Origin of the sequence: Xanthomonas codiaei, from assembly GCF_002939785.1 — a bacterium.
Lineage (GTDB): Bacteria > Pseudomonadota > Gammaproteobacteria > Xanthomonadales > Xanthomonadaceae > Xanthomonas > Xanthomonas codiaei.
Window position 1 is genome coordinate 1 of the sequence record NZ_MDEC01000020.1, and the last position, 56,303, is coordinate 56,303.

Sequence of the window (56,303 nt, forward strand, 5' to 3'; positions counted from 1 at the left end):
CCGTGACCGCGCGCTCGGACGAAGCCGCCGAACCGGCCGCGCAGCAAGCCGGTTTCGACAGTTTCCTGCGCAAGCCGCTGACCGGGGACATGCTCGCCGACACCATTGCCGAAGCGCTGCGGCGCGCTCGGCTGCGCGAGGATGGGTAGACATTAGCGCTCGACGTGCGCGGTACAGCGTTGTAGCGGCAGCGCTGGCACGGCGAAGGAAAGAACTTCCATCCAGGATCGACAGCCATGCCGCGGAGACGCGCGTGTCACCGCGGCATGCACTTCACTACTCGGCAACCGCTTCGACCTCCTTCGGGTGCGGTCGTGTCTCGGCCAGCTGCCAGAAAATCAGCGTGGATGTCAGGGTGATGCCGCCCACGCACAGGAAGGTGGCATGCAATGCAGCGGTGGCGCCGTGCGTATCGCCCAGGTGCGTGTTGAACGCGGCCAGCAGGCTGCCGGCTGCCGCCGCGCCGAAGCCGGTTGCCAGCATCATCACCATCGACAACAGGCTGTTGCCGGGGCTGGCCTGCTCGCGGTCCAGGTCGCGCAGGGTGACGGTATTCATGACGGTAAACTGCAGCGAATTCACCCCGCCGAAGCAGGCCAGCTGCAGCAGCCGCACCCACAACGGTTGGCCGGCCTCGATCAGCGCGAAGCTGGCCATCGCCAGGCCCACCAGCACGGTGTTGACCATCAGCGTATTGCGGTAGCCGAAGCGCCCCACCAGTTTCACCGCCGCGCGCTTGGCGGCCATGCCGGCCAGCGCCACCGGCACCATCATCAGCCCGGCGTGCATGGGGCTCATCTCCAGGCCTACCTGCAGCAACAACGGGATCAGAAACGGCATCGAGCCGCTGCCCACCCGTGCGAACAGGTTGCCCAGGATGCCGATGCGATAGCTCGCCACCTTGAACAGCGCCAACGGAAACAAGGCATTGGCCGCGGTGCCGGCATGCAGCCAGTAACCGGCAAGCGCGGCCAGCCCACCGATCGCCAGCAACATCACGAAGGCATGGCGCATGCCAGGCTCGGCGATGCCGTCCAGCGCCAGCGACAAGGCCACCATGCCGAACGCCAGCATCAGATACCCCACCAGATCGAAGCGCTTGCGCGCGTCGCCGTAATGGTCCGGCATGATCTTCAAGGCAGCGATGAATCCGAGGATGCCGATCGGCAGGTTGATCAGGAACACCCAGTGCCACGACGCCACTTCCACCAGCCATCCGCCCAGCGTCGGGCCGATCAGCGGGCCGATCAAGGCGGGAATGGCGATGAAGCTCATTGCGCGCAGGAAGTCTTCGCGAACCACCGTCTTGAGCACCGCCAGCCGCCCGACCGGCAACAGCATCGCACCGCCGATGCCTTGCACCACGCGCGCGGCCACCAGCTGCGGCAGCTGATGCGCGACGGCGCATAGCAGCGAGCCCAGCGTGAACACGATGATGGCGGCCAGGAAAGTACGCCGGGTGCCGAAGCGGTCGGCGATCCAGCCCGAGGCCGGGATGAACATCGCCACCGCCAGTGCGTAGCTGAAGACCACCGACTGCATCTGCAGCGGGCTTTCGCGCAGGCTGCGCGCCATCGACGGCAACGCCGTGTTGACGATGGTCGCATCCAGCATCTGCATGAAAATCGCCAGCGACACCAGCCACAGCAACGGCTTGGCGTCGGCATAGGCACGCACGGCGGGAGCGGGGTGGGGCATGGGCATCGCCATCGGAAAGATTGCGCAGTATCTGCTGGGTACTGTGCAGGAAGTCGCAACGCCATGCATCACGCCGTTGCATGAGCCCGCCGCAGCGCTGCATGGCTGCAGCGGCGACGAGTGAGACGCGTCTCACCCAATCGAATCGTGGATGGACCGGGTGCCACGAATCGTCGGGACAGGGCAGTGGTGGCGTGTTAATGCCCGATCAGGCTTGCAACATGCGGTCGATTCGCAGGCGAATCCGTTGCCCCTCCACGGGGCCAGCCACCGCAAGCGAGGAGCGTCCCTGGTTGTGGCGGATCGATCGAAGGCAGGCGAGGCGCATTGGACCGCAACGCGGAATCGACCGGTGGAGCGTTGCCGACGGTCTGGTCAGGGATGGCGCGACTTGGGTATGGCCGCCTTCCGAGCGCGCCAGTATCAGGTCGAACACACCCATGGAAAAACAGGTCTTCGAGGTATTGCAGCGTGCCTATCTCCCGGGCGATCCCCTGGCAGAAATGCTGGGAAAGATCGCTGTCGAATTGTCGCGGAGCGGGAGTGCGAGTGGTGCGGCGTGCGGGTTTGTCGCAATCGAACATGGCGGTCTATCGGCTGTGGATCTGAAGCAGGCGCACACAACGATCACGCGGTGTTTTCCCGTCCGGCATGCCCGGCACGTGCTCGGCACCTTGAACGTGGTGCCCGCCGAGGGCGGGTTGACTCCGCAGGCGGAGAGGCTGTGCGAGCAGGTCGCCACGTATTGCGGGTATCTGATCAAGCGCGACGCCGCGCGCGCGTTGGCGCAGGAGCGGTTCGGTCGATCGACGTCGATCGTGGGCGTGAGCGAAGAGGTCTGGGCGATCGACACCTTCGTCGAGCACGCGGCGTACAGTGCCTTGCCGGCCATCGTGCGCGGCGAGTTCGGTACCGAAAAGGAACAGGTGGCGATCCTGCTGCATGCCGCTGCGCCCTGGCGCGATGGGCCGTTCGTGGCGATCGATTGCAGCGCTCCTGCCGACGCGCCGGCCGCATGGTTCGAGCGCGCAACCGGAGGAACATTGTTCCTGCAAGGTGTGGACGAGCTCGACGACGCCTTGCAGCGCCAGTTGGCCGGTCAGCTTCGGGGTCGCTGCAGTACCTGGTCTGCGTTAGGCAGCGAGGACTTGCCCCGAATAGTTGCCTCCACGACCGCCGATCCATCGCGCCGCGTGCGCGCCGGACGCTTTTCGCGGGCGCTGCTCTCGCAACTGGATGTCCTGTCGTTCGAGCTCGCGCCGTTGCGCAAGCGGCGGGCGGACATCGGCTTTCACGTCGAACGCGTGCTGGATCGGCAGGGATTGGATCACGGTCAGGTGGTCACTGAGGCGCTGATGGACGCCCTGATCCACTACCCATGGCCCGAAAACCTCCAGGAACTGGAGCGGGTGGTGCTGCGGCTGGCGGTCATGACCGCTGGCAGGCCGGTGGGGGTCGCCGACATTCAGCGCCACGCACCGCGTCTGTTGGAAGGCCGGGACTACGAATCGCAGCGCGATGTGCGCTCAGCGATGCCATCGCAGGCCGATGTTCCGGTCAAGCCAACGCCGCCGGAAACCCCGGTCGACTGGATCGCCGGCCTCCCGCACCGCCCCGGCCAACGTCTGGCCAGCCTGCACGACGCACTGCGGCGCGCCCTGGTGCATCTGGGCGAGCACTACGCCGATCCGCTGACCCTGGGCGATCTGGCCCGGCAGGCGCACGTCAGCCAGTCGCATCTGGGCTTTTTGTTCCGCGACGAACTCGGTACCCCGTTCAAACCGATGCTGCAGCAGCTCCGTATCGAAAAGGCCAAAGAGCTTTTGCATCGGCAACCGAAGCTGCGCATCACCGAAGTGGCGCTGAAGGTCGGCTTCGGCGACCTGAGTCATTTCGAGAAGAGCTTCCGGCGACTGGTAGGGGTAAGTCCGCGTGAGTTCCGTAACGTCGGTGCCCAGGTCGGTGCGTCACCGGTCTAGGCGTCGGGTAGCAGCGTCTTGATGGTTTCGTGCTGCTTGGACAGCAGATCACGCAGCACGAACTCTCCGATCAGCGCAGCGGCCGCCTTGCGCTGACCGTCGATGTCCAGCAGCGCTGCATATGCATTGGCTGGATCGGACGCGCTGGAATAAAACGGTGCCTGCGCGTCGGTGGCGGTGGTGAGAGTCAAAAAGGCGATGGCTGTTTTTGCGAACGGCGGTTTTTTGTGTTTGACGAACACCACCAGTGTGCACTCGTAGCTGAGCCCTCCTACCCGTGGCGTGTTGTGTGGTTGGGCCAGGACCTGGACGTCCTCGCCAAGCCAGCGTCCGACCGCTTGCTCGAATGCGGCAATGTCCAGCCCTCGTAGCTGTTTGTGGGTCACCCGTGCCACCGCCGCCATGTCGACGCCGGAAAAGCGCAGTTGGTCGATCGCCAGATAAGGGCTCTGGGCGAGGATGCTCATCAACCGTAGATCATCGCTGGAAGCGGCCGAAAGCACGACCGGCCCAGTGAAGGATGCCGACAGTAGCGTGAGCAGGGTGCCGGTGCCGTAGCGTGCGGCCTGGATGCGTGTGCGCGTGGCATCGGTGGGTTGCCCGTTGACGTAGTCCGGTGCGGCTCCCAACGTACGTGCACGCACCGATGCCATCAAAGCGTTCACCAGCGCGGTGGCGTCGTCGCCAACTTGCCCGACGTGTCTCCCCGCCATTTCATTGAGCACATCTTGAAAATGTGGTAGCTGCGCTTTGGAGGCGTACCAGGCGTGGATGGCGGCCACGCGCTCGCGTCGCTTGGCCTCCTTGTGTGCGCCCAGTGCGAGCGGGTCGCTGGCGATCTCGCACAACATCAGCAGATTTTCGCGCAGATGATAATCCAGGTCCGGTAACGGCAATTGCCAGCGCTCCTGCGCGCCGCCAGCAGTGGCGATGGTCAGGTGGCCGTTCTCCATCTCCGACCAGATCGCGATCGCTTCGATCGTGTCGCGGCGCGGCAGGCTAACGTCGATCAATTCCATCAGGATGCCGCGTGGACTGGCCGGTTGCGTAACAATCCGGTCGACATAGGTTTCCATGAGGTTGGCGTGCCAGGTGTAACCGAGGCGATAGAGCACGAACGGCTTGATTCCGTCATTCAGCACGATCCCTGGCGGGGATGGTTTATCGCGCTCGCCGATCGTGGCGATCTCCACGCCGGTATAGGCGGACAGGCCGGTACGGTCACGCTCGAAGACGCGGCGCAATGTCTGCGGCGCGTCACAGGTGACCAGACACCTCACGTCGACTGTGTTCGGACTCCATTGCGCGCGTGGAATGGGGTAAAGCTGTTCCGACAGCGGAGATTCGAGTGCCGTCAGCAGACCAAGCTCGAAGGCGATGAGGACGCCGGCCTTCTTCATCTCATCGACGACGATGTCTTCGACTTCCGCATGCAGCGCATCCTGCACGGACGTGGGAAGCCAGGGGTCAATCGCGACCTGCGTGTCCCAATCCGAGCTTCCCGAATCGAACAGGTGCTGGTCCTGCCCTTGCAACAGGTCCATGCATGCTGTGAATGCATTGCCGCCTTTGATGTAGAAACGTGCCAGCGGCTGGTCGCCGCGCAACATGAATCGCTCGCGCACCGCGATGCATAGACCCGCGATCCGATCCTGGATGGTGCCCAAGGCCTGGATCACTGCAGCGCGCACGTTGGGATAGCGCGCCGCGTCGTTGATCCGCTTGGTCAACTCGCCGCTGATCGCACGGCGCAGTTGTTCTTGTTCGGAAGATTCCTTCATGGCGTGGCCTCGGCTCGCAACGGGTGGAGGATGCGCTTGCTCAGGGAGCGCTTGGATCTGCGGCGTCGGAGTAAGTGAGGTCGATCTGCAGACCATCGCAGGGCGTCCCCGGCAGCGAAAGCACCGCGTTCTGTTCGCACTGCCAAAGCGCGGCATGCGCATAACCGCAGCCCGCTGGATCGCATGCGTTCAACGTCTGAATATCGCCGGCGTAGGTGTGGGTATTGGCATTGGCGACGCGCCAAGCCCAGATTTGCAGCGCCGGCCCCGGCGCGAGTGCGGCAACCAGGCTGGCGGCCAGCACGTGCGAGCAGTACAGGCCTGGCGCATAACCCGCAGCGACCAGTGCCGCGATCCAGGCGCGGATGTAGACGATTGCATCGGGACTGGGGGAGCTGCCGTCTTCCCAGTCCAGATAGACCGTCGCCCCAAAGGGAAAGCCCTCTTGATGGGCCAGGGCGGCCGCGTTTGCGCCGTCTAGGCTGCCCTGTGCTGCAGTCACGGTATGCGAGCCCGGCCCAGTGGTCTGCTGGCCCAGATAAACCGGCGCCAGCCCCCACCCATTGGCGACCAGTGTTGGCCGCCATCCCATCCAGCCAGTGTCGGCATGGCTAGGTGCCGGCGCCAGGTAATAGCCGCACCATGCCAGGGAGGTATTGGCCTTCAACCAAGCGAGCGCGGGCAGTCCAGGAAAGCGGTCGGTGTCAAAGCCGAGGTGGAACGTCATGGTGAAACTCCGCGTCTATAGAGTGGTGGTGGAGCAAGAAATCCAGTAGCGAGCAATCAACGAAGGGATTGCAGATGCAGTGCGATCAGCTCGTACCAATCGATGGCCTGGCGTCTGCCTCGCTGCCAGCCTCTGTCATGCCTGCTCGGAGAGGGCGCGTCGGGCAGTGGTGGATAGGCAATGCCGGCCTTGGCGTAGGCCGCTTCTTCGATAGCGGAGCGCGTCAAGAATTGATAGGCGCCTAGATGTTTGGCCAGTTGCGATTTATTGACGCGTTGCACACACGCAAGCTCCCAATCGCAGACTCCACTGCCGTTTGGTCGATTGACCCCGACGCGTGGAATAGTCGCCTGATTGATGGATGTCACGATGGCATCCAGATCAAGTTTGGTAAAGAAGCACGCCAGCCAGAACGACTGACCTTGTGTGTCGGTCAATTTGACGGGTGGATCGCCTGGGAAGTGACTCACATTGTCGAGCGAGAAACCGGTCTCCTCGGCAAATTCGCGCCGCGCCGCTGCCTCGACAGATTCGCCGCCGTGGATGCCGCCACCGGGCAACGCCCATTGACCCGCTTGGTTGACGATGCCTGGTGGCTGGGAGACTGCCCAGCTGCCGATGTCAGACGCGATCGAGTTGGCCTGCGCGCGCGGCGTATTCCATTGCAGGGGATTGTCGACGGCAGCGGCGATGCTGGATGCAAGCGCATCGGTATCGCATCTGATGCTCGGAGCGAGCGCAACGCCGTTGCCACGTGCAATCGTCACATCAATGAGGTTTCTGATGGCGAACAGCGTGTTGTCGGCGATCATTTTTCCGTCGGGACTGGTGATGCACGCGTCCCTTGCGATCTTGAGAGCACTTGCTGCATCGGGAAAGACAGCGATGCCGTCAGAAAAAACTCCATTTGCCGCTTGGTAGGCCGCACTTAGCCCGGCATGGGCGGTGTTCCAGTTCTGCACTGGATTTGCATTGATCTCGCAGACCACCGTCAATGCTTCCACTGCCAGCACCGGTGCCGCATATTCCGCCCACCACCGATTGAGTATGCGTTTGCGCGCGATCAGATAATGGCCGGCCCTGTCCGACACCGCCGCATAGACCTGTGGCATGCCATCAGCTCCGATCTGGCGTCGATTGGGGCGACCCATTGGGTGACAGCGAGTTGGGTATGCCGGCGCTCATCGCCTGCTCGGCCTGCTGCTGCGTGGCGGCAACCGCGGCGGCGGCAGCCTGGTCGGCCTGCTGCAGTGCCTGGTTTGCGCTGTCGACCGCCTGATTGTTGCCGGCTGCGGCGGTCGCCGCGGTCGCGGCCTGCATGGCCGCCCGCACCGCCATATCGCTGGCCGCCATCGCCTGGTCGATCTGGGCTTGCGCCGCCTTCAGCGCGGCTTCGATCTGCGACGATCCTGATGGTTGCACCGTGGTGGCTGGTGTCGGGTTCGGGGGCGTGGGCTGGGTATCGTCGGACATCTTGGTGTCTCCTGCAGTGGAAGCGGAATGGATCGGCGCGAGGTCATCGGTACGCGATGGCTGTATCGGCGCGGCGCGTGGTGCGGCTTGGGTTGGGTGCTGCGCTGCGAGCGCGCGCAGCATTTCGCCCAGCGCGTGTTCGGCTTGCGCCATGCCCTGGCGGGCGGCCGCCAAGGCAGCGGCGCGACCTGCATGCACCGCGTCGCGGGCCGCGTCGGCGGCGCTGACGACAGGCGGGGCCTGCTCGGTGGTCGCGGGGAGCGAACTTGATGCGTTCACTCCGAGTCCTCCGTTTCCGCAACCTGCGACGCACTACTGGATGCAGGTGTGGCACCGAAATCGCGCAGCGAGATGACGCCGCCGTTGACCTGCAGCACTGCGGCCAAGGCGTCGCTGTGCATCGCGAACGTGCAGCTGTTGCCATCCTGGCCCAGTACGCCGCGGCTGGGCCGGTTGGCGGCCAGGAATGCCGGCGCAGACTGCACGTAGAGGCCGATCGCGTCGCTCGCCGCCTGTTCGCCGCCCTCGCCGCGGTAGCGGGTGTGCTGGACGATCTGCTGGGCCGCCAGCGATAGCCGGGCGAAGCCGATCTGGCGGCCGCGCGCCAGCCACTCGGCAACGCTGCGTTCGACCTCGCTGGGCGAGGGCAGCCCCTGCAGCTGTGGACAATCCAGCGTGCCGAACAGCTGCGGCAGGAGGGTCTGCAGCGCCGAGGCCGCCGCATGCGCGCGTTCGTCCGCAGCGGCGATGTTGGCGGTGCAGGCCAGATAGAAGCGGTAGTAATCGCAGAATTCCAGCGGCGTGCGCGCCTGCTCGACGGCGAATGCCGCCGCTTCCTGCTGCAGTGCCGGCGTCACGTCGGCCGGCGGCGGGTCGGCGGCCAGCTGGCGCAGTGCCAGGCTTTCTTCCAGATCCAGCGACTGGAACACCGCAGCGCCATCGACCTTCAATTGCGCCAGCAGGCTGCGGCCTGCGGCCAGGTCGCTTGCGGTGTACAGGGCATTGTCGCGGAAGATCCGCTGCAACTGCGCCTTGACCACCGAGCCCGTATCGCCGGCTTCGGCCTGCGCCAGCGTGCCCAGGTCGGTCGGGCTCAAGCTCATCAGCTTGACCGGGCTGACCTTCAATTCCAGCTGCGGCAACAAGGCCAGGCGCGAGCCGTGCAGGCCTTGCTGCACTTCGTCGAGCAAGCTGCTCTCGTCGGGAAAATCGTAGCGCACGCCGGGCGACTGGATCGCCCAGGCCAGCCATTGCGTGCCGCCATCGATGAAGGCCAGGCACTGCCTGCCCAGCGTGGAGAGCATGGTCGGCATCGAGATCAGGCGGCCTGCGATTGAAACGGACATTGCATGACTCCTTGTGGATTCAACCGGCGGGGAAATTCTTCAGTACCAGGCCGGCCGCCGAACCGATCTTGGCGAAATCGTCGGTGGCGCTCTGCATCAGCGACTGCGCCTGGGTGAGCGCGGTGACGTACTTCGCGTCGCCGGTCGCCAGGTACTGCGCCATCGCCACGCCGACCGCGGTGGTTGCGATGGTCGAGACATTGCGCAGTGCGTCGGTGGCGTCCTGCACCGCGATGGCCGTCGATTGCGCCACGGATTGGTAGGCCTTTCCGGCCCCGCTGGTCAGCACGACCTGCGGGCTCATGGTGGCCATCTGGGTCTGGTTGATCACATCGATGACCTGGGCATTGACCTTGCTCGGTTCCATCTCGGCTCCCGTGGATTGATCGGCGGCCTGGCAATGAGGCCTGGTGGTGAAACGCGCCCCTACACAGACGGTTTATGGCGGAGGCGGCGTTGCAGGTGCAGATGCAGATGCAGGCACAGATGCAGATGCAGGTGCAGCAGGAGCAGCAGGTGCAGGTGCAGGAGTGGGTGCGCCAGCAGCTGCAGCTGCGGGTGGAGCTGGGGGTGGAGCAGCAGGAGCATCAGCAGTGGCAGCATCATTGGGGGCGGCGCCGGGGGCGGGGGGAGTGGCAGGCAGCGGCGGCGGTACGCTCAGCGCATGCACTTCCATGAGATCGGCGGTCGCGGTTGCGGCGTCGGCCGAGGCGCCTTGTGCCTGGGTCTTCAACACGTCGACGGCCATCTTCGCTTCCGCCGCTGCAGCAGCGATCAGCGCTGCCGGTGGGGGAGGTACAGGCGGTGGGCCAGGCAACGGCGCAACGGTCGGCGCTGGCCCGGGTGGTGCAGGCGGGGGCGGTGGCGCAACCGGAAACGGTGCCGAGATCATCTTGGCGCAGGCCGCGGTGATCGCGGCGGCATTGATCATGCCGGCGCCCTGCTGCCGATTGACGGCGTTGTGCATCGCCATGCCCAGCGTTTCCAGCATCACCGCATCGAGCATGGCCAATGCCTGCGCAGGGGCCTGACCGGTGGTCAGGGTCACGATGCTGCTGACCGAGTCGACGATCTGGCTGTTCACGGTACTGTCGTCGATCATGACGAAGTCGCTCCCTTCTGGATGATCAAGGCAAGGATCTGGGTGAGTGCGGCATCGGCGAGCACCTGTCCGCGTTGCTGGCTGGCGACGGCGTTTTCCATTGCCAGCGCGATGGAATCCGACAACGCCAGATACGTTGCCCCCATCGCGAAGGCCGGCGCTTGCCCAATGGCCAACGCTGCACCTGTTGCGGCAGTGCCGACCAGGCTGGCGACGCTTGCGGCACGCGCGCTTGGCTGCATGGAGGGGCACTAGCGTCGGCTTTCTAGGCCAACGATGGCCTGCGCTGTTCAACGCCGGCCGACGCAGAGAACAGAACGGTATTCTGAGGCTCGTGTCTGGCTGCGTATTGCAAGGCCACGCCATCGGGCACGCGTTCCACAAATGCAAAATTGCCGTGTGCCACGTCGATCACGCTGTCCAGCTTCTGGCGATACACCAAGGGCTGCACACCGGGAATCAATGGAAGAATTCCGTCGAACTCGACGTTCATCACCGCCTTCTGGTGTGGCGCAAACGTCGCCACGATGGTGCGGCCCCGAATCAGTCTCACGACGACGTCCAGGGTGTTGGATGTGGGGATATGACGTAGTTGCAGCATGAGGCGTCCTTTCTCGATTCGACCAGCCAGATGCGTGGAGGTGACGAGGGCATCGCGTATCGAACCAGGCGCCGCTCACACGCTGGCAGCGGCGCCTGGCCGTCGATCACCGAAGCCCGGCGCTGAGAATTTCCCGGGTGGCCACACCATCGGAGGCGGTGTCGATCGAGTACAGGGTGGACACGCCCTGGGTGGTCGATGCCTGCATCGTCACGTAGGACTGCTGCTGATTGTTGGTGGCGTTGTGCGCAGCGTTGGACAGCGCCTGGCTGGTGGCGACGAACAGGTTGCCCATTGCGATCGCCGGCGCATCGCCGAGGACTTTGGTGTTGACCTGCGAAACGGAATCGGTGATCTGGCTGTTGACGGCGGTCGGAAAGGCCATGGTGATAGCTCCTTACAGGGTGGTGGAAGAACGAAGACGCTGCGGCGTTAGCGGTTAGCCGAGAATCTTCTTGGTGGCGGCGCCAGTGGCGCCGGTATCGAGCGAATACAGCAGCGAAACGCCCATGGTGGTTGCTGCCTGTGCGGTCACATACATCTGTTGTTGCGCGAGTGTTGCGTTGTGGGCCGCGTTTGCCAGCGCCTGGGCGGTGGCCTGGTACAGATTGCCCATGGCTGCGGCGGGCGAGCTTCCCAGCACCTGCAGGTTGGCCTGGGTAACCGAGTCGGTGATCTGGTCGTTGACGGCGGTGGGAAATGCCATTGGTGGATGTCCTTGGCGTCAGCCTGGCCGTTAAACGCTCAGGATCTGCTTGGTAACGACGCCGGTGGTCGCGGTGTCGATGGAGTACAGGGTGGCCACGCCCATGGTGGTGGCCGACTGCGCGGTGACATAGCTCTGCTGCTGCGCGTTGGTCGCGTTGTGGGCGGCATTGGCCAAGGCCTGGGCGGTGGCCTGATAGAGGTTGCCCATGGCGATGGCCGGGGCGTCGCCAAGCACCTTTGTGTTGACCTGGGTGACGGAGTCGGTGATCTGGTTGTTGACTGCAGTGGGAAATGCCATTTGGTGCTCCTTGGTGGACGAAGGTCAGCGCATCACGTTCAACCCAGGCCTTTGACGCCTGTGCTCAGAATCTGCTTGGTCGCCACTCCGGTGGTGGCGGTATCGATGGAGTACAGCGTGGCCACGCCCATGGTGGTGGCCGATTGCGCAGTGACATAACTCTGCTGCTGCGCATTGGTCGCGTTATGTGCCGCATTGGCCAGCGCTTGTGCGGTCGCCTGGTAAAGATTGCCCATGGCGATGGCCGGGGCATCGCCCAGCACCTTGGTATTGGCTTGTGTGACGGAGTCGGTGATCTGGTCGTTGACGGCAGTTGGAAAGGCCATGCTTTTCTCCCTGATGGACGGATGATTGAAGCGCTGGAACAAACGTGACGGTGTCGAGGTTGTGCAGGCGGCTTTGCCTGCCTGGAGATGTATCGCAGTGGCACCGCATCACCGTGGAGACACAGTAAATCTCCTTGGTCCGGGAAAATTGGTTTAAACAACGGCAATGCCGGGCTTATCGACGTGAAGCCCGATCCGCTTTAGAGCGGTGTGCGATCCGATGACGCGTTTTGGAACGGCGTGCGGTGAATGTAGTGGGGAATCGCAAAGCGGATTACAGAACGGCCACGCAGAACGGACGAGTACAGGCTGCTCTTGACGCAAACCAGGAAGGCTTGCGTCCGCCTGGCGATTCTTTTGCAGCTGGCAATGGCCAGCCGCCACGCTATCGGTGCCCTACGAACTCCCAGTCCACGCGTTCCAATGAATGGCCGCGTTGCTGTTGGGCTCGGTGTGCATCAGGTCGGTGACGTCGGCAAGGCACACGCCCACTGCCACACATCCATTGGTGTGGCGAGATACATCCAAGGGAATCGGGCGGGAAGGCCGCATCTGGAGCGGATGCAGGCGCGATGCAGATGGAGGCATGCAGGCTGGGCCTGCTATCCCCGGAGAATGCTTTCGTCATTGCGCCGCATGCGTGGCAGCGCGGCGGCCTGGCAGCATCGGCTACGTACCGGCGGTGCTGCCCAGCCATTGTCGACGCAGCCACCCCGTCATCACGCTCGGCGTGGGCTACCCGGGTGCAAGCGCTGAGCGGCAGTCGACAGCACACCGGTGCGCTGTCGACCCGTGTGTTGCATTACCGCCTGCTCAAACTCTGCACCGCCTCGACCAGCACGCCCACGTGCTCCGGATTCATATCCGGCGACATGCCGTGGCCGAGGTTGAACACGTGGCCTTCGCGCGAGCCGCCGTTGCCTTCGGCATAACTGTCCAGGGTCTTGCCGACTTCGGCTCGGATCGCCTCGGGCGAGCCGTACAGGGTGGCCGGATCCAGATTGCCCTGCAGCGCGACGCGGCCGCCGGCGCGCTGGGCGGCGTCGGCCAGCGAGATGGTCCAGTCCACACCCACCGCTTCGGCGCCGCTGGCGGCCAGCTCGCTCACATAGGCGCCATTGCCCTTGCCGAACAACACCAGCGGGGTGCGCTCGGCCCCGTCGCCGCGCTCCAGCTCACGCGCGATGCGGGTCAGGTAGGGCAGCGAGAATTCGCGGTACATCGCCGGCGACAGCACGCCGCCCCAGGTGTCGAACACCTGCAATGCCTGCGCGCCGGCGGCGCGCTGCGCGGACAGGTAGGCGATGACGGCATCGGTGACGGTGCCGAGCAGCTGATGCAGCACATCCGGCGCGTTGAAGGCCATTGCCTTGATGCGTGCGTATTCCTTGCTGCCGCCGCCTTCGATCATGTAGCAGGCCAGCGTCCACGGGCTGCCGGAGAAGCCGATCAAGGGCACCGCGCCATCCAGTTCGCGGCGGATCAGGCGCACCGCGTCCATCACGTAGCGCAGCTCGGTTTCCATGTCCGGCACGCCCAGGCGGGCGATGGCGGCCGCATCGCGTACCGGGTGGCGGAACTTGGGGCCTTCGCCTTCGACGAAGTACAGCTCCAGGCCCATTGCATCGGGGATGGTCAGGATGTCGGAGAACAGGATCGCCGCATCCAGCGGAAAGCGCTGCAGCGGCTGCAGGGTCACCTCGCAGGCGATCTCCGGGTTCTTGGCCATGCCCAGGAAGCTGCCGGCGCGCGCGCGGGTGGCGCGGTACTCCGGCAGATAGCGGCCGGCCTGGCGCATCAGCCACACGGGGGTGCGGTCCACGGGCTGGCGGTTGAGGGCGCGCAGCAGGCGATCGTTCTTGAGCATGGGAAGAAGTGTCCTCAAAGCGGCGCGTCGGCGCCGCCGGTGATGAGTTGGAAGCCGCGTTTGAGCTGGGTGTCGCGGGCCTTTTCGAAGGCCCGGTCGGCCTCGTCCTGCAGCAGGTACTGGTCGCGTCGCAATTGCGTGCGCCCGCCGATCTGGCCGCTTTCGCGCAGCAGTTCCCAGCCACCGAACAGATCCGGTTGCAGGGTCAGCTGGACATAGCGGAGCGGCTCGTTACCGCCGGAATCGTGTTGCAGAAGGATACGCATGGCGCCGATTGTAGCCGGGCGCTGCTGAAGGCTGGGAGGCGGTGGGCGCGCCGGGTTACTCCGGTTGCGAAGCTCCAGCGGGCAGTGCTGGCGATTCGTGCGGTGGATGTCAGCAGGCCGGCGCGTTGAGCGGCGGCGATCCGCCGCGCTGGTGAAAGGCTGGCGCCGCGGTGGTGGATGGGCGCTCCGCTTCGTGCGCGCAGGCGATCGGCACGCAGGCACGGCGCAGGAGCGCATTCGGGCGCGGCAGAGCGTTACCGGTCATGCCCGATCGCGCCCTGGTGCGCTCCTGCAAAAGAGTGAGCGTCGGGGCGATCGACGGCAGTTGCGTGCGGCCATGCAGCGTGCCGTGCCTGTATTGGCAGGCGGGCCTCAGCCGGCCAGGATCTCCCGCACCGCGGCCTCGTCCACATCCGGCACCACTTCGGCCTTGCCGATGCCGCGCCACAGTACCAACCGCAGGCGTCCGGCCACGTTCTTCTTGTCCAGGCGCATGCGGCCGAGCAGCGCATCGGGCGACAGCCCGGGCGGGATCTCGGTGGGCAGGTCGAAGTCGCGCAGCAGGGCGCGCAGCGCCTCGGTATCTTGCGCGGTGCTCATGCCCAGCGCCGCCGACAGGCGCGCGGCCAGCACCATGCCCACCGCCACCGCTTCGCCATGGTTGAGGTTGTCGTTGCCGGGCGCGCCGTAGCCCTGTTCGGTCTCGATGGCGTGGCCGAAGGTGTGGCCCAGGTTGAGCAGGGCGCGCTCGCCTTTTTCCAGCGGGTCGCGCGCCACGATCTCGGCCTTGTGCTCGCAACTGCGGGCGATCGCCTGCGCCAGCGCGGCGGCATCGCCGTCGAGCAAGGCGTGGCGCTCGGCATGCAGCCACTGGAAGAACAGCGGGTCGCGGATGGCGCCGTACTTGATCACCTCGGCCAGGCCGGCGCGCAGCTCGCGCGCGGGCAGGGTGCGCAAGGTGTCGGTATCGGCGATCACCGCGCGTGGCGGATGGAACGCGCCGACCAGATTCTTGCCCTGCGGGATATCCACCGCGGTCTTGCCGCCCACCGACGAATCCACCATCGCCAGCAGGCTGGTGGGCAGCTGCACGCAGTCCACCCCGCGCATCCAGCAGGCGGCGGCGAAGCCGGCCAGGTCGCCGACCACCCCGCCGCCGAGCGCGAACACGCAGGCGTCGCGGGTGGCGCCCAGCTCGGCCAGCGCGGCGATGGCGGCGCCGAAGTTGTCCAGGGTCTTGGAGGCTTCGCCGGCGGCGATCACCAGCTCGCCCAGTAGCAACTCCGGGCGTGCCTGCAGCAGCGCGTTGCGCACGCCGGCTGCGTAGTGCGGAGCCACCTGCGAGTCGCTGAGCAGCAGCACGTGGCGGCCGCGCACGTGGCTGGCCAGGCGTGCGCCATCGGTCAGCAGTCCGGGGGCGATGGTGATGGTGTATGGCGTCGCGCCGTCGACATCGACGCTGCGCGAGGAACGGGGAAGTGTCATGCAGGGGTACTCGACATGCGCCATTGCGCGGCCAGCCGCAGCACCAGCTGCGCGGTGGCCTCGTTGGGGGAGAAATGATCGGTTTCCAGCGTGAGGTCGGCGACCTCCTGGTACAGCGGGGTGCGCTGTGCGGCCATGCTGTGCAGCACCTGCTCGCGGTCGGCGCGCTGCAGCAGCGGACGATTGCGGTCGCGCGCCAGCCGGGTGAGCTGCGCCGGCACGCTGACATGCAGGTAGACCACGAAGCCGCGCTCGCGGATGCGCTGCCGGTTGCGCGCATCCAGCACCGCGCCGCCACCGGTGGAAATCAGTTTGTTGTCCTGTTGCAGCAGCGCCTGCAGCGTCTCCGCTTCCAGCTGCCGGAAGCGGGCTTCGCCGTGCTGTTCGAAGATGGCCGGGATGCTGCTGCCGGCCTGCTCGACGATGGCCTGGTCCACATCCACGAAGTCCAGCCCGAAGCGCTCGGCCAGGCGGCGGCCGATGCAGCTTTTTCCGGCGCCCATCGGGCCGACCATCACGAGATTGGGAGCGGGGTTCATGCGCACCGATCCTAGCATTCACGCCCACGCACGGGGCCGGTTGCGGCGTGGTGAAACCATTTCTGCCTGCGCGCTGCCCGCGCTTGCCAGGATGCGCGTGGCAACGCAGCGGACGCCGCGGTCATCGCAGACCGCGGGTGTGGCAAGGGGACAAGCGCACGCGATGCGCCCACAATGGACGCCCATCCTGCTGCCACGCACCGACATGCCCGATCTGTACGCAGAAGCCCTTGCCACCTTCACCGCGCTGTATGCCGAGGCGCACGACAGCGCCGAGCTGGAAGCCAGCGCCATGACCGTGGCCACCGCCAATGTGGACGGGCGCCCGAGCGCGCGGACCGTGCTGCTCAAGGCCTTCGATACGCGCGGCTTCGTGTTCTACACGCATCTGGACAGCGCCAAGGGCCGCGACCTGCAGACCCATCCGCAGGCGGCGCTGCTGTTCCTGTGGCGCAGCCTGCGCGAAGCCGGCATCCAGGTGCGCATCGAAGGCGGCGTGCAGCTGGTGAGCGCGGACGAATCCGATGCCTATTTCGCCTCGCGCCCGCGCATGAGCCAGATCGGCGCCTGGGCCTCGTTGCAGTCGCAGACGCTGGGCTCGCGCGCTGAATTCGAGGCGGCGATCGCCAAGGTGGAAGCCACCTTCGAAGGCCGTGACGTACCGCGTCCGGATGGTTGGGGCGGCTTCCGGGTGGTGCCGCAGGCGTTCGAATTCTGGTACGGCGCCAAATTCCGCCTGCACGAGCGCTGGCGTTACGAAGCCGATGCGGCCAGCCACTGGACCAAGCGGATGCTGTATCCATGAGCGCGCAGGCCGGGTGGAGGGTGCGCGCGGCGGTCGCTGCCGATGCACAGGCCTTGCTGGCCTTGCGCCTGGCGTTGTGGCCGGATGCCGACGATGACCTTCACGACCTGCAGGCCGCACTGGCGCAACCAGGGTCCAGCCACCTGTTGGTGGTGGACGAGGCGGATGCGGAGCTGGGGTTTGCCGAGGTGTCGGTGCGCCACGACTACGTCAATGGCACCGACAGCGCGCCGGTGGGCTTTCTGGAAGGCTGGTATGTGATGCCGGCCTGGCGCGGCCGCGGGCTCGGTCGTGCGCTGGTGGCAGCGGCGGCCGAATGGACCCGGGATCGGGGCTGTGCAGAGCTGGCCTCCGATGCGCGGCTGGAAGACAGCGGCGCCCAGGCGGCGCATGCGGCGTGCGGTTTCGAGCCAACTGAACGGGTGGTCTACTTCCGCCTGCCGCTTGCCTGACCAGCGGACGTGCTGCCCTTTCTGCCGATCGCAGACAGTCTGTAGTATGTCCGCCCATCGCTTGACCACCGTTTCCAAAGGACAGGACTTCGTATGACGCAGTACACCACTGTCGAACTGCACGGCCTGCTGGCCGAGCGCTACCGCGGCCAGCCGATCGAGGTCGAACTGATCGACGGGCTGGAGCCGGCCATCAACCTCACCCTGGCCGACCACGGCGACATGCAGATCCAGGTGGCCGCATCCGGGTCGCAGATCTTCGTCTCCACGCTGCTGGCGCATGCCGACCAGGTCAACGACCGCGCCGCATTCAACGATGCCTGCCTGCGGCTCAATCCGCTCAATCCGCTCTCCAACCTGGGCCTGGTCCAGGTCGACGGCAAGGACAGCTACGTGGTGTTCGGCGAGCTGTCGGCCTCGTCCACGCTCGACCAGATCGACGAGGAAATCCAGACCCTGGCGGCCAACACGCTGGACGCCGCCGAATCTCTCAAGCCGTTCTTTTCATAAGGCGTTGTCATGAGTATTTTTTCCAAGCTGATCACGCTGCTGCGTGGGACTGCACATGAAACCGGCCAGAAGGCCGTCGATGCCAATGCATTGCGCATCCTCGACCAGGAAATGCGCGATGCCGGCGCCCAGCTCACCCGCTCGCGCGAAGAGCTGACCAAGCTGATGGCGCAGAGCAAGCTCGCCCAGCAGAAGATCGACGCGCGCGCCGGCAAGATGGCCGAGTACACGCGCTACATCGAAGGCGCCCTGGCCAAGAACGATGAGGCGCTGGCGCACGACGTGGCAGTGAAGCTGGCCGCGCTGGAAAGCGAGGACGCCGGCGACAAGGCGTCCAAGACCGCGCTGGACCAGTCGGTGGCCACGCTCAAGGCCACCATCCAGAAGACCGAAAACCAGCTGCGCGGCATGCGCCAGCAGATCGATACGGTCAAGGCCACCGATGCGGTGCAAAAGGCGCAGGCCGCCATCGCTGCGCGGCATTCCGGTGCCAGCAGCAAGATGGGCTCGGCGCTGGAATCGCTGGAACGCATCAAGGCGCGCCAGGCCGAAACCTCCGCACGCATCGAATCGGCCGAAGAGCTCGAGGCCGCCAGCGGCGACGGCGATCTCAACCGTCGTCTGGCTGCCGCCGGCCTGATGGAGGGCGAATCCAACGCCGCCGCGGTGCTGGCCCGCTTCAAGAAGCCGGCTGCGCAGCTGGGCCATGAGAGCGGCGGCAGCGCGCCGTTGATCGGCCAGGTGCGCGACGTGCAGCAGGTTCCGCGCAGCGACAGCTGACCCAGCGCCACGGCACGGGACGCGCCATGATCATCGTTGGAAAGCTTTTCCGGGTCTTGCGGCGCCACGTGCGCCGCGTCAGCTGGGGTGTGGTGGCGCTGGCGTTGCTGGCGCACATGGGCCTGAGCTGGGTGTTGCTGCTACTGGCTGGCGAGCACAAGCTCGTCGGCCTGGATGCGTTTCCGTATTACTACATGACCACCGCCACCACCATCGGCTACGGCGACCTGTCGCCAGGGTCGGTGGCCGGGCGCTATATCGCCGCATTCGTGCTGATGCCGGGCGCGGTGGCGCTGTTCGCCACGGTGCTGGCCAAGACCAGCGCGGTGCTCATCACTTTCTGGAGGCGCCACTACATGGGCAAGATGGCCTACGACGGGTTGCGCGGGCACACCATCCTGATCGGCTGGCAGGGCGCGGCCTCGGCCCGCCTGCTGGAGCTGTTGCTGTCCGATACCGCCACCGACGACGAGGGCGTGGTGCTGGTGGCCGAAGGTATCGCCGAAAATCCGATGCCCGACCATATGCGCTTCGTGGCAGCCGAGTCGTACACGCATACCGAGGTGTACCAGCGTGCCGGCATCGCCGGCGCGGCGCGGGTGATCGTCAATCCGCCATCGGACGACCAGACCCTGGCGGCGGTGTTTGCGTTGATGGCGCATGCGCCGGCTGCGCATGTGGTGGCGCATTTCGATTCGGCCAGTGCCGCGCGGCTGGTCAACCATCATTATCCGGCCATCGAATGCACGCGGCCGATGACTGCCGAAATCCTGGCCCGCGCGGCGCAGGACCCGGGCAGCGCGGCGATCACCGCCGAACTGCTGTCGGTGGACGATGGCCCTACCCAGTTCAGCCTGGCCGTGCCGGCCGGTCTCCAGCCCCTTGACTACAGCCAGGTCGCGGCGGATTTCAGCCGACGCGGCGCCTTGTTGCTGGGCCTGCGCGCGCCCGACGGCGCGCTGCGCCTGAATCCGCCAGCGGGCACCGCGGTGCCTGCCGGCGCCACGCTGTACTACCTGAGCGAGCAGCGTCTGCCTGCGCAGGCCATCGCATGGCCAACGCTGTGCGCTGCCACGGCTTCCGTTTCCGCATCGCCACGAGGTGTCTGACGATGAGTTTTTTCAGCAAGTTGTTCGGCCAGGCGCAGCCGCCGCCGTTGCCCAGCTCCGGTACCGGCGCGATCGGGCATGCGCTGCCGTTGGGGTTGCGCGTGGGTGGGCAGGTCGCCATCGATACCACGCTGTACCGCATGGCGCCGAACGCCATGACCGCCGAACTACCGGGCGGCAATCAGGGCATCCCCTGCTACGGCCACGTCGACCTGGGCGATGGCTACGCGCTGCACCGGTTCTACCTGGATGACGACGCGTTCCTGCAGGTCACCACCGTGGGCGGCGATCTGGAGGCGATGAAGGCGTTCGTGTATTGCGAGACGGTGAACCCGCCGAGCAAACAGGCCTTCCAGGACTTCGTGATGCAGCATCCGCACCTGGGTGCGGCGCAGATCGACTACGCCGGCAAGCGCTGGCAGCGTGCCACCCAGTCCACCGACGATACCGCCCGCATTCCGCCCATCGCCTACGACGAAGTGCTGTACCGCTACCAGCCGCCGCGCCGCGATGGCGATCTCACCCATTACGCCATGCTCTACAGCCGCGACGTGCCGGAACTGCAGCGCGAGGAATTCCTGCTGGTGACCGGCGAGGATTCGGGCCCCAACGAGTTCTGCGTTACCTACGCGGTCGGCATCGATGTCACCGTCGCCGATCTGGACATCACCTGAGCCTGTGCTCGCCCTTCTCTCAACCGGTGCTTTCATGAATCCGATCAACCTGCAGAGCTTTCTGGCGTTTCTTTCCTACTTCGGCACCGGCCTGGGCGTGCTGATCGTCTCGGTGGTGCTGGTGACCCTGATCACCCCGCACAAGGACTTCACCTTGTTGCGGCAGGGCAATGTGGCCGCCGCCACCGCGTTGGCCGGCAACCTGGTCGGCGTGGCGCTGCCGCTGCATTCGGCCATTTCCCATTCGGTGAGCCTGGTCGATGCGCTGATCTGGGGCGCAGTGGCGTGTGGCATCCAGGTGCTGGCGTATCTGCTGGCCAACCTGGTGGCCGGGCGCATCTCGCGCCAGATCACCGACAACGTCGCCGCCGCGGGCATCTTCTCTGCCGGCGTGTCGATCGCAGTTGGCCTGATCAACGCCGCGGCGATCACGCCGTAACGGAGCCTGCGCCATGAAGCGATCACGCAACCTCACGCTCACCCTGATGGCCGCCTTGCCGGCCGCGCTGACCACCGGCTGCGGCTCGGAGCCGGAAACCGGGGTGGTGCTGCAATCGGCATCGGACTGTTACCAGATCAAGCAGGAACAGGGCAGCATCGAGCAATGCCTGAAGGCCTACGACGAGGCCGCAGCCAAGCACCAGCAGACCGCGCCGCGTTTCAACACGCGTTACGAATGCGACGAGCAGTTCGGCAGTTGCACCGCGATACAGAACCAGGGCCAGCAAAGCTGGATCCCGCCGATGGGCGGGTTCCTGCTGGGCTATGCGCTGGGCAATATGAGCGGTGGCGGCGGCTATCGCTACGGCGGCGCGATCCCGTTGTATCGCGATTACCGCAGTGGCGGTTTCTACAAGCCCAATGGCGACCTGGCCAGCAATCGCACCGGCACCGTGCGCGGGCGCAGCGGTGCCATCGACATGCCGACGCGGGCGATCACCGTGTCGCGCTCGGGCTTCGGCTCCAGTGCGGCGGCACGCAGTTCGTTCGGCAGCGGCGGCCGCAGCTCCGGGTTCGGCGGCTGATGCAACGCATCGCCATCGCCGAGCGCCCGGATTGGCGTACCCAGGCCGAGTCGCTCGGCTTCCATTTCCATACCATCGACGGCGAGCCGTATTGGGACGAGCGCGCGTACTACGCGTTCTCGTTGCGGCAGATCGAAGACGATATCGAAGCGCCCACCCAGGACCTGCATGACATGGCGATGCAGCTGGTGGACGAGGTGGTCGGCTCGGAAGAATTGCTGACCAGGCTGGCCATTCCAGCGTTCTACTGGGACTGGATTGCCGGCTCCTGGAACAACCGCGACCCGCATCTGTACGGCCGCATGGACCTGGCCTATGCCGGCGACGGCCCGGCCAAGTTGTACGAGCTCAATTACGACACGCCGACCTCGTTGTACGAAGCGGCGTACTTCCAGTGGCTTTGGCTGGAGCAACAGATCGCCAGCGGTGCGCTGCCCAAGGGCACGGATCAGTACAACCTGATCCAGGACCTGCTGTGCGAAACGCTGGGTGCGCTGGCGATGGAGGGCGCGGTCGGCGCGCAGATGCATTTTTCCGCGGTGCGCGACTCGCTGGAAGACCGCGCCACGGTGCGTTACCTGCGCGACTGCGCGCATCAGGTGGGCATCGCCACCGAAGAAGTGGCCATCGAAGACATCGGCCTGAGCGCCGAGGGCTGGTTCACCGACGACCAGGACCGCGTGATCCACACGCTGTTCAAGCTCTACCCGCTGGAATTCATGATGGAAGAGCGCTTCGGGCCTGCGCTGATCGCCAACCGCGTGCGCCTGATCGAGCCGGCGTGGAAATCGGTGCTGAGCAACAAGGGCATCCTGCCGCTGCTGTGGGAACGGCACCAGGGCCATCCGAACCTGCTGCCCGCGCGTTTCGCGCAGGCAAACGAAATGGCAAGCGCCGGTTGGGTGCGCAAGCCGCTGCTGTCGCGCGAGGGTGCCAATATCTCCGTGGTGACCGCACAGGGCGAGACCGCGCAGACCGACGGGCCGTATTCGGACGGGCCAGCGATCCTGCAGGCGCACCATCCGCTGCCGGTCTTCGACGGCCGCCACGCGCTGGTGGGCAGCTGGGTGGTGGCCGATCGCCCGGCCGGGCTGGGCATGCGCGACGACGACGGCCCGATCACCCGCGACACCTCGCGCTTCGTGCCGCATGTGATCGTGGATTGAGGGCGTGCATTGCATACGCCGCAACCGCTGGCAAGTCCGTGCGGATGTGCGATGCAGTGCAGGTTTTCCACACCCCCTGTGGATGGAAGTTGCACAAGGCTGTGGACAAGTGCCGGCAGGCCCCGGCCTGCAAGGCTGTCAAGATGGGTGGCGAAAAAATGACCAATCGATCGTGGTGATCCATTCGCCGCGCCGATCGACGCGATGCCGGCAAGATCGGCAAAGTCGTCGCCGGTCTCATGCCCGTCGATGCGTCGCACGCGGGGCCGGCATGAGACAGCGCGTCGGGTCTTTCGTTGGGGCAACGATGCAGGCGATGCAAACGATGCCCATCGAACGGCGGCGACAGTGTGGCGGCGACAGCCGCACGCCACGATCAACAGGGCTTCAGTCTCCCGCCCCCTCCGTTGCGGACACGCGCGTCGCAGCGCATGCCGTACGCCTCAGACCCGCCGCGCGACCACAAAGCTCGCCACCGCCAGCAACCAGGCCAGCACGAATACGCTCAGATAGGCGGCCGCGGTGGCCGATGCCAGCAGCGCGGCGAACACCGCGCCGGCCAGCGCCAGCATGCCGGCCACCGCAATGGCTTCGCTCAACTGCATCGCCGAACTGTTCGCCCCTTGCCGATCGGGCGGCGACAGCGATAGGGTCAGCACCGACAGGCTGGGATACAGCAAGCCCATACCCAGCCCGGTCAACGCCCAGCCGGCAATCGCCACCGGCACCGGAAACGCCGGCCACACCGCACCGGCGCCGATCGCGATGCCCACCATCATCAGCACAGCCCCGGCCTGCAGCAGGCGCGGTCGCGACCAGCCGGCACGGCTGTGGCCCTGGTACCACGAGCCACTGAACCAGCCCAGCGCACCCACGCTCAGCGCGATCCCGGCCAGCAACGGCGACAGCCCGCGCTCGCGCGACAACAGCAGCGGCAAGAACGCCTCGAAGCCGAAGAACGCCGCGGCCGCGATGCCGCGCAGCGCGATCACGCTGGGCAGGCCGCGGGCCAGCCGCAAGCTGCCGGCCGGCAACAGATGCCAGGCGCAATACACTGTGAGCAGCAGCGCCGGCAGCATCGCCGCCGGCGCCTGCATGCCGTGCAGTTGCCCGCCCAGATACACGCCGAGCACGCCGGTCGCCGCCCCGATCGCCCAGCCCACGACCGCATTCGAGTCGGTGGCGGTCGGGTTGGACCAGCTGCGCCCGCGCAATGCCGGCCACAGCATCAGCCCCGCCGGAATCGCCAGCAGCGGGACCGACAAGAACACCCAGCGCCAGCCGGCGTGCTGCATGATCACGCCGCTGATGCTCGGCCCGATCAACGACGGCACCACCCAGCCTGCCGAAAATGCCGAGAACACCCGCGGTCGCAGGTGGTCCGGATACAGCCGTCCGACCAGGACATACAGCGCCACCGAATAGGCACCCGCGCCCAGCCCCTGCAGCAGGCGGCCGGCGATCAACAGCGGCATGCTCGGCGCCAGGCCGGCGATCAGCAGGCCGATCACGAAGCACAGCAGTCCGGCGCCCAACGCGCCGCCGGGGCCGTGGCGGTCGCTCCAGCGCCCGGCCGCGGTCATGCCCACCACGCTGGTGGCCAGCGTGCCGCCGAACGCCAGCGCGTACAGCGGCAGGCCGTTCAATTCGCGCGCCACCGTCGGCATGGCTGCGGCCACGGCAAGCGATTCGAAGGCATTGAGCGAGACCAGCGCCACCATGCCAAGGGTCGCCGCACGATACGGCGCGGACAGAATCGAGGCAGGCGACGAAGGGGGGCGGGCGGCGGCGGGCAGGGCGGTATCGGTGGGCATCGAACATCCAGGGCAGGTGGGCACAGCCAGGACCGTGCTGCTTGCATCGGTCATGGCCGCGCAGCATCCTGCCTCAACCAAGGTTGAGGTCAAGGCAATGCAGCGTGAGTTGTCGGTGGGCGAGGTGGCCAGGCGCAGCGGCGTGGCGGTATCGGCGTTGCATTTCTACGAGCGCAAGGGACTGATCCGCAGCCTGCGCACCGCCGGCAACCAGCGGCGCTACGCGCGCGATGTCCTGCGGCGGATCGCGGTGATCCGCGTCGCGCAGCGGCTGGGCATACCGTTGCAGCAGGTGCTGGAGGCATTTTCGGTGCTGCCGGAGCAACGTACGCCCACGCGTGCGGAGTGGGCGCGCATGTCTGCGCGCTGGCGCGGGCAACTGGATGCGCGCATCGGCGAGCTGCAGGCCCTGCGCGACCAGCTGACCGATTGCATCGGCTGCGGCTGTCTGTCGCTGCGGCGCTGCCGGTTGAGCAACCCGGACGATCGATTGGCCGACGACGGCGATGGCGCCCTGCGCCTGGGTGCTCTGGCCCCGGAGTGATGGCCGCAATGCGGTGGCGTGCGCTGGGTAGTGCGCGCGTTGGCAGCGACAAGCGGCGCCTTGCGGACGCGTCGATGGCGGCCCGTTTGACCGTGGGCGGCACGGACGCCGAGGCGATTGCCCGTAGCATGGACATTCCTCCGTTGCAGGACCCGCCATGTTCCCCACCATGCGCCAAGCACTCGCCGTTGCCGTGTCGCTGACCTGTACCTGTGCAGGGGCCGCGAACGCTGCTGCGCAGCCATCGGCCAGATTCGATCCACTGGTGTTGTTCGCGCCGCTGCAATTGCCCGACGCCCCCAATGCCTACCGGAGCGGCAGCGGTGTGCCCGGCCCGCTGTTCTGGCAGAACCGTGCCGATTACCAGTTGCAGGCCAGCATCGACCCGGCCAGCCACACGCTCAGCGGCGAGGCCGCGATCCGCTATACCAACCACAGCCCCGACACCTTGAGCGTGTTGTGGCTGCAGCTGGATCAGAACATCTACCGCGCCGACGCACGCGCCGCCGCCAGCCGCCCGTCTGGGCGCACCCAGTTCACCGACGGCATGCAGATCGCCAGCGTGGAGATCGACAGCGGCGGGAAGCGTCAGCCTGCGCACTTCCTCATCGACGACACCCGCATGCGGGTGGACCTGCCGCAGCCGCTGGCCGGGCAGGGCAAGGCGCTGACCTTGCACATCCGTTACCGCTACCGCATTCCCGGTACCTGGGGCGGGCGCACCGCCTACAGCGCCAGCAAGCAGGGCGAGATCTACGAAGTAGCGCAGTGGTATCCGCGCATGGCCGTCTACGACGATCTGCGCGGCTGGGACACGCAGCCATACCTGGGCTCGGAGTTCTACCTGGAATATGGCGATTTCGATTATGCGGTGACCGTGCCGGCAGGTTTCCTGGTGGTCGGCTCCGGTGCGCTGACCAATCCGTCCGAGGTACTCAGCCGCGCCGAGCAACAGCGGCTGCAGCAGGCGCGTGGCAGCGATCGCACGGTGCTGATCCGCACGCCGGCAGACGTCGCGGCAGCGGCAGCGGCGCCGGCAGGGCCGGGGACGCGTACCTGGCGCTTCCATATGGAGCACACCCGCGACGTGGCGTTTGCCGCATCGCCTGCGTTCGTGTGGGATGCCGCACGCATCGACCTGCCCGGCGGCAAGCAGTCGTTGGCGATGTCGGTGTATCCGGTGGAAGCGGTGGGTGCGGACAAGTGGAATCGCTCCACCGAATACGTCAAGGGCGCGATCGAACATTTCTCGCAGTGGTATGCGTACCCGTGGCCGGCGGCGATCAACCTGGGCGGCTACGGCGCCGGCATGGAATATCCGGGCATCGTGTTCGATGGTTTCGAGGACGGCGGCAAGGACCTGTTCTGGATCACTGCGCACGAGATCGGCCACACCTGGTTTCCGATGATCGTCGGCTCCAACGAACGCCGCCACGCGTTCATGGACGAGGGCTTCAACACCTTCATCGATGTCTATGCATCGGATGCCTTCAACAAGGGCGAGTACGCGCCCAAGCGCGATTCGGAATATGCGCCCAAGGGCGGAAATCCGGTCGATGAGATCCTGCCGTTGCTGGCCGACCGTAGCGCGCCGACGCTGATGGACATCGCCGATGCCACCAGCGAGACCTACCGTCATCGGCTGACCTATTTCAAGGGCGCGCTGGGCCTGGTGCTGCTGCGCGAACAGATTCTGGGGCCGGAACGCTTCGACCCGGCGTTTCGCAAGTACATCGCCAGCTGGGCCTACAAGCATCCCACCCCGTCGGATTTCTTCCGCCTGATGGAAAGCGAGAGCGGCGAAGACCTGGGCTGGTGGTGGCGCGGCTGGTACTTCAACAACTGGCAGCTGGACATGGGCATCACCCGGGCGCAGTACGTCGACCAGGATCCGGCCAAGGGGCTGCGGCTCACTCTGCGCAGCCGCCAGCCACTGGTGATGCCGGTCACCGTGCGCGTGGACCTGGCCGACGGCAGCCACCTGGACCGCCGCGTGCCGGTGGAAACCTGGCTGCAGAACGCCACGCCCACGCTGACCCTGCCGACCACCCAGAAAGTGCTGCACGTGACGCTGGACCCGGAGCATGCGCTGCCCGACGCGGATCGGAGCGACGACCGGCTGGATGCGATCGGCTGAGTGTCGCGTGCGCACGCGCTGCATCCTGTCGCAGGCGCGAGGAGCCGTCGCCACGTACTGCGTGGGTTGCCTGTGGTGTGCATCCAATCGATTGCGATGGTGGTGCTGGCGATGTCATGCCTCGGGCGCGGCGGCCGTGGCACAGATGTGTCTGCGGCGGTGGCGGTCCGATGGCGGCCCGTCGCCGGATTGCCACCGCCCTCGTCGCATCGCGTGCCGCCGTCGCGCTCGCGCTGCAGGGTTTGCGCAGTCGCCGTGGGTGGCTGCGGCGCGGTGGATGCATTGTGCAACTTTAACCGCATTGGTCGACGGTTTCGGCGCAATTGGATGATAACGCTTACAGCCGCGCCGCCATTACATGGCGTATACGGACTCAAGCGACTGCGGTATCGGCTGTAACAATGCCTGTCCATCACTATGCTGCAACGCACGGTGACAAGCCCTTCGACGCCTGACTAGTCTGCACAACGTGTTAGCGCTATCACTGGCCGACACGTCGTGCAGGAGATGCCGCGCAGGCGTTCGCGACACCAGGGTGTCGACGCTGTCTGCGCAAGGGATGCACCGCACAACGCAGGTTGGCGATCGAAGGGGCGATTGCCGGCGTGCGCGCTAGGGGACCTTATTGAAGAGCAGTACTGTTCGCCACCGCCATCGGGCGGTGGTCATGACTCTGCCGTGTCGCACACCGCGACAACGGCCGTAGGCGGTTGGACTCCACTCCCGAGGACACAGCGATGCGTCGTACGTTGAGCAGCTTCAAGTCGAAGGCCATGTTTACCTTCGTCGGTGGCCTGTTGGTCATCAATCCCGCATTTGCGCAAGACGTCGCTCCGCCGCCGCCCGCGCCGCAGTCCAGCAGCGATGCCGCCACCACGCTCGACACCGTCACCGTCACCGGTATCCGCAGCAGCCTCGACCAATCGATGGGCATCAAGCGCGATGCCGCCGGCGTGGTGGATGCGATCAGTGCCGAGGATATCGGCAAGTTCCCCGATACCAACCTGGCCGAATCGCTGCAGCGCATCACCGGCATCTCGATCGAGCGCCGCGACGGCGAAGGCGCGCAGGTCACCGCGCGCGGCTTCGGCCCGCAGTTCAATACCGTCACCCTCAACGGCCGGCTGATTCCCGGCGCCGATGCGTTCGGCGCGCCCGGCCAGACCCCGATCGGCGGCGTGGACGTGGGTACGCGCGCGTTCAACTTCGCCCAGCTCGCTTCCGAAGCCATCACCGGCATCGAGGTGTTCAAGACCAGCCGCGCCACCGCGCCCAGCGGCGGTATTGGCGCCACCATCAATATCCAGACCGACAAGCCGTTCAATCACGATGGCGTGGTGGCCAATGCCGGCGCCAAGATGGTGTCCGACCGCTCGCAGCCGTTCGGCGATTCGCTCACGCCGGAAGTGTCGGGCATCTTCAGCTATACCAACCCCGACAAGACCTTCGGCATCGGCCTGAGCGCCAGCTACCAGAAGCGCCACGGCGGTTCGGTGCAGGCCACCGAAAATCGCTGGAACATCCAGCGCTGGACCGGTACCGACCCGGCGTTGCGTCCGGACACGGTGGTCACCAATGCACCGGCGATCGGCCAGCTGTACGGCATGCCCAACGACATCCGCTATGCGTTCGCCGATTTCCAGCGCGAGCGCATGAACGGCCAGGCGGTGATGCAGTTCGCTCCCAGCGACAGCCTCACCCTGACCCTGGATTACACCTACTCGTCCAACGAAATCCGCGAAGAACGTGGCGAGCAGGGCATCTGGCTGCAACGCGCCAACAGCTTCACCGACCTGACCTTCGATACCGGCCAGACGGTCGCCACGCCGGTCTACCTGCGCGACGTGCCCAATGGCGCCAAGGACTTCGGCATGGAGCAGCAGCGCAACGAGCAGAAGTACACGCTCGGCTCGCTCGGCTTCAATGCGGATTGGCAGGTGAGCGAGCGCTTCCAGTTGACCTTCGATGCGCACAACTCCAAGACCCAGAGCCTGCCCAACGATCCGGTCACCGGCGGCAGCGCCACCTATTTCAGCTTCGCCGGCACCAACAATTGCACCAACGGTCCGTCCTGCGGCGGGCAGTGGGCGCAGGAGCTGTGGTTCAACAACTCGCTGCCGATCGGCGCACGTACCTGGTATCCCACCGTCGCCGATTCGCTGGCCGGCACCAATGGCGTGGTCAACCCGGACTTCACTACCAACAATCTCGGCTCGCAGGTGCAACGCATCTATTATCAAAAGCAGGTGACCGAAACCAAGGAAGGTCGCCTGGACGGCAAGTTCGATTTCGACGACGGGCGCTTCCAGTTCGGCGTCAGCTCGTCCAACACCACCATGCATCGCCTGACCAGCGACACCTATTCCGCGCTGGGCGATTGGGGCGTGGCCAATGCCGGCAGGGAGCCGGGCATGACGGCCTTGCTGCGGCCGGTGAGCATCGTCGGCATGTTCGACGACTTCAATCCCAACGGCGCTGCCCGCAACGCCTGGCGCGGCGACGCCAGCCAGCTGGCATTGTGGGGCGGCAGCCAATACGGCGCGGCCACGCGCTACAACCCGCTCTACAGCTCCGACAACCAGGTCGAAGAAAAGACCCGCGCCGCCTACGTGCAACTGGAACTGACCGGCGATATCTCCGGCATGACCACCAACACGCGGCTGGGCCTGCGCTATGAGCGTACCGACGTGGAATCCACCTCGCAGGTGGCGACGCCGGTCGCGCTGCAATGGCAGGCCAACAACGACTTCCAGTTGCTGCGCTCTACCGAGCAGCAGCCCTTCAGCGAGAAGACCAGCTACAACTACATCCTGCCGAACCTGGACTTCAGCATCGACATCACCGACCAGCTGAAGGGCCGTGCCTCGTTCGGCCAGACCATCGCACGCGCGCCATACAACAACCTGCTGGCCGGGCCCACGCCCAACACCCCGGCGGGCTCGATCCTGATCAATCCTTCCAACCGCGCCAGTGGCGATTCGCAGACACCGACCCTGGACCCGTTGGAATCGGACAACCTCGATCTGGCGCTGGAATGGTATTTCGCCGACGCCAGCTATGTGTCGGCCACGTTCTGGAACAAGCGCGTCAGCAACTTCCTCGGTACCACCGTATCGCGCGAAACCCTGTATGGGCTGACCGATCCCACCTCGGGTCCGGATGCGCAGGCGGCGCTGGCGTTCCTGCAAAGCGGCGCGTGTGCCGCCCAGGTCGGCGCCGCCGGCAACGACGTGGCCGCGGCCTGTTCGGCCAACGACACCTCGCTGTTCGCAGCCACTGCGCTGTTGCGCAACGCTGCCGCCACCGGTGGCCTGGCTGCCTACAACGGCAGCTCGGCGCAGAGCCTGGCGCTGGAAAACGCCTACGACCTGGTCGGTACGGCGGCCGACCCGCTCTACCAGTTCGATGTCTCGCGGCCGATCAACCAGAACAAGGCCAACATCCACGGCTGGGAACTGGGGGGACAGTACTTCTTCGGTAGCAGCGGCTTCGGCATCTACGCCAACTACACCATCGTCGAAGGCGATGTGGCGTTCGACAACAACGTCATCGACCGCGACCAGTTCGCGCTGCTCGGCCTGAGCGATACCGCCAACGTCATGCTGATGTTCGAAAAATACGGCTGGAGCGCACGCCTGGCCTGGAACTGGCGCGACGAATACCTGATCGCCGCCAACCAGGACGCCTCCAACCGCAACCCGTACTACGTGGAGGCTTACCAGCAGTTCGACCTGAGCGTCAGCTACGCGCTCAGCAAGCAGCTGTCGGTGGGCTTCGAAGCGATCAACCTCACCGGCGAAGACGTGCGCTGGCACGGGCGTTCGGAGAAGCAGATCATCCGCCTGATCGATCAGCAGCCGCGTTACACGCTGGGCGTGCGCTACGCCTTCTAGGCCGGCGGCACGGCGCTGGCGCGCACCGTCAGGTGGGTGCCGACGCGCCATGGAGTGGCATGTTCCCTGGACATGCTGCGCCCATGGCGCGGTCGTCGCTGGCTGACGGCCGTGCATCGCGCGCGCATCGCTCGCGCATCGTGCGTGCGGGGGCTCTTGTCCAGGCACCAGCCGAAGGTGGCGGGCGCAACCGCTGTGCCTGCCGTGCGGCGTCCACGCACGCGCGGTCTGCACGCATCGATGTGGTGAGTGTTCCCGACCGGGCGGCGCATGCAGGCACCGGGTGATTCGCGCTGCCGGTGCGGCGCGCATGCTGCCCTGCCGCTTGCCGGCCCGGGTTTTTTTGGCAATGCTCGGTGCCTGTCGCGTGCAGCGAGTGGGCGGCACGCCAATCGTTCAGTGCAGGCGTCCACCGCGGATGCCTGCGGGAGTCGTCGATGACGCGATATGCAGTGCTCAACAACGTGGCCCATCACGATGTGCGCGTGGTCCTGCGCTTCGGTGCCGAATTCGGGGATGCGGTCGGGCTGGTGCCGGCGTTCGTGACCGAGTACGCCGACCTGCAGCGCGAATACCCGCTGTTCTTCCGCAAGGACCCCGCCACCGGTGGCTACCAATCGGTGGCCTTGCTGGGCTTTGCCCAGGACGAGAACCTGTTCCTGCACGAGGGCCGCTGGAGCGCCAACTACCTGCCCGGCATCGTCGCCAAGGGACCATTCCTGATCGGCTTCCAGGAGCAGCGGATCGACGGTGCGCTGGTGCAGGAGCCGGTGATCCATATCGACCTGGAGCACCCACGCGTCAGCCGCAGCGAGGGCGAGGCCGTGTTCCTGCCGCAGGGCGGCCACAGCCCGTACCTGGAACACATCATCGGTGTGCTGCGCGGCATTCGCGAAGGCGTGGACGCCGGGCAGGCCATGGCGGCAGCCTTCAATGCCCTGGGCCTGATCCAGCCAGTGCGCCTGGATGTTGCGCTGGATGCCACCCATACCGCCCACCTGGATGGGCTGTTCGCCATCGATCGCGAGCGACTTGCCGCACTCGAGGCGCAGCCCCTGCAGCAACTGCACCACGCCGGATACCTGGAAGGCGCCTTCCTGATGCTGGCATCGCTGCATAACGTGCGCCGCCTGATGGCCGAAAAGCAGCGCCGCCTGCAACACGCGCGCAATGCGCCTGTCGCTGCCCATGCCTGATCGTATGGATGCACCCGCAAGCCCCGGCGCTGTTGCAGGCGCGATCGCCGAGCGCACCGATTGCACACCGGAATCGCTACCGCTTGCCGCACTGTGCGAGGCGGCCGAGCCGGTGGTGTTGCGTGGGGTCACACGCGATTGGTCGCTGGTACAGGCCGGCCTGCGCAGTCCGGACGAGGCGATGCACCAGCTGCGCGCCCACGACACCGGGCGCGCCTTGCAGTACTCCTATGGCGGGCCGGCAATCGCCGGCCGTCCGTTCTACACCGAGGACTGCAGCGCGCTGAATTTCGAGGTGCAGCGCGGCAGCCTGAGCAGCTTGCTGGATGCGATCGCCGCGCATCGCGATGACCTGCAACCGCCCACCTACTATCTGGCCTCGCTGCCTGTCGACGAGGGCTTGCCTGGCTTGCGCGCGCACAACGATCTGGATCTGGCGGCCAGCGGCATCGAGGTGCAGCCCAGCATCTGGATCGGCAATCGCGTCACCGCGTCCTGCCATTACGATGCACCGAACAACCTGGCGTGCTGCGTGGTAGGGCAGCGGCGCTTCACGCTGTTTCCCCCGGAGCAGGTGGCCAATCTCTACCCCGGGCCGCTCGATCCCACGCCGGGCGGGCAGGTGGTGAGCATGGTGGATATCGCTAATCCCGACCTGCAGCGCTACCCGCGATTTGCGCAGGCACAGCCGCATGCGCGTACCGCCGTGCTGGAGCCGGGCGATGCGCTGTTCATCCCGAGCATGTGGTGGCATCACGTGCAGTCGCTGCAGCCCTTCAACGTGCTGGTCAACTACTGGTGGAGCACCGCGCCCGCGCAGTTGCCGGCGGCGATGCCGGCGCTGTATCACGCGCTGTGGGCCATCCGCGACCGGCCCGTGGCAGAGAAGGAGGCATGGCGCGCCTTGTTCGATTACTACGTGTTCGGCCCGGCCGAGCGTGCCGGCGCGCATCTCCCCGAACCGGCGCGACAGGCGCTGGGGCCGATCGATCCCATCCTGGCGCGCCAGCTGCGCGCCATGCTGATCGGCAGGCTCAATCGTTGATGGACGGCACTGCGTTCAATGCCGATTGCCGGATGACTGCGCCGTCCATCGGCAGGGCGCGTGGCAGCGCATCCTCATGCCGTGTTGGTATCGATGTGCGTGCACGCCTTCTGCGGTGCCGAGCAGGATCGCTCCACATGGCAGCCGCCATTCCACAACCAGTTCACGGGAGTTCGCAGTGACTCAGGCTCAGATTCGCAAGGTGGTCATCGCCGGCGGTGGCACGGCCGGCTGGATCGCCGCCGCCGCGCTGTCGCATCAGTTCCGCGATCTGCTCGACATCACCCTGGTCGAGTCCGAGCAGATCGGCACGGTGGGTGTCGGCGAATCGACGGTGCCGCCGATCCGCACCTTTCACCGGTTCCTGCAGATCGACGAGCAGGAGTTCCTGCGCGAGGTGGCGGGCACCTTCAAGCTCTCGATCTCCTTCGAGCACTGGCTGCGCCAGGGCGATCGCTATATCCACCCGTTCGGTATCACCGGGCAGAGCACCCTGGTGTGCGCGTTCCATCATCTGTGGCTGGAAAGCCGGCGCCGCGGCATGGGCGGCAGCTTTGGCGATTACTGCCTGGAAACCGTGGCCTCGCGCGTGGACCGCTTCGCCTTGCCGCGCGAGCCCGCGGTCAACTACGCCTACCACCTCGATGCCGCGCTGTACGCGCGCTTCCTGCGTGCGCGCAGCGAGGCCTGTGGCGTCACCCGCATTGAGGGCCGGATCCAGCAGGTGACGGTGCACCCGGACAGCGGCGATGTCGCCAGCCTGGTGCTGGAAGACGGGCAGGTCATCGCCGGCGATCTGTTCATCGATTGCAGCGGTTTCCGCGGCCTGTTGATCGAGCAGACCCTGCACACCGGCTACGAAGACTGGAGCCACTGGTTGCCGTGCGACCGCGCGGTGGCGGTGCAGACCGAGGCGCTGGGCCCGCCGGTGCCGTACACGCGCGCCATCGCGCACGAAGCCGGCTGGCGCTGGCATATTCCGCTGCAGCACCGTGTGGGCAACGGCCTGGTGTTCTCCAGCCGGCACCTGTCCGACGACGAGGCGCATGCCAAGCTGCTGCGCGACGTGGCCGCCCCCGCGGTGAAGGATCCCTGGATGGTGCCCTTCCGCACCGGCCGCCGGCTCAAGGCCTGGAACAAGAACGTGGTGTCGCTGGGCCTGGCCAGTGGTTTCATCGAGCCGCTGGAATCCACCAGCATCCACCTCACCATCTCGGCGGTGGTGCGGCTGCTGACGCTGTTCCCGGCGCAGGGCATCGCGCCGTCGCAGGTGCAGCTGTTCAACGATGTCAGCCGCGCCGAGATGGAACACGTGCGCGATTTCGTCACCTTGCACTACCACGCCACCCAGCGCGAGGAACCGCTGTGGCGGCAATGCCGCGAGATGGAGCTGCCGGAGTCGCTGGCAGTGCGCCTGCGCGCCTGGCGCGAGCGTGCGCACGCCTGGCAGGCGGCGGACGAATTGTTCCGGGTCGATTCCTGGACGCATGTGCTGATGGGCCAGGGCCTGATGCCGGAGCAACATCACCCGCTGACACGCGCGTTCTCCGACCAGGATCTGCAACGCCTGCTGGACGGCATCGCCCAGCCGATCCAGCAGGCGGTGGAGCAGTTTCCCTCGCAGCAGGCCTTCATCGAACGCTATTGCAAGGCAAGGCCGGAAGTGTGGGGAGCGCGCACGCCGGTCATGGCCCGCTAGCCATCCCGCGTTGGATCAGCGCCATCTGCTGCGCTACAACCGCATCAGGTCGGCGCCGACCACGATCGGGCCGGCGTAGTGCTTGCGTGCACCCTCGCTCCACATCGCGTCGGTGATGGATGGGTCGCCACCAGGCACGAAGTGGCTCAGGACCAGCAGCTTCGCGCGGGCAGCGGCGGCGATCCTGCCGACCTCTTCGCTGGTGGAATGGCTCTTGAGCAGGTGGTCGAGCAAGGTGGGCGCGTTGTCGCTGGTCTTGAGCATCTTTTCCAACGCGGGCAGGTACATCACCTCATGCACCAGGACATCGGTGTCCCTGGCAAAGTCGGCCAGCGCCGGCAGATAGCGCGTGTCGCCGGAGAACACCACGCTGCGGTCGCGCGCCGCGAAGCGGTACGCAAAGGCCGGCTTGAGCGTGTAGTGGTCCACCAGGGCAGCGGTGACTTCCACCTGATCGTTCCGCAGCACCATGCCGGGCTGGTCGAACTCATGCACATGGATCAACGGCCGGAACGGCGGGCGGCCTTCCTCGCGCATGCGCGCCTCGATGTCGATGGCATTCATCGTCACGAACGCATCCACCATCGCGCCGATGCCTGGTGGCCCATACAGATGCACCGGCGTCTGCAGGCCGCTGGCCCAGGCCAGCCACACCACGTTGAGCAGGTCGGCGTTGTGGTCGGAGTGATGGTGGGTCAGGAAGATGTCGCGCAGTGCCGGCAGCGCGATGCCGGCCTTGGCCAGTTGCTGCGCGACACCGTTGCCGCAGTCGACCAGATAGGGCTGCCCGTCGATCACCAGCGCATTGGCGGCCGCTGCACGCAGGGGCGAGGGCGTCGGCCCGCCCTTGGTGCCCAGCAATACCAGCACGCTGCCCTTGGCCAGAAACGGTGCAGGCGCCGCCGCGTTGCCATTGGCATGCGCGAGGCTGGCGCCGGAGCTGGACGCCGCCACGAGTGGCCTGGCCGTGGACATTATCCCCGCGGACACTGTCAGCTGCAGCAGCGCCCGGCGGGAGTGCGACATGAGGGGGGCGGGCATGACGATTCCTTGGGCGCGCCGAAAGTGCAGAGTGTGCCGACAGCGACGCCGTGCCGCCATCGCTGCCTGCCGGGCCAGGCCCTGCAGCTTGGCGACGATGCACGATGTGCAGCACGCCCAACGCGCCGGCCGCCCGTACATAGCGATGTGGGGCAATGGGGCAGTCTGCATGCCGCAGCGCACCCAGCATCGCGCTGCGCACCACGTGAGCGTAGATCGGCAGGCGGGCGATGAATGCCGCCAGCGCCGGCGAGCGATCCTGCCGGGGGCGCAGCGCACCAGCGTTGCCGCTGCACGGCCTTGCCGCAGGCAATGGCCTTGCGCATAGTGCGGCACTACCGAGACCGTAGGCACCGCCATGGAATGCGCGCGATGACATCACCGGCAAGCTGCCGCATGGCGGCTATGCGCTACGTCTTGATCGCGCTGCTGGTGCTGTCCTCCGGCGCACATGCCTGGCACCCGCAGTATCCGCCGTGGTCGCGACCTCCGGCGGGCTCGCAATGCCCGGTAGCCGAACTGCCGGCGGAGGAGGGCCGTGCGCAATGGGAGGGCATCACCCATTTTCGCGACGCGGGGACCGTGCTCGCCATGGATAACCGTGGCGCGGCGCCGACGCTGCAGGTCCAGGATGCTGCCGGCCGCGTGCAGTTGGCAGCGGTCGAACTGGGCGGCGGCTTGCTCGGCTTTCATGGCGTGGAGCGCGCCGATCTCAATGGCGACGGCCGTGCGGATTACGTGGTGACCCTGGGCAGTGGCGGCGTTGGTCTGGCAGGCGGCAATGCGTGGCGCATCGTGGTGCTCTCGCAAGGCGATCGCTACCGTGCGCTTCGTGTACCCACGCACGAGCCCAGTGCCGACGATTACCGGCGTGTGCCGGGACGCCGCGGCTGTGCGCTGCTGCAGCTGTCGGTGATCACCGCCGACCCCGCTGCCACGCGCGACCGGCGCTGGCATACCTTCTGGGTGTATCGGTTGGTGCGCTTCCAGGGCACGCGGGCCGTGGAAGCGAACACCGCATTGCCCGGCTTGCCGAACTGGATCCTCTATACGCATCGTGCAGGCAATAGCGCCCCGACCACCTTGCTGGGCGAGGCCGCAAAAGCGCGGCTGTGGAATGACGCAGCACGCGAACGCGTCACTGTCTTGCCATAGTGGCTCAGCCCGGCGGTCGCCTGCAGCGATGGCGATGTGGAGCGCAGGCTGGCGATGCATCGGGCGCATGGGGCGAGACGCGCCGGTCACGCTGGCACGCTGGCACGCTGGCGACACGTGGCAGGCGACCAGGCGCCTGCCACCTGCCATCTCGCTTACTGCCCGAAGAACGTGGAGATCGACGAGTACACGTCGGAGAAGCGCGAGTAGTAGTCCGGGTCGGTCTGCGCGGTGCAGTACGAATACCCGCCGTACAGGCCGCCGCGCAGCTGGTACGCGCCACCGCTGGCGATGGTGAACAGGCCCGAGCCGGAGGAGCCGCCTTCGGTGACACCGTCGTTCCAGACCACGCGATAGAACGGGCTCTTGCCGTCGATGGACGTGTTCAACCCATTGACCGTGCCCAGCGAATACTTCTTGACGTCGCCGGAAGGATGGTGGATGCCCACGATCGAGGTGCCGGTCGAGCCGATCGCCGCGCTGTTCCAGGCCGCGTAGAAAGCGCCGCTTGGCGGTGCGGTCTTCAACTCCAGCAGCGCGGTGTCGCGTGCGGTGTTGGCATGGCGCAGGAACGCACCGCCGGTCAGCGTGGTCGCCTGCGCACTGGCGGTGTTGCCATTGCAGCTGGCCGCGTCGTAGAACCAGTAGGTCTGCAGCGTGTTGGCCACCGTCTGCGTGCTGATGCAGTGCGCCGCGGTCCAGAACAGGTTGCGCTTGGGCGTATTGGTATTGTTGAGCAGGGTGCCGGTGCACAGGAACGAGCCCTGGCTGGTGGTGAACACCATGCGTGCCACCGCCTTGGCGGCACTGGTGAAGCCGGCGGTGGGATTGGCGCGGCAGACGATATCGTTCTGGCACGAATCGCTTTCGCCAATGGCAATGGTCATCATGTCGCGCGGGCTGGCCGTGGGGCTGATGTCCAGATGCGACAGCTGCGGAACGCTGAGGCTGAAGTTTTCCGGATACAGGCCGGCAGCGAGATCTCCACCAGCAGGTTGTCGCCGCTGACCGTCGGCGACCAGCCGATGGCATCGCCGGTGCCGACGAAGCTGGCGCCGGATTGTTCGAAGACGCGGCCATCATCGCCGGCAAAACGCAGCGTCACCCGCGACGGATCGCCCGGCGTTGCACCGGCGCCGCGCAGCACCAGCGCCGCGCGCAGCGCCGCCGCCTGCGCGGAGCCGAGCTTCATGGTGGCAACGCGCGAACCGTCGCCGGCCATCTGCCAATCCAGCTTGGCCAGGCTGACCGACGGCTGCGTCACCGCACGCGAAAAGCCGATCTGCAGCGGCTGCCCATGTTTGACTTGCGCAATGCGCTTTTCGCGCACGCGACCGAGTTCCTTGCTGCTGGGTGCGGCCAGTTGCACCACACGCGTGGGCAGGATGCCGCCACGCAGGCTTGCCGACTGCAATGTCGCCGCGCCGAGCTTGGCCGCCTGCGGCGCGGTGCTCACCGGTGCGGCATCCATCTCGGTGGGCGGCGCGGCCAGCGCGGAGCCGGAAACAGCGGAAAACAGCGCCAGATACAACGCATTCTTGCGAATCATGGGTAGTCCTTCTCGTCAGGGGACGGCAGGCAGCGGCGGGGGCCAGGGCCTGCGGCGCCATCGTTGGCGCCAGATGAGACTAGCGAATGTTTACAACTGAATATGTGCTGAAAATCTCTTTCAGAGATGATCATTCGATAAAACGATAATGTCCTTCATCGGCCTTGCGTTGCCAAGCCTCGCCAACGTTGCAGCTGCGATCACCTCGCACCGCAGGCAGAGCGCAAGGCGCTGCCATGCGGACACGCTGCCGCGGCAATACGCGTCAGGGATGCTTGCAGCATTGGCGACGTCAGCCTGCCGTTGCGCAACGACGTCCTTGCGCCGCATTGCGCGCGCCTGATCGCACGCTGGGCGCGTGCGGGGCGGGGATCGGCCGCCACTCGGCTACCTGCAAGCGCTTACAGAGAGCTGCAGCGCAGTGCTGGGGCTCGGCGGTGAAGCGGGCTACTCCAGCGCATCGCTGGCACGGAACTCGGTCGAGCGCCCGCTGACTTTCAGGAAGGCCAGCACCGCCAGGCCCACCGTCAGCCACGCCATTCCGCCGAGTTGCGCATGCCGGTCGGCATTGATCAGCACATAGCCCAGGATTACGCTGCCGATCAACGGCACCATGCCATGCAGGACCAGCCGGCCCTGCCGGCGGAAATGCCAGGCCACTGCCACATGCAGCAGCACGAAAGCAGTCAGCGCGCCCACATTGCACAGCGACGACAGCAAGGCGATCTGGCCGACGAAGACTTCGCCCAGCACCATGCTCAGCGCCGCCACCAGCAGGATGGCGCGCTGCGGCACACCGGTGCGCGGATGGATGTAGCGCAGTAATGCCGGCAACTGGCGATCGCGCGCCATGGCGAACAACAGCCGCGAGGTGGCCGCCTGCGCCACCAATGAATTGGCGATTGCCGCACTGATGGCCACCGTCAGTGCGATCACGATCTGCAGCCATGGCCCGGCGATCAGGTGGCCGATCTCGAAGAATGCATCGTTGGATGCCTGCTGGCTGGGGTAGCGCAGCAGGGTGGGTTGCAGCAGGGCGGCCAGCCAGGTCTGCAGCACGAACAATCCGGCCACCAGCAACAAGGCCAGCAAGGTGGCGCGGCCGACCACGCGGTTGCCGCCGCGTGCTTCTTCCGACAGCGTGGAGATCGCATCAAAGCCCAGGAACGACACCACTGCCACCGACAACGCGCTGAAGATCAGCTGCGGCGAGAACGCCTGCGGGTTGTAGAACGGGCGCAACGACCAGTGCGCGCCATTGACGCCGCGCTGGATCGCCAGGCTCGCCAGCACCACGAACACCGCCAGCACCACCAGTTGCGCATACAGAAACACCCGGTTGGCCCGCGCAGTGGTTTCGATCCCGCGCAGGTTGACCACGGTGTTGAGCACCACGAAGAACGCGATCCACGCCGGCTGCGGCACCGACGGCAGCACGTTGTGCATCGCATTGGCGCCGACCACGTAGAGCAGGGTGGGCACCAGCAGATAGTCGAGCAGGATCGCCCAGCCGGCCAGGAAGCCCATGCCGCTGCTCAATCCGCGTCCCACGTAGGCATACACCGAGCCGGCCACCGGAAACGCCTGCGACATCTGCTGGTAGCTCAGCGCGGTGAACAGCATCGCCACGAAGCCGACCAGATAGGTCAGTGGCACCATGCCCGCACTGATGTCGAATACGCCACCGAAGATCGAGAACGGCGCGGTGGGCACCATGAACACCAGACCGTAGATCAGCAGGTCCTTCAGCGTGAGCTGGCGCTTGAGCTCCTGCGTATAGCCAAAACGTTCCAGTGCAGCCGCATCGTCGCGGCGAGGGGTATCGGTCATGCAGGGGTTCGCTGTCAGGAAGGCCGGGGTCGAGGCGGGCACGGGTGGCGAGGTTGGCGAGGTTGGCGATGCTGCAGTGCAGCCGTGTGACCGGCATTGTGACGATAAGGTGGCCGGCAAGCCCAACCACTGGTAAAAATGCTAGGTTTTCCATGCTGGATGCGTCCAGTGCCTCTGGAGGCCTGAAGGAAGCCCATGTTCGACACTCTGGCCAGCCTGGGCCGCGACCTGCAGGCATTGCACACGCTCGATGCCTGCCTGGACCGAGTGTTCAGCGACGTCTGCGCGTTGGGATTCCAGTCGGTGGTGTACGACTACGCGCCGGTGCCGTTGAGCATGGAGGGCGCGTTGATCACCCCGACGGTATTCATGCAGCGCAATGCCCCTGGCGACATGCAGCATGTCTGGTGCGAGCATGGCTATTACCAGCATGACCCTGTTCAGCAGCGTGCCACGCGGCGCACCACGCCGTTCGTGTGGTCCTACCGCACCGATGGCGACTGCGACGGCGTGGAATACGTTGGCGGCCAGCATCGGCAGGTGACGCGCTATCTGTGCGACAGCGGGATGGGCACCGGTGTCACCGTGCCCCTGCATCTGCCCGGCGGCGCGTTTGCGACCTTCAGCGGGGCGGTGGATGCGGTGGCCACGGAAGCGCCGCGCCTGGCCGAAGCCCAGCTGTCGCCGTTCCTGTTGCTTGCGCACGCCTTCCAGGCGCGCGCGCAGGAGCTGCTGGATCCGCAGGAGCGCCGCTGTCACCACATCGCGCTGACCCGGCGCGAGCGCGAATGCCTGCAGTACTCGGCCAAGGGGTTGACCGCCAAGAGCATCGCCGCCGCGCTCAATCGCTCCACGGCAACGGTGAACCTGCACCTGAACTCGGCCGCACGTAAGCTGGGCGCGCGCAACCGTGTCGAGGCGGTGGTGCGTGGTATGCACTATCGGTTGCTGGAGCCATAAGGGATTTAGAGCTGCTCTTAAGCGGATCGACCGCATTGCCGGTCATGCGCATTGGCAGCTCCCGAGGCGGCAGCCCAGAAGCAGCGCAAACCTGTGAGATTTGCCAGTTAACGCCAGGCCGGCTGCCCGCTAGGCTCGGCGCTCATCATTGCCGCAGGCAGCGCAGGTCATGCAGTCCACCGAAGGTTACGTCGAATTTCGCGGCTATCGCACCTGGTACCGCATCACCGGCGACCTGCGCAGCGATGCCTGTCCGCTGGTGGTTGCCCATGGCGGCCCGGGATGTACGCACGACTACGTCGACAGCTTCAAGGACCTGGCCGCCAGCGGGCGTGCGGTGATTCATTACGACCAGCTCGGCAATGGCCGCTCCACCCACCTTCCCAATGCCGACCCTGCGTTCTGGACAGTGGGCCTGTTCCTGGACGAACTGCAGCGCCTGATCGAGCATCTGGGGCTGTCGCAATACGCGTTGCTCGGCCAGTCCTGGGGCGGAATGCTGGCGGCCGAACACGCGGTGCGTCGGCCCAGCGGGCTGCGTGCGCTGGTGATCGCCAATTCGCCGGCCTCCATGGGCCTGTGGCGCGCGGCCGCACTGCGCCTGCGCGACGGCCTGCCCGAACCGGTGCAGGCCGCACTGGACGAACACGAGGCCGCCGGCACGCTGGACCACCCGGCCTATCGGGCGGCAAGCCAGGCGTTCTACGCGCGCCATGTGTGCCGGTTGCTGCCATGGCCCGACGAGGTGGTGCGGACCTTTGCCGCCATCGAGGCCGATCCCACCGTCTATCACGCCATGAACGGCCCCACCGAATTCCACGTGGTCGGCAGCCTGCGCAACTGGAGCATCATCGAGCGCCTGCACCGCATCACCGCGCCCACGCTGGTGCTGTCGGGCAAGTACGACGAAGCCACGCCGGAAACCGTGGAGCCCTATGCGCGGTTGATTCCGGATGCGCGCTGGCATGTATTCGCCAACTCCAGCCACATGCCGCACGTGGAAGAACGCGCGGCCTGCATGCGCATGGTCGGCGACTTCCTCGATGACCACACACCCTGGCCCGGCCGGGAACGTGTGCAGGTACCGGCACTGGCCGCGCGCGCCGTCTGAGCCCGGGATGCTGGCGGAAGGAGCGCATCCAGCGCGCATGCATCGCCTGAGCCCACCGATGCTGCCGCCCACTGGTGCTGAAAGATGCGCCTGCACCGGTTGATCCGTATCGCCAGCCGGCCAACGCCACCGACCGCCCGAGCCTAAGCACCGCCGACTGGCGGCGCGACCCGGCAGACGGACAATGCAATCGCCTGGTCAAGACCGCGATCTCCGGTGCCAACGAGCGCGGCAGCTACGTGCAGGAGCGAACGATCAGACTTCCCCTACTGCCTCCTCAGTGTTATGAGGGCACCATAGGACGAGGTCGGACATTCAATGGGCCTGCCGACCGCCGACATTGCCGCAACCTGCCGTACAAGTCAGAGAGATAGATGCTAATGAACGTTCGAAACACACCAGAAGAAGGCGAGTTCTATTTTTTAATGCCTAGCCTTGACTGTGGGCCTGAACTTGGAGTGGTATTCGAAAATGTCAAACAGCTCCTGTCCCCCTCGCGACTAATTTTGAGGCCCAACGAAGGTGGATTCCCTCCACTATCGGAAAAGCCGCGCCTAATTTATGATCCATCAAAAGGCGCAATGCCAAAAGACCTAGAGGCCGGGTTTAGCGGCTACTGGCTCGTATCCGAACGATTACACCGAGTATTCTCATCCATAGATCCGCTTGCCTTTAGCTTTGTGGAATGTGAATTTCGAATGGCAGATGGGAGTGAAGGGCCTCGTTATTTCTTGTGCGATGTAGTTCGGGTACTGGACGCGCTCGATGAGGAGAACTCAGAGGTTGAGATAGAGATTGACGAGGACTTTGTTAACGGAAAATATTACGATTTTACTGGCGGCGCTAAGTTAGCTTTTCGGAAAGAGGTCACAGAAGGCTCGCACATATTTATCTTGAAGTACTCAGGGGGCTCAGTCTTTTGCGATCGCTTAATGAGGGGTGCGGTACGCAAAGCCGGAGTCGGACACGAAGGAGGTTTAAGCGGACTGTGGTTTAGAGATGCTTCAAGCTGGAATAGTGATTGATCTTAAAGGGAAGTTCCGCTATGGCTAAGCGAACAATTTTTCAAGAGCATCATATTGCTGAAAGACAGACGCTGCGCAATAGTCGGCTGCTTGAGGCACTTGAGCAAGCAAATCATTTCGAAATTGACGCGCACCGTAATTTGATTTACATGCCAAGTGATCCAGTGCTAGCTCGGAAAATCGGCATTTCCCCACATAATGGCGGCCCGATACGGGATTACCAGGATGGAACAATCGCTCGATTGAGGCGTTTGTCGCAAACGTCAGACGGCCAACTGGCAATTCTGGGTGACACAGACGCTATTGCAAGAGTTGCGCCGAAGGTTGAACGGCTGATCGACACAATGAGAGTAGGTCTAACCAATGCAGACCTCTACACCAATGCCCCGATCGGCATGGTTGCAGACGACATGCGGCCTGGCATCAATGCGTTTTTCAAGGGCGCCTCGAGCTACGACAGCAGGCTTGCATCTCAGATCGACGCAATTCCAACGTTGCAGAGACCCGAACTCGGCTGGTCATCAATCGTCCATTCCGAACAGCGTGTCATCTCTACGCTTCAGTACCTAGGACAATCCAGCACCAACCTCACCAAAGGCGGCGATCCAGAGATCGGTAGAAATTCACTCTCACAAGCAATTGCCCAAGCTCATGCAAATGGCCGCCTGACGCTTTCCGACCAAGGCATTCTGCAGGTCGAAAATGTGCTTGGTGAAGAAGCTGCACGGCCGCTGCGGGTACCGCCAGGTCAACGCGGCTTCGCCACCGCCGAGCTACTGGCAGGCGAGCTATCGGCAGGCCAGGCACTGCGCACCGCCGGCCTGCTCGCCACCGCCGCAGATGCCGTCGCCTCCGGCCAACGCGCCACGCACTTGCTCGGTCAGGACAACCCGCTGGCCGCGCAATCGGAGCTGGCGCATTTCGCCGGGCGCAATATCGGTGGCTGGGCCGGCGGCACGACAGCGGCCTACGCGCTGGGCAGCTCCGGCGCCGGACCGATGGTGTTGATCGCCGCCGACGCGTGTTTCATGAGCGTGGCCGGCGAAAAAGCCGCCGCGTTGCTCGACAATCGCGCGATCTACCACCAGACCGACCGCGATGGCACGCAGTGGTCCTTCGATGGCCGCGCCTGGGCGCGGGACGGCATGGCCGATACAACCGGCGATGGGATCGACAATCCCACCGCCACGCCCATCGTCGCCAGCTACCAAAAGGCGCGCGAACTCAATTACCAGGCCACCAATGCAGCCGCCGCACTCGCTCTCAAAGATGCGCCTGCGCCCGTTGATCCGTATCGCCAGCCGGCCAATGCCACCGACCGCCCGAGCCTGAGCACTGCCGACTGGCGGCGTGACCCGGCAGACGGCCAATGGCATCGTCTGGTCAAGACCGAGATCTCCGGTGCCAACGAGCGCGGCAGCTACGTGCAGGAGACCGCATTGCCGCCTCGCGCGGCGGAACTGGAGGCGCAGGCGCAGGCCACCATCGCCTGCAACATCGCCAACAGCCCAGGGGCGATCGCCGCGCGTTATGAACTGGCCTACCACCGCAGCGGTTGGGCGACCGATGGGCTGCCGATGTCGCCAGCCGTACAGCAGGCGTTGCCGGATCCTGATGCGCTGACCGCCTCGGACGGTCAGCGCTACTACCGCAACATGGAGGGCCAGTGGACAAGCCACGGCGCTCCGCCCGATGGCAATCGCGTGTTGGAACTGGAGACCACGCGCGCCATGCTGCAGCCGGCGCTCGCGGAGCAGGCCCAGGCGATTGCCGCCATCCGGCAAATCCCGCCGTCGCCGCAGGACGTGCAGCGCGAGCAGACGCTGTATCGCTACCGCATCGTAGGCACGGAGCTGCAGCCGCAGTGGCGCGAAGCAATCGAACTGGCGACCCAGCGCACGCGCGAAGCGGAAGGACTCGCAGGCGATGGCGCCCTGCAGCTGCAGCGAGGCCCCGGCGGTCAGTATGGTGCCGACAGCCCGATCGCCCATCTGCAGCGCGGTGCCGATGGCGTGGAGCGCATTGCAGCGGTGACCAGCACCGAGGACATCCGTCAGGCGCTGCAGGAGCTGCAGGCTCGCCAGCAGCCGGACGCACCGGTGCAGCAGCTGGCCTCTGCGCCGCCTTCGTCAGAAGGCTCCACGGATGCGGACACGTCCGCCTCGCCGCCCTCCAACCAGCATGTGCTCGACGTGCAGGCCCGGGGCCAGGCCGCCAGCGCCGCGCAGGAGCACCAGCAGCGGCAGCAGGAGGGACGCCAGGCGCAAGATCAACAGTTGGCGCAGGCACGCGCCCACGCGCTGCAGGCGCAGGCATCGCACGACATCCGGGCGCAAGCTGCCCAGGCGCTGCAGGCGCATACCGCGCTGGAAGCACGGCAGCAAGCGCAGCGTCTGGAGCAACAAGAACGCCAGGCGCAGGACACCCAGCAACGCGAACACGTCCAACGGCAGGCGCACGAGACGGAGCAGCGCGAACAAGCGCAGATGCAGGCTCAGGAGACACAGCAGCGCGAACAGGAAATACGCCAGGCACAAGACGCCCAGCAGAGCCAGCAGGACCGGCTGCAGGCGCAGACTGTGCAACATGCCGGGCAACAGCCGCTGCACGCCCAAACGGCTCCACAACGCGAGCAGGAGCTGGCACAGGAAGCAGCCCCGCGCGCGCCGTCGTCGCTCCATGCGCGAGACACATCGCCGCACCAACCCGAGCAGCGGCCTAACCAGGATGACGTCGCCCAACGGCCCCAGGAACAGCTGGTAGAGCCTGCGCAAGCCCATGCATCCGACGTAGCGCAGCAGCGGACGCAAAGCCAGCAAGCGCAAGAACAGCGTCCGCAGGAAGTCCAGCAGCAGACAGCGCAGAGCGCTGCGATAGCGCAGACCGCACCGGCAGAGGAGCAGCAGGTTGCGGACCTGCCCCAGGCGGCGACTGCGCCTTCCGCGCCGTCGCTCGCCACCGCGATGGCCGCAGAACACCGCGACGAGCAACAGGCGCGCACGCCACAGACTCAAGCACCGGAAGCACCAGATCCCCCTGCAGCGTTGCCAGTGCCCGCACACCTCGCGCATGCGACAGGGCCATCGCCGGAAATGCCGATCGCTGGTCGCGCAACCGATACACCCGAGGACGCGGCCGATGCGCGCGCGCCGCTGTCCGTGTCCCTGTCAGATGAGCACGACCGTCCTGCCGCTGTGCCCGCCGATCCGGACTCCTGGGAGGAAATAGCACGCTCCATGCGTGAGCTACGCATCCAACTCGAACAGGATCTCGAAACAGAAAACCGCGTCGCAGAAGCGCGTCAGGCGCGCGTGGACCGTGGTGAGCGGCTGTTTACCGAGTTGGAATTGCGTGATGGGTACGATCCGGATGGCCCCTCTGGGCTGAGACCACCACGCGCCTCTCCGGCAGACACCGCGCTACGGTCTCTTGCCGCGGGCGAGCAGGAGGATCGGCCGCAGCCCCAGCGTAAAACCATCACCGGCGATCCGGATGTGGACGAGTTGCTGTACGCCATCGACTGCAAGGACGAACTGGCGATCGAACAGGCCTTGAAGCGGGTCGCCAATAGCCCCCATAGCCAGGCACTTGCCAAACAAGGGCATGAGTTTCTGGATGCCCAGGCGATGCAGGAGGCTCAGGAACAGGCGAGTATGCGCCAGGCCCTGAACATGGACGTCTCGACAGAGGTGCAGACCAGCCGTGGTCCGGTGATGGTGATGACATTGCCGCAGTTCGCCAACGGACCGGCGATGCAAGGCGGTCCGCAGGGTGACGGTGGTGGTGGCGGAGATGGTGGCGGCGGCGGTGGTGGATAGCCGGAACACGTGCAGCAGGTTGAATCATCGAGAGAACACTATGGAGATGCAGAACACCTCCGCACTACCCGATGCCAACGCGTCGGAACGCACGCTAAAAGAATCGATCCAGGCCATGGCGGCACTGATCGGGACGCTGCAACGGCGCGAGCACGCATTGGAAGATCTAGTCCGGGAGCAGCTGCAGCTTCTGCAGATTGCCGTCAAACACGCCGACCAGCGCGTCAGTGGCCTGGTGGAAAATGCGCTGCCCCGCCTGACGCAATTGAGCAACCAGGCGCTGACGCAAACGCTGGAACCGGGGGCCGAGCGATTCAACAAGAAGATGGTCCAGGCGGAAAGGACGCTTGAGCAGGCGACCGCGCGCTATACACAGGCGCAGCAATCGCTGGAAACCACCGTCACTCGGCGTAGCTGGGCCGGGCTCGGCGCGCTGTTGGTCGGCACGCTCCTGTGCCTGGCTGCAGTCGGCTACGCCGTCCAGGGCGCCCAGCCTGTGCTGGCAGAGGCCACCCAGCGCCGCGCGGAAATCGCCTTTCTGGATCGCGTCGCACGCGCGGACCTGGTGCCCTGCGGCCAAGACAGGCTCTGCGCCGTTGTCGAGAAGAAGGGCCCCCGCTATGGCGATCGAGGCCAGTATCGCGCTGTCGCCCTGCGCCAATCTTCAAGCCGATGAGGGCAGGGCTGCCCTGGGGGCCGCCTTGCCTCTGGAACTTGCAGCGTCCTCGGCGGATTGCACGTCACGGCGACGCATTGGTTCGTCATCTCGGTGCCGATCGCCGTAAAACCCGGCGTCAGGGAGCCGGGACGTTGTTGCACAGCGCGCATCGGCACCATCGGTGACGAGCTCGGTCTCTGTATCGAGTCCATTGCCTGCATGCGCTTCCGGTTGCGGCGCCGACGCCGCGTAGCGCTCGCGGGAAAGCCATCTACCGATGGCATCCATGCCCTGCAGGTGGCGCGCACCGCATGCCAACCGACCTCGCGCATCGCGATGCGCGTCGCGGCAATCGATCGACGCCGTCCAGCCGATCATGCGGGCCGTACCAACGTAATGCCACTGAGGCCGGCGGCGGCACCTGATCGCAGGGCGGCAGTGTCCTGTCCCGGGTGTCTCCGACTGTCTCTTTTGGGTGTCTCTCACCCGGAACACCGCGGTGCGTCAAAATTTCAGCTATTGATAATTGTTTTATGTTTTAAATCGCGCGAAGAATGCAGCCCCCCACGTAACGCGTCGCTGTCGCCGCTGCCACTGCGCAGGCGGCATGCGTCGCTCATCGACATCTTTGGGAGAGGCTGCATGACCAGCAAGATGCTTCAGGGCGCTGTTGCGCTCGCACTGTCCGCCTGCGCCGCGGGCACCATCGCCGGTCCGGTCGGATACGGCGCCGCCACCACCGGCGGCGGCAACAAGACACCGGTCAACGTGGCCACCTTCGAAGCGATGCAGGCGGCGATCGACAGTTATTCCGGCAGCGGCGGGCTGGTGCTCAACTACACCGGCAAGTTCGACTTCGGCACCATCAAGGACGTCTGCGCGCAGTGGAAACTGCCGGCCAAGACCGTGCAGATCAAGAACAAGAGCGACGTCACCATCAAGGGCGCGAACGGGTCGGCGGCAAACTTCGGTCTGCGCGTGGTGGGCAATGCGCACAACGTCATCATCCAGAACATGACCATCGGCCTGCTGCCCGGCGGTGAAGATGCCGATTCGATTTCGCTGGAGGGCAACTCCAGCGGCGAGCCGTCCAGGATCTGGGTCGACCACAACACCGTGTTCGCCTCGCTCACCAAGTGCTCCGGCGCCGGCGATGCCTCCTTCGATGGCGGCATCGACATGAAAAAGGGCGTGCACCACGTCACCGTGTCCTACAACCATGTCTACAATTATCAGAAGGTCGCGCTCAACGGCTTCAGCGATAGCGACACCAAGAATTCGGCGGCACGCACCACCTATCACCACAACCGCTTCGAGAACGTGGAATCGCGCGTGCCGCTGCAGCGCCGTGGCCTGAGCCACATCTACAGCAACTACTTCAACAACGTCACCACCTCCGGCATCAATGTGCGCATGGGCGGCGTGGCCAAGATCGAGTCCAACTACTTCGAGAACATCAAGAACCCGGTGACCTCGCGCGACAGCAGCGAGATCGGCTATTGGGACCTGATCAACAACTACGTGGGCAGCGGCATCACCTGGAGCACACCGGACGGCAGCAAGCCGTACGCCAATGCCACCACCTGGATCAGCTCCAAGGTCTTCCCCGAACCACTGGGTTACACCTACACCGTCACCCCGGCCGCGCAGGTCAAGGCCAAGGTGATCGCCACCGCGGGTGCGGGCAAGAACCTGGCGGAGTAAGCGCCAGCGCAGCGGCTCAGCCAAGAATCCCCGGCACTGCCGGGGATTTTTATGAGCGGCAATGTCGTCAGAGACCTGCGCCGGGTCTACCGGCCGACTTTCGCAGAATCCAGCGCAGGCCCGGAATGGCTGCAGCCATCGCAGCTTGCTGCTTGCGGGTGAGGAAGGCGCCGCCACGAAATTCTTCGCGATGCGCCAGCTCGCGGCGCGTGCCAGACGCACTGCTCCGCTGGATGGGGTGGCGATACGCGACCTTGCAGTAGCGTAGTGGCGTGCATGCGTGGGATAGCTGCGTCCATCGCAGCCTGCAGCGCGAGGCAGGCTGATCGCCTGTTGCCGAACGCCACGCCCCGGTAGGCACTGACTGGCTGATACCGATGATGGCGCGCAAGAGTCGTGGCGTAGCAGTCCGCGCTAGGATGCAGAGCGCTTTGCGCCATGGCGACCGGTCCACTAGATGGCGAGGGCTTCAGATAGATCCACGTGCCGCTCGCGCGAGGGTGCGCGGAGCCGCCGCCTCCAGAAGCAGCCGGGCGATCTGGCGGCCGTGCACAGATGCAGATCTCGCGCATGCTTGGCATGCAGCACGTTTCTTGTCCGCATCACCGGCACCATCGCCCCGATGGGTGTGCACCGCAGCAGAGCGGGCCGCCTCGTCCTGTGTCCATTGGGTCGGGCGCGGGCGCCATGCGTAACGCGGCCACCACACCGTCAGCCTGGATGAGGCGGCTGCGTCAAGAGGCGCGGCCGGCGCCGCGACGCGGTATCGTGTCGCGCTACCACCTCTCCGATGCCGTCCATGTCGCTTCCGACCGAACCTGTTGCCCAGAACGCTTCGACCGCCGCGCCTGCGTTGCGCCATGCGCTCAAACCGCGGCAGTTGATGATGATGGGCCTGGGCACCGCCATCGGTGCCGGGCTGTTCCTGGGTTCGGGCGTCGGCATCCAGGCAGCCGGGCCGGCGGTGCTGGTGTCCTACCTGATCGCCGGTGCCCTGGTGATCATCGTGATGAACGCGCTGGGCGAGATGGCGGCCGCCAAGCCGACCAGCGGCGCCTTCTCGGTGTATGCGGCCGATGCAATGGGCCCGACCGCTGGCGCCACGGTGGGCTGGCTGTGGTGGTTCCAGGTGGTGGTGGTGATCGCAGCCGAGGCGGTCGGCGCCGCCGGCCTGCTCGCGACCGTCTGGCCGGCGTTGCCGGTGCCCTTGCTGGCGCTGCTGTTCATGGCGACCTTCACCGCGATCAACCTGCTGGGCGTGCGCAATTTCGGCGAATTCGAATTCTGGTTCGCCATTCTCAAGGTCGTGGCGATCGTGGTGTTCCTGCTGATCGGCTTGGCCTTGCTGGCCGGCTGGCTGCCCGGCGTGACCTCGCCGGGCCTGTCCAACTTCACCCGGAACGGCGGATTTGCGCCCAATGGGCTGGCCGGCGTCGGCGCAGCCCTGCTGGTGGTGGTGTTCGCTTTCGGTGGCACCGAGATCGTGGCGGTGGCGGCGGCGGAAACCGCCGACCCCGGGCGCAGCCTGGCGCGCACCATCCGCACCGTGGCCTGGCGCATCCTGGTGTTCTACATCGGTTCGATCAGCGTGATCGTGGCAGTGGTGCCGTGGACCAGCAAGGCGCTCGGCTCGCCCTTTGCCGCAGTGCTGGACGTGGCGCGCATTCCCGGCGCGGCCACTGCGATCACCCTGGTGGCGGTGGTGGCGCTGCTGTCGGCGCTCAACGCCAACCTGTATGGCGCGTCGCGCATGATCTTCTCGTTGGCCCAGCGCGGCGAAGCGCCGCGCGTGCTCGCCAGGACCAGCCGCGAGCAGGTGCCGTTGACGGCGGTAATTGCCAGCGTGTTGTTCGGCTTTGCGGCCGCCGCACTGGAGCTGCTGTATCCCAACAAGGTGTTGCCGGTGCTGCTCAATATCGTCGGTGCCACCTGCCTGCTGGTGTGGACGATCTCGCTGCTGTCGCAGCTGATCCTGCGCGCCCGCGCCGATCGCACCGGCATTGCATTGCCGTTTCGGATGCGCGGCTATCCCTTTTTGACCGTGCTGGCGTTGGCGATCCTGGGCGTGATCTTCGTGCTGCTGGCCGGCTCGGCCGAGACGCGGACGCAGTTCCTGTCGATGGTGGTCCTGACCGTCGCCATCGCGGTGGCTAGCGAAATCGCCCGGCGGAGCCGCAATATACAGTAGTCAACGCGACCGCACGCCACACCGCCGTGCTGCGCCGCAGGCTTGACGGCGCAGCAGGCCAGGCTTGTGGAGAACGCTTGGTGATTGCCACTCCCGATGCCCACGCATGCCGACGCAGTCAGCAAGGCGCGGGCGTGCGCAGCGTCGTGCATCGGGCGATTGCGACCCGTGGTGATGGCCGCAGCCAGCACACGGGGCTGCCGCGATCCTGCCCATCACAATGCCGCCTGCCATTGCAGCGCAGGCTGTGCAGCAAGGGCGCGACGGTTTGACGCAGATGCGACGCCGTGTCGCATCGGGAACGTGCTCTAGCGTCCCTATCATGAAGGCGTAGCGCAGTCGGTCGCGATCCCGATTACCGCAGGCATGGCGGCAATCGCTCTGCACTGACGCGTGGGTGGTCTTCTCATTTGCCTGGAGGTTGCTCCATGGACGCCTTGCTGCTGTCGCGGATCCAGTTCGGATTCGTCATTGCGTTCCACGTGCTGTTTCCTGCGTTCACCATCGGCCTCTCCAGCCTGCTGGCGTTCCTGGAATGGCGCTGGTTGCGCACCCGCCTGCCGGTGTGGCGCGAGCTGTATTTCTTCTGGCAGAAGATCTTCGCCGTGTCGTTCGGCATGGGAGTGGTCAGCGGCATCGTGATGGCCTTCCAGTTCGGCGCCAACTGGCCGGAGCTGAGCCGCATCGCCGGCAGCGTGATCGGCCCGCTGCTGAGCTACGAGGTCCTCACCGCGTTCTTCCTGGAAGCGAGCTTCCTGGGCGTGATGATGTTTGGCTGGGGCCGCATTTCCGAACGCCTGCATTTTTTCGCCACCTGCATGGTGGCACTGGGCACGCTGTTGTCCACGTTCTGGATCCTGTCGTCCAACAGCTGGCTGCAGACACCCGCCGGCTACGAGGTCATCGATGGCATCGTGCATCCGGTGGAGTGGCTGAAGATCATCTTCAACCCCTCGTTTCCGTATCGGCTTGCGCATATGGCGCTGGGCTCGTTCATCACCACCTGTTTTGTGGTCGGCGCGGTGGGTGCCTGGTATCTGCACCGTGGCGTGCATCGCGAGGCGGGCCTGCGCATGCTCAAGCTGGCGGTGGTGTTCGCGGCCATCACCGTGCCGCTGCAGATCTTCGTCGGCGACATGCATGGGTTGAATACGCTCAAGCATCAGCCGATGAAGATCGCGGCGATGGAGGCGCACTGGCACGCCGAAGAACCCGGCAAGGGCTTCCCGCTGGTGGTCTTCGCCGTGCCCAACGCGCAGGCCGAACGCAACGACTACGAGCTGGCGATTCCGCGCCTGGGCAGCCTGATCCTGACCCACAGCCTGGACGGCGACATCGCGCCGCTGAGCTCGGTGCCGGCCGCCGACCGCCCGCCGGTGACGCCGGTGTTCTTCGCCTTCCGCATCATGGTCGGGATCGGCTCGCTGATGCTGTTGGTGGCCTGGGTGTCGGCGTTCGCGTTGTGGCGCGGCACGCTGGTGCAGTGGCGCTGGTTGCTGGCGACCTGGCGCTGGATGTTGCCGAGCGGCTTCATCGCGCTGATTTCTGGCTGGTTCGTCACTGAAATGGGCCGCCAGCCGTATGTGGTCTACGGCCTGCTGCGCACCGCCGACGCGGTGGGCCCGCAGTCGGCGCTGATGACTGCCATCTCGCTATCGGTGTATGTGGCCGGCTACGCGTTCGTCTTCGGCTGGGGCATCTGGTACCTGGTCAAGATCGGCAAGATCGGGCCGACCCCGCACGATGCGCCGCAGTTGGACCATGGCGAACACACGCCCGCACGGCCGCTATCGGCCGCGGACGAACCGATCGATGGAGCTGCCTGATGGACATGACGACCCTGTTGCCCGTGGCGTGGTTTGCGGTGATCGGCTTCGGCGTGCTGATGTACGTGGTGCTGGACGGCTTCGTGCTGGGCATCGGCATCCTGGCCCCGTTCCGCCGCGACGAGGCGCAGCTGGACCTGATGATGAACACCGCCGCGCCGATCTGGGACGGCAATGAAACCTGGCTGGTGCTGGGCGGGGCAGGGCTGCTGGCCGCCTTTCCCAAGGCCTATGCGGTGATCCTGTCGGCGCTGTATCTGCCGGTGCTGCTGATGGTGATGGCGCTGGTGTTCCGCGGGGTGGCGTTCGAGTTCCGCTTCAAGGCGCAGCGCTCGCGGCGGCTGTGGAGCAATGCCTTCGCGGCCGGCTCGATCCTGGCCACCTTTGCGCAGGGCGTGATCCTGGGCGCGCTGGTGCAGGGCCTGCCGATCGAGAACGACCGCTATGTCGGCGGCATCTGGGGCTGGTTCAGCCCGTTCGCGATGCTGACCGGCGCGGCCCTGGTGTTCGGCTATGCGCTGCTCGGCAGCACCTGGCTGATCCTCAAGACCGAAGGCCATGTGCAGCAGCTGGCGCGGCAGCTGACCCGGCCGTTGACGCTCAGCGTGCTGGTCTTCATCGGCCTGGTCAGCGCCTGGCTGCCATCGCTGCAATCGCATGTGATGGAGCGCTGGTTCAACGATGCGCATTACCTGTGGTTGATGCCGGTACCGGTGCTGGTTGCCGTGGTGGGTTATGCACTGTGGCGCGCGAGCGAGACCGGGCGTGCGGATGCGCCGCCGTTCCTGCTGGCGATGGGCTTGTTCGTGCTCGGCTTCCTCGGCCTGGTGCTGGGCATGTGGCCGTACCTGGTGCCGCCGGTCTACACCCTCTGGCAGGCGGCCGCGCCGCCGTCCTCGCAGCTGTTCGCGATGGTGGGGCTGGTCATGTTGCTGCCGTTGATCCTGGGCTACACGGTGTGGTCTTACCGCGTGTTCCGCGGCAAGATCACCGCCGAGACCGGCTACCACCATTGATGGTCGGCAGCCGGCGCGCACGCGCCGCGCAGCCGCCAGGCGATGGGCGCGGCATGCGGTGCCTTTGGGGGCACCATGCGACGACGACGGCATGCGCTGGTCGCCGTCGCCACCATCGAGCCAGGCGCCAGGCACGCATCGCGCCATCGCGCTGTAACGCCGCTCTCAGCGCAGGTGCTGCTTGAACATCCACTCCCACATCGCCGGGTCCGCGTAGGTCGCGTCCCAGACGTTGTGGTTGCCTTCCGGATATTCGCTGTAGCGCAGGTTGGCGCCCACGCCTTTCGCGGCGCGGTACAGCGCGCGGTCGTCATGCGGTGGCACGGAGGTGTCCTTGGCGCCGTGGAAGGTCCAGATCGGCACGTGCCGAAGCTGGGTGACTGCTGCCGTATACGGGTCTGCTTCCTTGGCCACCAGGCTCACATACAGTGTGCGGCGCTCATCGCGCGGAGCCTTGAGCGCGCCGCAGATGGGCACGATCGCGGCAAAGCGCTGCGGCTGCATCAGGCCGATTTCCCATGCGCCATATCCGCCCATCGAGATGCCGGTCAGATACGTGCGCTGCGGGTCGGCAGCGAATTCGGCGCTGGCGGCATCCAGCGTGGCGATGGCCATGCGTGCGTTGATGCCCAGCCATTCTTCGTTGTCGGGCACCTGCGGCAACACCACCAGCGCCGGAAACCGGGCGGTGTGTTCGCTCAGGTAGGGGCCTACTCCGACCTCGGCCTGGTCGCGTCCGTTGTCGCCACGTTCGCCCGAACCATGCAGGAACAACACGATCGGCAACGGTCGCGCCGACTTGGCGGCCGGGACAAACACCTGATAGCGATACAGCCGGCCTTCCATCTGCAAGGTGCGGCTGACGAAGTGGCCGCTGCGGCCATCGTGGCGACGCTCACCCATGCTGGAGCAGCCGGCAAGCACCAATGCAAACAGTCCAAGTACGACGCAACGTAAGATCACGCACGACTCTCCATCCAGTACAGGTCTGCAGTATTACCGCATGCACGTGCGCTGGCACGTCACGCGGCGGCGGTGGGTGCCGTCGATTCATGCGACGCCAGGATGGCCGATGCCGGCAGGCATGATCGCTGCTGCAGGCGGTCAGGGCAGCAGGATCAAGGTGGCAAGGCCCAGGAAGCTCAAAAAGCCCATCACGTCGGTCAGCGTGGTCAGGATCACCCCGCCCGCCAATGCCGGATCGAAGCCCAGGCGCTTGAGCGTCACCGGCACCAGCACCCCGCCGAAGGCGGCAGTGAGCATGTTGGCGGTCAGTGCGGTGCCGATCACTAGCGACAGCATCGGCTGGCGGAACCAGACCAGGACGATCAGGCCAAGCCCGATGCCCAGGCACAGCCCGTTGATCAGCGCCACGGT

52 protein-coding genes and 1 pseudogene (1 of these 53 running past the window's edge) are annotated in these 56,303 nt (G+C 65.8%); 28 read left to right on the plus strand and 25 right to left on the minus strand.

What is annotated here, in order from left to right; all coding sequences use genetic code 11:
- Positions 1-276 precede the first annotated feature (276 nt).
- The gene (gene mdtD, locus XcodCFBP4690_RS14275) at positions 277-1,698 is read right to left on the minus strand and encodes a multidrug transporter subunit MdtD (protein WP_104541786.1); all 1,422 of its coding nucleotides are present in this window, start codon (positions 1,696-1,698) and stop codon (positions 277-279) included.
- On the opposite strand from mdtD, the gene XcodCFBP4690_RS23290 reads away from it, so the two are divergent.
- Both XcodCFBP4690_RS23290 and XcodCFBP4690_RS14280 read left to right on the plus strand, forming a co-directional pair.
- The gene (locus tag XcodCFBP4690_RS23290) at positions 1,697-1,822 is read left to right on the plus strand and encodes a hypothetical protein (RefSeq protein ID WP_279628113.1); all 126 of its coding nucleotides are present in this window, start codon (positions 1,697-1,699) and stop codon (positions 1,820-1,822) included. The genes mdtD and XcodCFBP4690_RS23290 overlap by 2 nt on opposite strands.
- Positions 1,823-2,138: 316 nt before the next feature.
- Positions 2,139-3,677, plus strand: coding sequence for a helix-turn-helix domain-containing protein (locus tag XcodCFBP4690_RS14280; protein WP_104541788.1), 1,539 nt, complete (start codon positions 2,139-2,141; stop codon positions 3,675-3,677).
- On the opposite strand, the gene XcodCFBP4690_RS14285 is transcribed toward XcodCFBP4690_RS14280, so the two are convergent.
- The 7 genes from XcodCFBP4690_RS14285 to XcodCFBP4690_RS23440 all read right to left on the minus strand — a co-directional run bounded on the left by XcodCFBP4690_RS14285 (position 3,674) and on the right by XcodCFBP4690_RS23440 (position 10,052).
- Positions 3,674-5,458, minus strand: a complete 1,785-nt coding sequence (locus XcodCFBP4690_RS14285) for a hypothetical protein (RefSeq protein WP_104541790.1) — start codon at positions 5,456-5,458, stop codon at positions 3,674-3,676. The genes XcodCFBP4690_RS14280 and XcodCFBP4690_RS14285 overlap by 4 nt on opposite strands.
- A gap of 40 nt (positions 5,459-5,498) precedes the next feature.
- Positions 5,499-6,185, minus strand: a complete 687-nt coding sequence (locus tag XcodCFBP4690_RS14290) for a glycoside hydrolase domain-containing protein (protein WP_104541792.1) — start codon at positions 6,183-6,185, stop codon at positions 5,499-5,501.
- 56 nt (positions 6,186-6,241) lie between these two features.
- Positions 6,242-7,297: an NUDIX hydrolase gene (locus XcodCFBP4690_RS14295; protein ID WP_208622747.1), complete on the minus strand. Its 1,056-nt coding sequence runs from the start codon at positions 7,295-7,297 to the stop codon at positions 6,242-6,244.
- Between the two features lie 4 nt (positions 7,298-7,301).
- Entirely contained in the window at positions 7,302-7,781 is a 480-nt protein-coding gene (locus XcodCFBP4690_RS14300; protein ID WP_244183662.1) for a hypothetical protein, read from the minus strand.
- 152 nt (positions 7,782-7,933) lie between these two features.
- Complete coding sequence (locus tag XcodCFBP4690_RS14305) at positions 7,934-9,004, minus strand: hypothetical protein (RefSeq protein WP_104541796.1); 1,071 nt, start codon at positions 9,002-9,004, stop codon at positions 7,934-7,936.
- Positions 9,005-9,023: 19 nt separating this feature from the next.
- Positions 9,024-9,371, minus strand: coding sequence for a hypothetical protein (locus XcodCFBP4690_RS14310; protein ID WP_104541798.1), 348 nt, complete (start codon positions 9,369-9,371; stop codon positions 9,024-9,026).
- A 72-nt stretch (positions 9,372-9,443) separates the two neighbouring features.
- A complete protein-coding gene (locus tag XcodCFBP4690_RS23440) occupies positions 9,444-10,052 on the minus strand; it encodes a RebB family R body protein (protein WP_430523612.1) in 609 nt (202 codons plus the stop codon).
- On the opposite strand from XcodCFBP4690_RS23440, the gene XcodCFBP4690_RS23445 reads away from it, so the two are divergent.
- A complete protein-coding gene (locus XcodCFBP4690_RS23445) occupies positions 9,966-10,361 on the plus strand; it encodes a hypothetical protein (RefSeq protein WP_430523613.1) in 396 nt (131 codons plus the stop codon). The genes XcodCFBP4690_RS23440 and XcodCFBP4690_RS23445 overlap by 87 nt on opposite strands.
- Before the next feature lie 10 nt (positions 10,362-10,371).
- Here the strand turns inward: XcodCFBP4690_RS23445 and XcodCFBP4690_RS14325 are convergent, their stop codons facing one another.
- The 9 genes from XcodCFBP4690_RS14325 to XcodCFBP4690_RS14365 form a co-directional block, all read right to left on the minus strand.
- Entirely contained in the window at positions 10,372-10,707 is a 336-nt protein-coding gene (locus tag XcodCFBP4690_RS14325) for a hypothetical protein (RefSeq protein ID WP_104541804.1), read from the minus strand.
- 106 nt (positions 10,708-10,813) lie between these two features.
- Positions 10,814-11,092, minus strand: coding sequence for a RebB family R body protein (locus XcodCFBP4690_RS14330; RefSeq protein ID WP_022973268.1), 279 nt, complete (start codon positions 11,090-11,092; stop codon positions 10,814-10,816).
- A gap of 54 nt (positions 11,093-11,146) precedes the next feature.
- Complete coding sequence (locus XcodCFBP4690_RS14335) at positions 11,147-11,413, minus strand: RebB family R body protein (RefSeq protein ID WP_101361696.1); 267 nt, start codon at positions 11,411-11,413, stop codon at positions 11,147-11,149.
- Positions 11,414-11,443: 30 nt separating this feature from the next.
- A complete protein-coding gene (locus XcodCFBP4690_RS14340) occupies positions 11,444-11,713 on the minus strand; it encodes a RebB family R body protein (RefSeq protein ID WP_064507351.1) in 270 nt (89 codons plus the stop codon).
- Between the two features lie 38 nt (positions 11,714-11,751).
- Positions 11,752-12,039, minus strand: a complete 288-nt coding sequence (locus XcodCFBP4690_RS14345) for a RebB family R body protein (protein WP_064507350.1) — start codon at positions 12,037-12,039, stop codon at positions 11,752-11,754.
- 802 nt (positions 12,040-12,841) lie between these two features.
- Entirely contained in the window at positions 12,842-13,906 is a 1,065-nt protein-coding gene (gene hemE, locus XcodCFBP4690_RS14350) for a uroporphyrinogen decarboxylase (protein WP_104541806.1), read from the minus strand.
- Between the two features lie 14 nt (positions 13,907-13,920).
- On the minus strand, positions 13,921-14,172 hold the full coding sequence (locus tag XcodCFBP4690_RS14355; protein WP_005995035.1) for a WGR domain-containing protein: 252 nt from the start codon (positions 14,170-14,172) through the stop codon (positions 13,921-13,923).
- A 372-nt stretch (positions 14,173-14,544) separates the two neighbouring features.
- Positions 14,545-15,657, minus strand: a complete 1,113-nt coding sequence (gene aroB / locus XcodCFBP4690_RS14360) for a 3-dehydroquinate synthase (RefSeq protein ID WP_104541808.1) — start codon at positions 15,655-15,657, stop codon at positions 14,545-14,547.
- Positions 15,654-16,196 (minus strand): shikimate kinase, encoded by a 543-nt coding sequence (locus XcodCFBP4690_RS14365; RefSeq protein WP_104541810.1) that lies wholly within the window; start codon positions 16,194-16,196, stop codon positions 15,654-15,656. The genes aroB and XcodCFBP4690_RS14365 overlap by 4 nt, the downstream gene beginning before the upstream one ends.
- A gap of 205 nt (positions 16,197-16,401) precedes the next feature.
- On the opposite strand from XcodCFBP4690_RS14365, the gene pdxH reads away from it, so the two are divergent.
- The 9 genes from pdxH to XcodCFBP4690_RS14410 all read left to right on the plus strand — a co-directional run bounded on the left by pdxH (position 16,402) and on the right by XcodCFBP4690_RS14410 (position 22,717).
- Positions 16,402-17,001 carry a pyridoxamine 5'-phosphate oxidase gene (gene pdxH / locus XcodCFBP4690_RS14370; protein ID WP_104541812.1) on the plus strand — a complete coding sequence of 200 codons (600 nt, stop codon included), beginning with the start codon at positions 16,402-16,404 and terminating at the stop codon, positions 16,999-17,001.
- On the plus strand, positions 16,998-17,453 hold the full coding sequence (gene aac(6'), locus XcodCFBP4690_RS14375) for an aminoglycoside 6'-N-acetyltransferase (RefSeq protein WP_104541814.1): 456 nt from the start codon (positions 16,998-17,000) through the stop codon (positions 17,451-17,453). The genes pdxH and aac(6') overlap by 4 nt, the downstream gene beginning before the upstream one ends.
- 93 nt (positions 17,454-17,546) lie before the next feature.
- The gene (locus XcodCFBP4690_RS14380; RefSeq protein ID WP_104541816.1) at positions 17,547-17,963 is read left to right on the plus strand and encodes a YjfI family protein; all 417 of its coding nucleotides are present in this window, start codon (positions 17,547-17,549) and stop codon (positions 17,961-17,963) included.
- A gap of 9 nt (positions 17,964-17,972) precedes the next feature.
- Positions 17,973-18,743, plus strand: coding sequence for a PspA/IM30 family protein (locus XcodCFBP4690_RS14385; protein WP_104541818.1), 771 nt, complete (start codon positions 17,973-17,975; stop codon positions 18,741-18,743).
- A gap of 26 nt (positions 18,744-18,769) precedes the next feature.
- Positions 18,770-19,852 carry a potassium channel family protein gene (locus XcodCFBP4690_RS14390; protein WP_104541820.1) on the plus strand — a complete coding sequence of 361 codons (1,083 nt, stop codon included), beginning with the start codon at positions 18,770-18,772 and terminating at the stop codon, positions 19,850-19,852.
- Positions 19,849-20,526 (plus strand): YjfK family protein, encoded by a 678-nt coding sequence (locus XcodCFBP4690_RS14395; protein WP_208622750.1) that lies wholly within the window; start codon positions 19,849-19,851, stop codon positions 20,524-20,526. The genes XcodCFBP4690_RS14390 and XcodCFBP4690_RS14395 overlap by 4 nt, the downstream gene beginning before the upstream one ends.
- 34 nt (positions 20,527-20,560) lie before the next feature.
- The gene (locus XcodCFBP4690_RS14400) at positions 20,561-20,965 is read left to right on the plus strand and encodes a DUF350 domain-containing protein (protein WP_104541824.1); all 405 of its coding nucleotides are present in this window, start codon (positions 20,561-20,563) and stop codon (positions 20,963-20,965) included.
- A 13-nt stretch (positions 20,966-20,978) separates the two neighbouring features.
- Entirely contained in the window at positions 20,979-21,551 is a 573-nt protein-coding gene (locus XcodCFBP4690_RS14405; RefSeq protein WP_104541826.1) for a DUF1190 domain-containing protein, read from the plus strand.
- The gene (locus XcodCFBP4690_RS14410; RefSeq protein ID WP_104541828.1) at positions 21,551-22,717 is read left to right on the plus strand and encodes a glutathionylspermidine synthase family protein; all 1,167 of its coding nucleotides are present in this window, start codon (positions 21,551-21,553) and stop codon (positions 22,715-22,717) included. The genes XcodCFBP4690_RS14405 and XcodCFBP4690_RS14410 overlap by 1 nt, the downstream gene beginning before the upstream one ends.
- Before the next feature lie 443 nt (positions 22,718-23,160).
- Here XcodCFBP4690_RS14410 and XcodCFBP4690_RS14415 read toward each other — a convergent pair whose 3' ends face one another.
- A complete protein-coding gene (locus tag XcodCFBP4690_RS14415; protein WP_104541920.1) occupies positions 23,161-24,531 on the minus strand; it encodes an MFS transporter in 1,371 nt (456 codons plus the stop codon).
- Positions 24,532-24,628: 97 nt separating this feature from the next.
- On the opposite strand from XcodCFBP4690_RS14415, the gene soxR reads away from it, so the two are divergent.
- The 6 genes from soxR (at position 24,629) to XcodCFBP4690_RS14445 (ending at position 35,045) form a co-directional block, all read left to right on the plus strand.
- The gene (gene soxR / locus XcodCFBP4690_RS14420) at positions 24,629-25,075 is read left to right on the plus strand and encodes a redox-sensitive transcriptional activator SoxR (RefSeq protein WP_104541918.1); all 447 of its coding nucleotides are present in this window, start codon (positions 24,629-24,631) and stop codon (positions 25,073-25,075) included.
- A gap of 157 nt (positions 25,076-25,232) precedes the next feature.
- Positions 25,233-27,212, plus strand: coding sequence for a M1 family metallopeptidase (locus XcodCFBP4690_RS14425; RefSeq protein ID WP_146091906.1), 1,980 nt, complete (start codon positions 25,233-25,235; stop codon positions 27,210-27,212).
- 737 nt (positions 27,213-27,949) lie between these two features.
- Positions 27,950-31,105 carry a TonB-dependent receptor gene (locus tag XcodCFBP4690_RS14430; RefSeq protein ID WP_167394630.1) on the plus strand — a complete coding sequence of 1,052 codons (3,156 nt, stop codon included), beginning with the start codon at positions 27,950-27,952 and terminating at the stop codon, positions 31,103-31,105.
- Positions 31,106-31,542: 437 nt separating this feature from the next.
- The gene (locus XcodCFBP4690_RS14435; RefSeq protein WP_104541830.1) at positions 31,543-32,301 is read left to right on the plus strand and encodes a SapC family protein; all 759 of its coding nucleotides are present in this window, start codon (positions 31,543-31,545) and stop codon (positions 32,299-32,301) included.
- A gap of 4 nt (positions 32,302-32,305) precedes the next feature.
- Entirely contained in the window at positions 32,306-33,346 is a 1,041-nt protein-coding gene (locus tag XcodCFBP4690_RS14440) for a cupin-like domain-containing protein (protein WP_104541926.1), read from the plus strand.
- Between the two features lie 178 nt (positions 33,347-33,524).
- Entirely contained in the window at positions 33,525-35,045 is a 1,521-nt protein-coding gene (locus XcodCFBP4690_RS14445) for a tryptophan halogenase family protein (protein WP_104541832.1), read from the plus strand.
- 33 nt (positions 35,046-35,078) lie between these two features.
- Here the strand turns inward: XcodCFBP4690_RS14445 and XcodCFBP4690_RS14450 are convergent, their stop codons facing one another.
- Positions 35,079-36,086 (minus strand): MBL fold metallo-hydrolase, encoded by a 1,008-nt coding sequence (locus XcodCFBP4690_RS14450; RefSeq protein ID WP_104541834.1) that lies wholly within the window; start codon positions 36,084-36,086, stop codon positions 35,079-35,081.
- 372 nt (positions 36,087-36,458) lie between these two features.
- Between XcodCFBP4690_RS14450 and XcodCFBP4690_RS14455 the strand changes: the two genes are divergently transcribed.
- The gene (locus XcodCFBP4690_RS14455; protein ID WP_167394631.1) at positions 36,459-37,241 is read left to right on the plus strand and encodes a hypothetical protein; all 783 of its coding nucleotides are present in this window, start codon (positions 36,459-36,461) and stop codon (positions 37,239-37,241) included.
- Positions 37,242-37,396: 155 nt separating this feature from the next.
- Here XcodCFBP4690_RS14455 and XcodCFBP4690_RS14460 read toward each other — a convergent pair.
- The 3 genes and pseudogenes from XcodCFBP4690_RS14460 to XcodCFBP4690_RS14465 all read right to left on the minus strand — a co-directional run bounded on the left by XcodCFBP4690_RS14460 (position 37,397) and on the right by XcodCFBP4690_RS14465 (position 40,620).
- Positions 37,397-38,790: pseudogene (locus XcodCFBP4690_RS14460) on the minus strand (trypsin-like serine peptidase).
- A 120-nt stretch (positions 38,791-38,910) separates the two neighbouring features.
- A complete protein-coding gene (locus XcodCFBP4690_RS22470) occupies positions 38,911-39,120 on the minus strand; it encodes a hypothetical protein (protein WP_146091908.1) in 210 nt (69 codons plus the stop codon).
- Between the two features lie 117 nt (positions 39,121-39,237).
- Positions 39,238-40,620, minus strand: a complete 1,383-nt coding sequence (locus tag XcodCFBP4690_RS14465; RefSeq protein ID WP_104541838.1) for an APC family permease — start codon at positions 40,618-40,620, stop codon at positions 39,238-39,240.
- 195 nt (positions 40,621-40,815) lie between these two features.
- On the opposite strand from XcodCFBP4690_RS14465, the gene XcodCFBP4690_RS14470 reads away from it, so the two are divergent.
- From XcodCFBP4690_RS14470 to XcodCFBP4690_RS14490, 5 genes are all read left to right on the plus strand, one after another.
- Positions 40,816-41,580: a LuxR family transcriptional regulator gene (locus XcodCFBP4690_RS14470; RefSeq protein WP_104541840.1), complete on the plus strand. Its 765-nt coding sequence runs from the start codon at positions 40,816-40,818 to the stop codon at positions 41,578-41,580.
- A 169-nt stretch (positions 41,581-41,749) separates the two neighbouring features.
- On the plus strand, positions 41,750-42,691 hold the full coding sequence (locus XcodCFBP4690_RS14475) for a proline iminopeptidase-family hydrolase (RefSeq protein WP_104541842.1): 942 nt from the start codon (positions 41,750-41,752) through the stop codon (positions 42,689-42,691).
- Positions 42,692-43,071: 380 nt separating this feature from the next.
- Positions 43,072-43,716, plus strand: coding sequence for a DUF1629 domain-containing protein (locus XcodCFBP4690_RS14480; RefSeq protein WP_104541928.1), 645 nt, complete (start codon positions 43,072-43,074; stop codon positions 43,714-43,716).
- A 20-nt stretch (positions 43,717-43,736) separates the two neighbouring features.
- Entirely contained in the window at positions 43,737-47,534 is a 3,798-nt protein-coding gene (locus XcodCFBP4690_RS14485; protein WP_146091909.1) for a hypothetical protein, read from the plus strand.
- On the plus strand, positions 47,488-48,210 hold the full coding sequence (locus tag XcodCFBP4690_RS14490; RefSeq protein WP_410049674.1) for a hypothetical protein: 723 nt from the start codon (positions 47,488-47,490) through the stop codon (positions 48,208-48,210). The genes XcodCFBP4690_RS14485 and XcodCFBP4690_RS14490 overlap by 47 nt, the downstream gene beginning before the upstream one ends.
- Here the strand turns inward: XcodCFBP4690_RS14490 and XcodCFBP4690_RS22915 are convergent.
- The gene (locus XcodCFBP4690_RS22915; RefSeq protein WP_208622748.1) at positions 48,199-48,570 is read right to left on the minus strand and encodes a hypothetical protein; all 372 of its coding nucleotides are present in this window, start codon (positions 48,568-48,570) and stop codon (positions 48,199-48,201) included. The two genes, XcodCFBP4690_RS14490 and XcodCFBP4690_RS22915, sit on opposite strands and share 12 nt — an antisense overlap.
- 264 nt (positions 48,571-48,834) lie before the next feature.
- Between XcodCFBP4690_RS22915 and XcodCFBP4690_RS14495 the strand changes: the two genes are divergently transcribed.
- The 4 genes from XcodCFBP4690_RS14495 (at position 48,835) to cydB (ending at position 54,926) form a co-directional block, all read left to right on the plus strand.
- Positions 48,835-49,896, plus strand: coding sequence for a pectate lyase family protein (locus tag XcodCFBP4690_RS14495; RefSeq protein WP_104541844.1), 1,062 nt, complete (start codon positions 48,835-48,837; stop codon positions 49,894-49,896).
- 799 nt (positions 49,897-50,695) lie between these two features.
- Positions 50,696-52,084, plus strand: a complete 1,389-nt coding sequence (locus XcodCFBP4690_RS14500; RefSeq protein WP_104541846.1) for an amino acid permease — start codon at positions 50,696-50,698, stop codon at positions 52,082-52,084.
- A gap of 428 nt (positions 52,085-52,512) precedes the next feature.
- Entirely contained in the window at positions 52,513-53,910 is a 1,398-nt protein-coding gene (locus XcodCFBP4690_RS14505) for a cytochrome ubiquinol oxidase subunit I (RefSeq protein WP_104541848.1), read from the plus strand.
- Complete coding sequence (cydB, locus tag XcodCFBP4690_RS14510; protein WP_104541850.1) at positions 53,910-54,926, plus strand: cytochrome d ubiquinol oxidase subunit II; 1,017 nt, start codon at positions 53,910-53,912, stop codon at positions 54,924-54,926. Before XcodCFBP4690_RS14505 ends, cydB begins: the two co-directional genes overlap by 1 nt.
- 165 nt (positions 54,927-55,091) lie before the next feature.
- Here the strand turns inward: cydB and XcodCFBP4690_RS14515 are convergent, their stop codons facing one another.
- Both XcodCFBP4690_RS14515 and mgtE read right to left on the minus strand, forming a co-directional pair.
- Positions 55,092-55,829, minus strand: a complete 738-nt coding sequence (locus XcodCFBP4690_RS14515; RefSeq protein WP_244183663.1) for a carboxylesterase family protein — start codon at positions 55,827-55,829, stop codon at positions 55,092-55,094.
- A gap of 201 nt (positions 55,830-56,030) precedes the next feature.
- Positions 56,031-56,303, minus strand: partial view of a magnesium transporter gene (mgtE, locus tag XcodCFBP4690_RS14520; RefSeq protein ID WP_029218768.1) — the 3' portion only. 1,089 nt of this gene lie beyond the right edge of the window; 273 of the gene's 1,362 nt are visible here — the last part of the coding sequence; the start codon falls outside the window, past its right edge — the gene reads right to left on this strand; its stop codon occupies positions 56,031-56,033.

Bases quoted from the DNA above. Each gene is read 5' to 3' on its own strand.
- XcodCFBP4690_RS23290 (WP_279628113.1), top strand. From the start codon at position 1,697: ATGGGCATCGCCATCGGAAAGATTGCGCAGTATCTGCTGGGTACTGTG.
- mdtD (WP_104541786.1), bottom strand. From the start codon at position 1,698: ATGCCCCACCCCGCTCCCGCCGTGCGTGCCTATGCCGACGCCAAGCCG.
- XcodCFBP4690_RS14280 (WP_104541788.1), top strand. From the start codon at position 2,139: ATGGAAAAACAGGTCTTCGAGGTATTGCAGCGTGCCTATCTCCCGGGC.
- XcodCFBP4690_RS14285 (WP_104541790.1), bottom strand. From the start codon at position 5,458: ATGAAGGAATCTTCCGAACAAGAACAACTGCGCCGTGCGATCAGCGGC.
- XcodCFBP4690_RS14290 (WP_104541792.1), bottom strand. From the start codon at position 6,185: ATGACGTTCCACCTCGGCTTTGACACCGACCGCTTTCCTGGACTGCCC.
- XcodCFBP4690_RS14295 (WP_208622747.1), bottom strand. From the start codon at position 7,297: ATGCCACAGGTCTATGCGGCGGTGTCGGACAGGGCCGGCCATTATCTG.
- XcodCFBP4690_RS14300 (WP_244183662.1), bottom strand. From the start codon at position 7,781: ATGCTGCGCGCGCTCGCAGCGCAGCACCCAACCCAAGCCGCACCACGC.
- XcodCFBP4690_RS14305 (WP_104541796.1), bottom strand. From the start codon at position 9,004: ATGTCCGTTTCAATCGCAGGCCGCCTGATCTCGATGCCGACCATGCTC.
- XcodCFBP4690_RS14310 (WP_104541798.1), bottom strand. From the start codon at position 9,371: ATGGAACCGAGCAAGGTCAATGCCCAGGTCATCGATGTGATCAACCAG.
- XcodCFBP4690_RS14325 (WP_104541804.1), bottom strand. From the start codon at position 10,707: ATGCTGCAACTACGTCATATCCCCACATCCAACACCCTGGACGTCGTC.
- XcodCFBP4690_RS14330 (WP_022973268.1), bottom strand. From the start codon at position 11,092: ATGGCCTTTCCGACCGCCGTCAACAGCCAGATCACCGATTCCGTTTCG.
- XcodCFBP4690_RS14335 (WP_101361696.1), bottom strand. From the start codon at position 11,413: ATGGCATTTCCCACCGCCGTCAACGACCAGATCACCGACTCGGTTACC.
- XcodCFBP4690_RS14340 (WP_064507351.1), bottom strand. From the start codon at position 11,713: ATGGCATTTCCCACTGCAGTCAACAACCAGATCACCGACTCCGTCACC.
- XcodCFBP4690_RS14345 (WP_064507350.1), bottom strand. From the start codon at position 12,039: ATGGCCTTTCCAACTGCCGTCAACGACCAGATCACCGACTCCGTCACA.
- hemE (WP_104541806.1), bottom strand. From the start codon at position 13,906: ATGCTCAAGAACGATCGCCTGCTGCGCGCCCTCAACCGCCAGCCCGTG.
- XcodCFBP4690_RS14355 (WP_005995035.1), bottom strand. From the start codon at position 14,172: ATGCGTATCCTTCTGCAACACGATTCCGGCGGTAACGAGCCGCTCCGC.
- aroB (WP_104541808.1), bottom strand. From the start codon at position 15,657: ATGACACTTCCCCGTTCCTCGCGCAGCGTCGATGTCGACGGCGCGACG.
- XcodCFBP4690_RS14365 (WP_104541810.1), bottom strand. From the start codon at position 16,196: ATGAACCCCGCTCCCAATCTCGTGATGGTCGGCCCGATGGGCGCCGGA.
- pdxH (WP_104541812.1), top strand. From the start codon at position 16,402: ATGCCCGATCTGTACGCAGAAGCCCTTGCCACCTTCACCGCGCTGTAT.
- XcodCFBP4690_RS14380 (WP_104541816.1), top strand. From the start codon at position 17,547: ATGACGCAGTACACCACTGTCGAACTGCACGGCCTGCTGGCCGAGCGC.
- XcodCFBP4690_RS14385 (WP_104541818.1), top strand. From the start codon at position 17,973: ATGAGTATTTTTTCCAAGCTGATCACGCTGCTGCGTGGGACTGCACAT.
- XcodCFBP4690_RS14390 (WP_104541820.1), top strand. From the start codon at position 18,770: ATGATCATCGTTGGAAAGCTTTTCCGGGTCTTGCGGCGCCACGTGCGC.
- XcodCFBP4690_RS14400 (WP_104541824.1), top strand. From the start codon at position 20,561: ATGAATCCGATCAACCTGCAGAGCTTTCTGGCGTTTCTTTCCTACTTC.
- XcodCFBP4690_RS14405 (WP_104541826.1), top strand. From the start codon at position 20,979: ATGAAGCGATCACGCAACCTCACGCTCACCCTGATGGCCGCCTTGCCG.
- XcodCFBP4690_RS14410 (WP_104541828.1), top strand. From the start codon at position 21,551: ATGCAACGCATCGCCATCGCCGAGCGCCCGGATTGGCGTACCCAGGCC.
- XcodCFBP4690_RS14415 (WP_104541920.1), bottom strand. From the start codon at position 24,531: ATGCCCACCGATACCGCCCTGCCCGCCGCCGCCCGCCCCCCTTCGTCG.
- soxR (WP_104541918.1), top strand. From the start codon at position 24,629: ATGCAGCGTGAGTTGTCGGTGGGCGAGGTGGCCAGGCGCAGCGGCGTG.
- XcodCFBP4690_RS14425 (WP_146091906.1), top strand. From the start codon at position 25,233: ATGTTCCCCACCATGCGCCAAGCACTCGCCGTTGCCGTGTCGCTGACC.
- XcodCFBP4690_RS14430 (WP_167394630.1), top strand. From the start codon at position 27,950: ATGCGTCGTACGTTGAGCAGCTTCAAGTCGAAGGCCATGTTTACCTTC.
- XcodCFBP4690_RS14435 (WP_104541830.1), top strand. From the start codon at position 31,543: ATGACGCGATATGCAGTGCTCAACAACGTGGCCCATCACGATGTGCGC.
- XcodCFBP4690_RS14440 (WP_104541926.1), top strand. From the start codon at position 32,306: ATGGATGCACCCGCAAGCCCCGGCGCTGTTGCAGGCGCGATCGCCGAG.
- XcodCFBP4690_RS14450 (WP_104541834.1), bottom strand. From the start codon at position 36,086: ATGCCCGCCCCCCTCATGTCGCACTCCCGCCGGGCGCTGCTGCAGCTG.
- XcodCFBP4690_RS14455 (WP_167394631.1), top strand. From the start codon at position 36,459: ATGACATCACCGGCAAGCTGCCGCATGGCGGCTATGCGCTACGTCTTG.
- XcodCFBP4690_RS22470 (WP_146091908.1), bottom strand. From the start codon at position 39,120: ATGCGGCGCAAGGACGTCGTTGCGCAACGGCAGGCTGACGTCGCCAAT.
- XcodCFBP4690_RS14465 (WP_104541838.1), bottom strand. From the start codon at position 40,620: ATGACCGATACCCCTCGCCGCGACGATGCGGCTGCACTGGAACGTTTT.
- XcodCFBP4690_RS14470 (WP_104541840.1), top strand. From the start codon at position 40,816: ATGTTCGACACTCTGGCCAGCCTGGGCCGCGACCTGCAGGCATTGCAC.
- XcodCFBP4690_RS14475 (WP_104541842.1), top strand. From the start codon at position 41,750: ATGCAGTCCACCGAAGGTTACGTCGAATTTCGCGGCTATCGCACCTGG.
- XcodCFBP4690_RS14480 (WP_104541928.1), top strand. From the start codon at position 43,072: ATGAACGTTCGAAACACACCAGAAGAAGGCGAGTTCTATTTTTTAATG.
- XcodCFBP4690_RS14485 (WP_146091909.1), top strand. From the start codon at position 43,737: ATGGCTAAGCGAACAATTTTTCAAGAGCATCATATTGCTGAAAGACAG.
- XcodCFBP4690_RS22915 (WP_208622748.1), bottom strand. From the start codon at position 48,570: ATGATCGGCTGGACGGCGTCGATCGATTGCCGCGACGCGCATCGCGAT.
- XcodCFBP4690_RS14495 (WP_104541844.1), top strand. From the start codon at position 48,835: ATGACCAGCAAGATGCTTCAGGGCGCTGTTGCGCTCGCACTGTCCGCC.
- XcodCFBP4690_RS14500 (WP_104541846.1), top strand. From the start codon at position 50,696: ATGTCGCTTCCGACCGAACCTGTTGCCCAGAACGCTTCGACCGCCGCG.
- XcodCFBP4690_RS14505 (WP_104541848.1), top strand. From the start codon at position 52,513: ATGGACGCCTTGCTGCTGTCGCGGATCCAGTTCGGATTCGTCATTGCG.
- cydB (WP_104541850.1), top strand. From the start codon at position 53,910: ATGGACATGACGACCCTGTTGCCCGTGGCGTGGTTTGCGGTGATCGGC.
- XcodCFBP4690_RS14515 (WP_244183663.1), bottom strand. From the start codon at position 55,829: ATGGGTGAGCGTCGCCACGATGGCCGCAGCGGCCACTTCGTCAGCCGC.